Source organism: Blastocatellia bacterium (assembly GCA_016713405.1).
Taxonomy (GTDB): domain Bacteria; phylum Acidobacteriota; class Blastocatellia; order Chloracidobacteriales; family JADJPF01; genus JADJPF01.
The window spans coordinates 115,343-173,013 of record JADJPF010000020.1; the positions used below are offsets into that span (position 1 = coordinate 115,343).

Genomic DNA, 57,671 nt, shown 5'->3' on the forward strand with positions numbered 1-57,671 from the left:
TTTATGCTCGCTTATTTTCATTTAGCTAAATTAGCTTATAAGCAACCAAGCTTAACCCAAGCAAATAAATATCTAAATAAATTATTGCTATTGATGGGAAAATGTTCACCAAATGATCTAATACCTAATACATTAGATTTAACTGTAGGTAGGCTAACAGAAATAGTAAAAGAGATGATAAAAAATATTAATATATGAGTAGACAAATAGATTGGAATTTATTATATAAACAAATAGAAGAGCAAACCAAGCTAGTAATTAATGAAGAAGATAGTGAAGAAGAAATAAAAAATATCTTAAAATTACGTACAGAAAGATTAGCTAAACCAATAAAAGAAATAGAAATAGCTAACACATTATCTGTTGTAGAGTTTTTATTAGCTAAAGAAAAATATGCAATTGAATCTATTTATATTCAAGAAATCCAGCCTTTGCTTGATTTAACAACTTTACCTACAGCACCAAAATTTATCTTAGGCATAACTAACTTACGTGGGCAGATTCTCTCTGTTATGAATTTGAAGACGTTCTTTAACTTGTCAGATGCTGATATAAAAAATTCTCCTAAGTTAATAGTTGTGTCTGTTGGAGAAATGACTTTAGCCTTTTTAGCTGATGATGTAATAGGAGAAAGCCGGATCTCTTTGCTAGAGCTACAAACTTCACTTCCTACTTTAAACGAAAAACAAAGTAAATATTTAATTGGTATTACTAAAGATCAGTTAATAGTGTTAGATATTGTTAAACTATTGATGGATAAAAAAATTATTGTAAATGAAGAAGTAGAATAATTTTTCTAGGAGAGCAAGTTATTTATGAAATGGTCAGTTGGGACAAAAATTGCTGCTGGGTATGCACTAGCATTATTAATGTTATTAACGATAGGTATGATTTCTTATCGCAATACTGGTGAGCTAGTTAATACTAATCAACTAGAAAAGCATACTTATCAAGTCCTAGAGAAAACAGAATTATTGATATCTCTATTAAAGGATGCAGAAAGCGGGCAACGAGGCTATATAATTACTGGTAATGAAAGCTATTTAGAACCTTACAACCTTGCTTTAGACAATATTGATAAGGTTTTTTTAGACCTAGAAAAACTTGTTATTGATAATCCAGCACAACAAAATCGACTTAATTTACTGCGTCCGCTAATTGATAACAGGATGAGTATTATCAAAGAACTAGTTCTTATACGTAAAGATAAAGGTCTTGAAGCAACAGTTCCATTGGTTTTACAAGGAAAGGGTAAAGAAACAATGGATAGTATCCGCAAGCTAATTGCAGATATAAAATCAGAAGAAACAAGTTTACTAGTACAACGAACAAAAGAAGCAGAATTAGCAATAGCCTCAACTTTTTCCACAATTATTTATGGCATTCCACTAGCAGCATTATTACTTTTTTTTATTGGGATTTTAATCACACGAAATATAACAGGCCCGTTAAGTGAAATTTCTTTAGCATCAGAAAAAATTGCTGGTGGTGAGCTAAATATAAGTTTGCAGGCAAACACTATACGCAAGGATGAAGTAGGAGTATTAGCACAAACTTTTAATTATATGAGTAAGTCTTTATATGATACGGCTAAAGCGGCTGAAGAAATTGCAAATGGTAATTTAAGCATTGAGATAAAGCCACAATCAGAAAAAGATATAATGACTCAATCATTAGTTAAAATGTTAAAAAATCTACATTTAACTACAACTCAGATTCAACAGGGTACAGCAGTTATTTCTTCTTCTACAACTCAAATGCTAGCTTCTATTAGCCAAACGGCTTCGGCTGCACTAGAAACAGCAACAGCCATTAATGAAACGGTTACAACTATTGAGGAAGTAAAACAAACTTCACAATTTGTTAATCAGCAAACAAAAATGGTAGCAGAAAGCTCTCAAAAAGCTGTTCAAGTGTCTAAAATAGGGGAAAAATCGGTTGATGATACAGTAGCAATGATGAATCAGTTAAGAGAACAAACAGAAATGGTTGCAAGCAATGTTGTTAAGTTAAGCGAGCAGAGTCAAGCAATAGGAAATATTATTACTACAGTTAATGACCTGGCGGATCAATCTAATATTTTGGCTATCAATGCAGCAATAGAAGCGGCTCGTGCTGGAGAACAAGGACGAGGTTTTGCTGTAGTAGCACAGGAAGTAAAAAATCTAGCAGATCAATCTAAGACAGCAACTAAGGAAATACAGACTATTGTAGTTGATATTCAAAAAGCTACTAATCTAGTAGTAATGTCAATGGAAAAAGCTAGTAAAGCTGTAGAAACAAGTGTTAAACAATCAATGAATGCAGGAGAATCTATAAAATCTTTAGCGAAAACTATTGCTGAAAATGCAAAATCTATTACTCAAATAACTGTTTCTGCTCAAGAGCAATCTATAGGAATGGATCAACTTTCTTTGGCTATGCAAAATATAAAAGAAGCTAGTGAGCAAAATGTTATTGCTATGAAACAAGCTGAATTAACTGTAAAAGATTTGGATAAACTAGGAAATACATTAAAAGAGTTAATTAGAAAATATCAACCCTAATTTAAATAAAGGTTGAAAGAATGGCTAGTAAAGAAGAAGAATTCTTAAAAAGACTTCGTGCAATGTTTCAATTAGAGGCTCAAGAGCGAATAGATTCTATTGTTACTAATTTAGTAGCAATAGAAAAAAGCCCTAGTAAAGAAAATCAGCAGGAGATTTTAGAAACTATTTTTCGAGAAGCCCATAGCTTAAAAGGCGCGGCAAGGTCGGTTAATTTAAGAAATGTTGAAAGTATTTGCCAGGCTCTTGAAAGTACTTTTGCTAAATTAAAAAAGCAAGAAATTAGTTTTTCCCAAGAATTATTTGATAGTCTACAACTAAAACTAGATGAATTAAAAAAAGAGCTATTTCTAACAGATAAAACAGAAGAAAAAACTGAAATAGCAAACCCTATAGCAACTAATGAAATTAGTAGGGAAAATAAAACAATAGAAAAGCTTATTGAAAAAGAAAAAGTTAAAGAGGAAATAGTAGAAAATTTAATTAAAGAAAAATCTACTGAAATAGATAATAATGTCTTAAAGACTAATAAAATTAGCTTTGCAGATACTATTAGAGTTAATACAGAAAAATTAGATAAATTAATGTTAGAAACTGAGGAATTAATTTTTGTTAAACTAACAATAAACCAGCAAGTTAGCGAACTTAATGAGCTTAAAAATATATTAGTAAACTGGCAAGAAGAGCTAAAAAATTTAGACACTAAATCATTACATAATAAGCCAATAAATAATCAAGTTGATCTAATAAAATATAATTTTGATAAGGTTCAAATATTAGAAAATAAGCTATCTAATTTAATAGTTAAAGCAGAAGGAGACAAACGCACTACTTATCATTTAGTAGATAATTTGTTAGAGGATATGAAAAAAGTTTTAATGCTACCTTTTTCTACTCAAACAAATATTTTTCCTAAACTAGTTAGGGATATTAGTCGAGAGCAAAATAAAGAAATAGATTTTATAATTGAAGGCGACAACATAGAAGTAGATCGACGTATTTTAGAGCAGATTAAAGACCCACTAATTCATATTTTACGTAATAGTATTGATCATGGTATAGAAACACCGTCCATTCGCGTCCAACAAGGAAAAAATGCTAAAGCAGAGATTAAATTAGTAATTTCTCAAGAAGGGGACAAAATAAAAATTGCTGTTTCTGATAATGGAAGAGGAATAAATATTGAACAGGTAAAAGAAAAAGCCTTAAAACAAAAGTTAATTTCTTTAGAACAATCAAAAATTATGTCACCTCAAGAGACAATTTCATTAATATTTGAATCTGGATTTAGTACAAGCCCAATTATTACAGATATTTCCGGTCGTGGTTTGGGTATGGCAATTGTAAAAGAAAAAGTTGATAACCTAGGTGGGAGTCTAGTCATTAACAGTCAAGATCAAGTAGGAACAACACTTGAGCTTTTACTACCTGCAAGTTTAGCTACTGTAAGAGGGGTTTTAATTTCTATTTCAAACCAACTTTTTATTGTTCCTACTATTAATGTTGAGCAAGTTTTAAGGATAAAAAAGACATTAATAAAAACAATTGAAAATAAAGAGGTAATTTTTTTTAACCAGCAAACTTTAGCCTTAATAGCCTTAAGCGATATATTATCTTTATCACCAAATATTGACAAAAGCGAATATATTATAGTTTTAGTTTTAAGAAGTGGTGAAAATAAACTTGCCTTTATTGTTGATAATGTTATTAGTGAGCAAGAGGTTTTAGTAAAATCTTTGGGAAAACAACTTCTTAGGGTTCGTAATATTTCTGCCGCAACAATACTTGGTAGCGGCAAAGTTGTCCCAATATTAAATGTTACTGATTTAATAAAATCAGCAATTAAACAGTCAGGTAATTATCGAAGCATAGATACCCAGGAAAGTAATGTGAAGCAATCTACTATTTTGGTAGCAGAAGATTCTATAACGGCTAGAATGTTAATCAAAAATATTTTGGAAATGGCTGGTTATAAAGTAAAAACTGCTGTTGATGGCCTAGAAGCTTTTGTTTTACTAAAAAATGAAGAATTTGATTTAGTTGTATCAGATATAGAGATGCCAAAAATGAATGGTTTTGAGTTAACTACAAAAATTCGACAAGATAAGAAACTAGCAGATTTACCTATTATTTTAGTTACTAGCTTAGATTCACGCCAAGATAGAGAAAAGGGAATAGATGTTGGAGCAAGTGCTTATATTGTCAAAAGTGATTTTGAGCAAAGCAATTTATTAGCTGTAGTGGAAAAATTTATCTAAGGAATGCTCTTTAATGATAAAAGTCTTGATTGCAGAAGATTCTTTGGTAGATAAAGAATACTTAAGTTATATTCTAAGCCAAGAAACAGACATTGAAATTTTAGGTGTTGCAAAAGATGGTAAAGAAGCCGTTGAGTTATCACAAATATTAAAGCCTGATGTGATAGTAATGGACATCCATATGCCTAAAATGGATGGCTTCCAATCTACTCGCAAAATCATGGAAACAAACCCAGTTCCAATTATTATTATTAGTAGTAGTGATGTTACTAATGATACTATTCCTTTTCTAGCCTTAAAAGCAGGTGCAGTAACAGTATTAGCCAAACCTTATGCTATTGGTCATCCAGAACAAAGAGAATCTAGCCAAGAATTAGTGCAAAAGATTCGGCTAATGTCTCAAATAAAAGTAATTAAACGTGTTGGAGAAAAAGATAGTATTCTCCCAAAAAAAATTATTTCTAAACCTATTTCTAAACCATTAGCAAATATTGACTTGGTTGTAATTGGTGCATCTACAGGAGGCCCGCCAGTAATTCAAAAAATACTTTCTGGACTGCCAATTAATTTTGCTCCAGCAATTCTAATTGTCCAACATATTAGCGTTGGATTTACAAAAATGCTTGCTGAATGGTTAAAGGTTTCTAGTAAATTACCCTGTAAAATTGCTAGTAATAATGAAAGTGTTTTGCTAGGACAGGTTTACATAGCACCAGATAATTTTCATATGCAAATAACACCAGATAAAAAAATAAGTCTTACTAACGATCCAGCAGAAAACGGACTACGGCCAGCCGTGTCTTGTTTATTTCGTTCTGTAGCAAGTAATTTTTCTAATAATGTAATAGGTATTTTACTTACGGGAATGGGTAAGGATGGAGCAGCAGAATTAAAGTTGATAAAAGACAAAGGAGCAATAACAGTTGCACAGGATGAAACTTCTTCGGTTGTTTATGGTATGCCAGGAGAAGCTGTTAAATTAGGTGCTACTACTTATGTTTTATCTCCAGATGAAATTGTTTCATTACTAAAAATTTTAACAAAATAATAAATAGATCAAGGGTAGCTAGTTTATGGAAAATAATTTCTCTAATGAGACAGTAGAAATTCTTGTTGTTGAAGATAGTCGCACACAAGCAGAACAACTTAGATATATATTAGAAAGTTATAATTATAGGGTAAGAGTTGCTTATAATGGGCAATTAGCAATTGATGAAATGATGAAACATTGTCCAACGCTAGTTATTAGCGATATTGTTATGCCAGTGATGGATGGTTATAAGATGTGTCGTTATATTAAATCTAATGAATCATTAAAGCATGTTCCTATTATTTTAGTGACAAGCCTCTCTAGCATTGAGGATGTGATAAAAAGTTTAGAATCTGAGGCAAATCATTTTATTAGAAAACCTTATGAAGAAAGTTACTTACTTGCTCGAATTAGAGATATTCTTACAACTCAAAAATTACGTAGAGATGATGTTGTAAATGAAGGAATTAAGCTACATTTTTCTGGTCAGACATATATGTTTAAGTCTGATCAACAACAAATGTTAGATTTATTAATTTCAGCTTTTGAGAATGCTGTTTATCAAACACAGCAATTAACAGAAAAACAAATAGAATTAACAGAACTAAACCAGCAATTAGAAGAGAAGACCAAAGAATTAGAAAAGGCTAAACAATTGGCTGAAAGTGCTACTCAAGCAAAATCAGAATTTTTAGCAAATATGAGTCATGAAATTCGCACTCCAATGAATGCAATTATTGGATTTACAGGACTACTTTTAGATACAAGTCTAGATAGTGAGCAACTAGACTATGTGAAAACACTTCGCACTAGTGGGGATTCGCTGCTTTCAATTATCAATGATATTTTAGATTTTTCTAAAATTGAGTCTGGCAAACTTGAATTAGAACATGCCACGTTTGATTTAAGAGGTTGTGTTGAAAGTGCATTAGAATTATTGGCCTCTAAAGCAAATGAAAAGGCATTAGAATTAGTCTATTTTATAGATCCATTTGTACCAAATAATTTAATAGGAGATGTTACTAGGCTTCGTCAAATTTTGGTTAATTTGCTAAGCAATGCAATAAAATTTACTAGCCAGGGGGAAGTAGCCTTATTTGTTAAAGTGTTAGAACAACGCAAAATAGGGGAAAAACTTTCTTACAAATTAGAATTTTCTGTTAAAGATAAAGGGATTGGAATTCCAAAAGATAGAATTAACCAATTATTTAAGTCTTTTACTCAAGTAGATAGTTCTATTGCTCGTCATTATGGTGGTTCAGGCTTAGGACTAGCTATTAGTAAACAGTTATGTGAAATGATGGGGGGGGCAATTGGTGTAGAAAGTGAAATGGGCAAGGGTTCAACTTTTCGCTTTACTATTAGTGCTTTTAGCTCTGAAAGTCCTACTCCAGAGTATTTACAACCTAATTTAACTAAGTTTTTAGGTAAAAATTTATTATTAGCAACTAGTAATGCTACTAGACAGGAAATGATAGAAAAGCAATTAAAGTTTTGGGCAATAACCACTAAAACTACAAATAACTTGGCTCAAGCACTAGATTTTATTAAAGGATCAGAACTATTAGACTTATTTATTTTAGATACAAATTTAGTAGACATAGACAATAAAGAATTAATTGAAAGTATACAAAAAGTTGCCCTACGCTTACCTATCATATTATTGATCCCAGTAGGAGAAAGCAAGAAAGTAGCTTTATTTGATAAAGCAAAAGCTAAAACAGCTTTACATAAACCAATTAAAGTTGACCAACTTTTTGAAGCTCTTAATGATATGTTGCTTAACAAAACAACTACAACACCAATTATAAGTAGTACATTTGATAAAGCTTTAGGGCAAAAAACACCATTAAAAATACTGCTAGCAGAAGATAATTTAATAAATCAAAAAATGGCATTATTAATTTTAAGCAAAATGGGATATCGTGCAGATTTAGCAGCTAATGGTTTAGAAGTGATAGATGCGCTAATGCGGCAAAAATATGATGTAGTTTTAATGGATGTCCAAATGCCAGAAATGGACGGACTAGCAGCAACAAAATTTATCTTAAAACAATGGCCGCAAAGAATAGATAGACCTAGAATTATTGCTATGACTGCTAGTGCAAGACAAGAAGATAAAGATCTATGTTTAGCTGCTGGGATGGATGAGTATGTTAGTAAACCCATTGATATAAACGAGTTACAACAAGTTTTAGAAAAATGTCATAATAGCAAACCAGAAATAAAAATTTTAGATGAAAACTTGCCAGTACTTGACCTAAATATTTTAGAATCTTTGCAAATGCTTGCGGATGAAGACGATACTATTTTAGTTATAGAAGTAATAGACTCTTTTCTAAATCAAAGCTCACAGCAACTAATAATGCTAAAAAAAGCTATTTTGACTGCGGAGTTAAAAACAGTTGAAAGAATAGCTCATAGCTTAAAAGGTTCTTGCGGTTATATGGGAGCTAGCCGATTATTAAAGGCTTTTAGTAATTTAGAAAAACAAATATCTTCAAGTGAATTAACAAATAGTTCACAACTCTGTGAGCTATTAACCAAAGAGTTTGAGCTAGTTAAAGAGCAATTGATAATTTATAAATCTAAGTTTTTATAAGCTATCATCAATGGGTAAAACAAGAGGTGGCTCAATTAAAAAGTCAAGAGTTTGAATAGTTTCTAAAGCTTTGGCTAGCTGTTGTTGTGTTGTAGGTTCAAGCATTGTAATAAAAGATAAATAATCTCGCTGTTTATATACTTTTTCCTGATAAATTGAATCTAGGCTAATATTATTATCTGAAAGGATTGTGGCTAATTTAGCAATAATCCCTGGCTTATCGGCAACAGTAAATCTTAAAAAATATGCTAAAGCTTTGGAAGAAATGGCTATCTCTTCTTGATGTACAAGGTTTTGATAGCCAAAAGTTGGGCAAATGCCAGGGCTATTAACAGCTATTTCTCTAGCAATGCGGATAATGTCGGAAACAATGGCTACACCAGTTGGGCCGCTACCAGCACCACGACCATAATAAAAAGTTTGTCCCCCTGCTTCACCTGTTAACATTATGGCGTTAAAGCTACCATTTACTTTGGCTAGCAGACTATTTCTAGGTACTAATGTAGGAGCAACAGAAAGTATTAATTCTTGATTTACAAGTCTAGCACTACAAATTAATTTAATTGTACAGCGCGATTGTGCAGCATAAGCAAAATCTGCTGGAGTAAGTTTAGTAATTCCTTGTGTAGGGATTTTTTTAACATCTACATAACGTCCAAAACAAAGCATTGTCAAAATTGCTAGTTTGTCACGAGCATCTAAGCCTTCAATATCTAAAGTAGGGTCAGCTTCGGCATAACCTAGTTTTTGTGCTTCTGCAAGTGTAGTGGAAAACAAAGCTCCAGAATTTTCCATTTCTGTCAAAATAAAATTAGTTGTTCCATTTAAGATGCCACAAATAGAAACTACTTTTTCTGCTGCTATACCTTCTCTAATTGCGTTTAGAATTGGGATTCCACCAGCTACAGAAGCTTCTATGGCTAAAGATACTTTTTGACTTTGAGCTAGTTCTGCAAGTGCTGGGCCATCGCTAGCAAGCAAAAGCTTATTAGCTGTTACTACGGATTTACCTTGAGCCATTGCTTGACGAATATAGCTATTAGCAGGCTCGCGCCCTCCCATTACTTCTACAACAATATCAATATCTGGGTCATTTATTACTTGAGTCACATCTGTTGTAAAACTTACATTATCCTTTACCCATCTAGTGTCACGGTTTGCAATATTAGGACTAGCTATAGTTTTAATTTTTAGTTTTGGGCTAAGACGTTTAGAAATTTCTGTGTTATGTTCTTGCAAAATTTTAACTGCTCCTGATCCAACCGTACCAAATCCTAAAAAACCAATATTGATGACTTCTCTAGACATGCGCTCTCCTAAAATTTGTAAGCTATTTGTGCTGATAAATTATTCTGATAAAACATTAGAAACAGTTTTTAACAACTCCTCAGCCGTGTATGGTTTTGGTAAAAATGCTTTAATACAATTATTTATTGATGTAGTTGATTTACTGTAAATAACGCCACTAGAAATAATAGCTTTGATATTTGGATTAAGTTTTTCCATTATTCGTAACATTACAGCACCTTCCATTATAGGCATTACCATATCTGTAATTACTAGCTCAATAGAGTCTTTATTTTCTGCATAAGTTGCAACTGCTTCTACTCCATCACTTGCTACAAGTGTTTTATATCCAAAGCTTTCCAAAGATGCCTGTGTTATTTGTTGAATAGATAATTCATCATCCACAATTAATACTAATTTACCTTGACCATAGAAGTTTTTTGCATCTACGCTTTGTTGTGGTGACGGTTGAAGACTTGGTGAATTGCTTGCAGGTAAATAAAGCTTAAATATAGTGCCTTTTTTTAGCTCACTAGAAACTTTAATAAATCCTTTATGATGGCTGATAATAAGGCTGACCGTAGATAAACCTAAACCAGTACCTTTGCCAGGTTCTTTAGTAGTAAAAAAAGGATCATAAATTTGGCTAATATGCTCAGGTGCAATTCCAATACCTGTATCTTTAACAGAAATAAGTACATATTGTCCTGGCGGTATTTCTGTTGTTACAGCAAAAGCAGAATCTATAACAACGTTTTCTGCTTTAATTTCTAGGTTTCCTCCTTCAGTCATTGCATCTCTTGCGTTTATTGCTAAATTCATCAAAAGTTGATGAATCTGTGTTGCATCTGCAAAAATATTAAATAAATTATTTGCAATATTTATAGAAGTATTTATTGATTTTGGAAAAATTTGTAAAAGTATTTTTTCTATATCCAATAAAATATGTTTAACAGAAATATCTGCAAATTCTCCTTTAGCTCCTTTAGCAAAAGCTAAAATTTGTTTTACAAGATCTGCCCCACGTAAAGTAACACTTTCAATTATATTAATGATAGAGGCACTTTTTTCTGGAGAAATTTGTTTTTTTTAGTAAATCTGTAGACATTAAAATTGGAGCAAGAATATTATTTAAATCATGTGCTATTCCACTTGCTAACTTTCCTAAACTTTCTAAACGCTGCGCTTGTAGGAATTGAGTCTCTAATTTTTTCTTTTTTGTAATATCTGTATGTACTGCCAAAATGGATATAGGCACATTTTTACTGTCATACATTAGCGTTAAACGACACTCAATAATAATTTTATTATCTTTAGTTTGTAGTTCTAGCTCTTTTTCCCAGTAACCATCCGTCAGGAGAATTTCTAATAAATCATTATAATTAACCTGATCAGACTTAAATAACTCGCTATAATCTGCCTTTTCTACGATTTCTTGAGAGGGCCAACCATAAATTTTTTCTGCTGCTTTGTTCCAAAATAAAATAGTATTTTCAAAGTCATAAACAATAATTGCATCTTTAGTTATATCTAAAAGTGCTGCTTGTTGTTTTATTTTTTCTTCTGCTTCTTTACACTTGGTTAAATCAAGAATAAATGCCACGGTTTCTTGATGGTTTTCGTCTAAAGTGGCGACACTAACTAATACAGGAACAAGTCTACCCTCTTTGTGAATATATTCCTTTTCAAATGTAGCAAAACTTTTTCCTGTTGATAACTGTTTAGCTGTTTGCTTAAAAAGGTCTTGATATTTTTCAGGCGTAATTTTTCTAATATTTAGGCTATTTGATAGTAGATCTTCTTTTGTGTATCCAATTAAACTTAAGAAAGACTCATTAGCATCTTTGATATTGCCATGAATATCACCAAAAGCTACTCCAATGATGTTGGAGTCAATTAGGTTTTTAAAACGCTCTTGAACAACTTCTATTGCTTTAAGTTCTTTTGATTTCATATCTTCAATAATACTATAGAAGACGAAATTATGATAAAACTCTTATTGCTAAAAATGCTACTAGGTAGCTTTTAGTATTTTTAATTGTTATTATCAAAACGGCCTTTTTTAGAAGGTTGTTACAAAACTTTAAAGTTAAATATTCGAGTAAACTCTTATATATTAATGTGCTTTTAAGGAATCCATATTAACTTAAAAATAAAAATATTGTAAATAATTTTTCTATAAGTAATATATCTAGGCAGGTTTAATTATTAACTAGATAAACCAGGTAAATCTTCTGTATCATTACACTAGTAAATAAAAGTACAAAGTTGATAAGTTAAGGATATTTAGCGGGCTTGGCTATAAATATAATAAAGTCTTTACTATAATAAGCGTTTTTAACCTCTCTACCTTAATTAATACACGTCGCGGAAAGGAAATCTAACTGCATGAGCAAAGAGACCTTGACCATTACGGATAATCGTACTGGTAAAACTTATGAAATCGCTATTAAAGATGGCACTATTAAGGCAATGGATTTACGCCAAATTACAGTAGATGACGATGATTTTGGATTAATGAGTTATGATCCAGCTTTTACTAATACTGCTTCTTGTAAGAGCAAAATAACTTTTATTGATGGAGATAAAGGAATTTTGCGCTACCGAGGTTATCCAATCGAACAATTAGCAGAAAAAAGTACTTATTTAGAAACCGCTTATTTGATACTTAATGGCGAACTGCCCACCGAGCAGCAACTTGTTGATTGGACACATAAAATAACCAATCACACAATGATTCATGAAAATATTAAAAAATTTATAGATGGTTTCCGTTATGATGCTCACCCTATGGGAATGCTACTTAGTGTTGTAGGGGCATTATCAACTTTTTATCCAGCAGCAAAAAACATTTCTGATGCTAAAGTACGTCGCCAAGAAACTGAGCGTTTAATTGCTAAAATGCCAACCATTGCAGCATTTTGCTATCGTCATATTATGGGTTTTCCTTTTGCTTACCCAGATAATGACTTAAGTTATTCAGGTAATTTTCTTAATATGCTCTTTAAGATGACAGAGATTAAATATAAACCAAATCCTGTCTTAGAACGTGCTTTAGATGTTTTATTTATCCTACACGCCGATCATGAACAAAACTGTTCTACTAATGCAATGCGTAGTGTTGCTAGTTCTGAAGTAGATCCTTATGCTGCAATGGCTGGGGCTATTGCAGCACTTTATGGGCCTCTTCATGGTGGAGCTAATGAAGCTGTATTAAGAATGTTGACTGAAATTGGTAGTAAAAACAATATTCCTGACTTTATTAAACGTGTAAAAGGTGGAGAAGGCCGCTTAATGGGCTTTGGTCATCGTGTTTATAAAAATTATGACCCACGTGCCAAAATAATTAAAGAAACTGCTGACCAAGTCTTTGAAGTAACAGGACGTAACCCACTACTAGACATAGCTTTAGAACTAGAAAAAATCGCTTTAGAAGATGAATACTTTATTAAACGTAAGCTTTATCCTAATGTTGATTTCTATTCAGGTCTAATTTATCAAGCAATGGGTTTCCCTGTAGATATGTTCCCAGTCCTTTTTGCTATTCCACGTACAGTTGGCTGGCTATCCCAATGGGAAGAAATGATGGAAGACAAAGAGCAAAAGATTGCACGTCCTAGACAAATTTACTTAGGCTATGATAGCCGTGATTATATACCTATGGGCGAACGTTCTTAATTAATTTAATTAATTTGTGTACATAATAGTAAAGCCTAGAGTTAAGTTTCTAGGCTTTTTTATTGTTCGTTTTCGGACAATAATTTTCTGAAATTGAACAATAAGACCTCCTACCTAAAAAATTAAAGCAAAATAACTATCTAATTTAATAAGACTTATTCCTAATCTATAGGCTAATAACATCTTGGCATAATAGTTGTTAGGTCATTTTGTCTAACAAATAATTGATCTGTGGGGAATCTATGGAAAAGCTTTGGCAAGATCTCCGATATGGTTTTCGTATGCTAAGAAAAAGCCCAATGTTTACCATTGTTGCACTTCTTTCTTTAGCTATTGGAATTGGTAGTAACACTACAATTTTTACTTTAGTACATACGGTTTTACTAAGACCTATTCCAATGATAAGCGAGCCAGAAAATCTAGTAGCAATCTACACTACAGATACAAAAAACAATATGGATTATATGCCAACTGCTTATCTTAATTACTTGGATTTTAAGCAAAATAACAACACATTAACTGATATACTGGGAGCTACTTTTCTTAGAGTTTCTTTTGATAAAAATATAGAAGTAGAACAAATTAATGGGCTTATTGTTACTGGAAATTATTTTGATGTTTTAGCTGTAAAACCTGCTTTAGGACGCTTTTTTCTCCCTGTTGAAGATCAAAATTTTGGACTATATCCAGTAGTAGTAATTAGTTATGAATTTTGGCAAAAACAATTTGGTGGTGATAGCAGCATACTTGGTAAAGAAATTATCTTAAATCGAGAAAGCTTTACTGTGATTGGAGTTGCTCCCCAAGGTTTTCAAGGTGCAACAGTGCTTGGAACTGTAGATTGTTGGCTACCTTTAATGATGCACTAACAAATTACTCATGGAATTTCTCAAGAATGGTTTACGGATAGACGCGCATTACAATTTTTTCTTGTTGGCCGCTTAAAATCAGGTGTTAGCCTATCAGAAGCAGAAATTTCACTAAAAACTATTGCTAAACGTTTGGAAGTAGAATTTCCTAAGACAAATGAATATCGTAGTGTTAAAGTCATACCTTTTTCAGAGTCAACTATAGCCCCACAACTGCGGGGCAATGTTGTTTTAGCTAGTTATTTATTGATGGGAGCAGTAGGGGTAGTTTTACTAATTGCTTGTGCTAATGTTGCTAACCTGCTTTTAGTTCGTGCTAACGGTCGAAAAACTGAAATTGCTGTTCGCCTTTGTCTTGGTGCTAGTCGAGGCCGTTTATTCCAGCAATTAATTATAGAAAGTTTACTAATATCTTTAATGGGTGGACTTCTAGGACTAATACTAGCAGGTTGGAACAAAGATTTAATTTTAGCTATTAGTCCGCCGGGCCTTGCTCAGCTAGACTTAAGCTTAAATAAAACTGTACTAATTTTTACTTTTCTGGTCTCTCTTTTAACAGGTCTAATTTTTGGCTTAGTTCCTGCTCTTCAAATGTCTAACCCTAATCTAATGACAGAGTTAAAAAGTAGAATTGGCTTTAGCAATAACAACCGGGGGTTTTTCCAAATACGTAATGCTTTGGTGATTGTACAGATTGCTTTATCAGTAACAGCTTTAATTATTGCTGGTCTTTTCCTTCGTAGTTTATATAATGCCCAACAAATAAACTTAGGTATAGAGACTAATCAACTAATAACAATAGCTTTTGACTTAGATTACCAAAATTATAATAGACAAAAAGGTTTACAATTTATTAAAGAAGTAGAAGAACAAATAGAAGCATTGCCAGGAGTTGAACAAGCTGTTTTTGCTGCTAATTGGCCGCTTGCACTACGTAATCGTTTTAATACTCGTAATGTTTCTGTAGTTGGTGAAGAAATCCGAGCAGAAAACCAAAGGCTTTTAATTATGTCTGACCGTGTTGGTGTAGGCTATTTTGCTACTATGGGGATTTCTTTAGTACAAGGAAGGGACTTTTCTTCTATAGATAAAGAGGATTCCCCACATGTTGCAATAATTAATGAAGCTATGGCAGACAAACTTTGGCCCGGTCAAAATCCTATTGGTAGAAAAATCAGCGTTTACGCTGAAAAAAATATTAAAGAAATAGTAGGAGTTGTTAAAAATACTAAATATTACTTTACAGTTGGTCAAGATATACAACCAATTATTTATTTTCCACTTGAGCAAACTTATGCTGGGGATATAGCTTTATATATTCGTACTAAGGCAGATCCTGAAGCTTTAAACAAGAGTATTAAAGGAGTAATCCAAAAAATTGATCCAAAATTACCACTAGAAAACTTTCAATTAGTTTCCTCTAGCATAAGGCAATCTTTATGGGCACCTAGAACTAGTGCGATACTTTTATTAGTATTTGCTGCTGTGGCATTACTACTTGCTATGATGGGACTTTATGGAGTAATTGCTTATTGGGTTAGCCAAAGAACCCATGAAATAGGTGTTAGAATGGCTTTAGGTGCTAAACACCAGGATTTAATAGCCATGATCTTAAAACAAGCAGGAGCATTAATTTTAACAGGCTTAACTATTGGAGTTGGGGCCGGTATAATTTTGGCAAAAGTGTTTTCAAGCCTTCTTTATGATATAGAAGTTTTTGATCCTATAGCATTTATTGTTGCACCAGCGATTTTAACTTTGGTTGCTTTCCTTGCTAGCTATATACCTGCTCGCCGAGTAAGCAAAGTTGATCCAATTATTGCCCTAAGATGTGAATAAAATCTAAATAAGACTTAATTGTTGGTGCTAGGGTAGTTATATTAGCTAATAGGAATAGATAAAGAGAATGCTGACCCTACACCAACTTGACTTTTTACAGAAACATTACCTTTATGAGCTAATGCAATATTTTTTACTATAGCTAAACCTAAACCAATCCCTAATTGGCCGCTACGGTTTGAAGCCTGATAATAAGGGTCAAAAATATAGGATTGTTCTTCTTCAGAAATACCTGAGCCAGAATCAATTACAGTAAAAGTTAAATTATTGTCTGAGTCTAACAAACGAGCCTCAAACCAAATATTTCCATTTTCAGGAGTGTATTTTATAGCATTATTAAGTAAGTTAATTAATGCACGTTGCAAATAATGTACATCAACTATTATAGGTTTTAGATCTGCTTGACAGCCAAAATTAAGTCTAATTTGCTTTTCAAGTGCTGAGTTATAACATTCTTCTACAACTTTAGACATTAATTCTTGAGGAATAATTGCTGTCTTATTTAGCTGTAAGGGTAATTGCTCCATTCTAAATAAATCTAACAACTCAGTGACTAAATGAATAACTTGACCACAACTATCATGTGCTGCTGAAATCAAAGAAATCATATTTGGGGTTAGTTTGATTTCTGCTTTTTGTCGAGATTTTATTAGAAAAAGATCTAAAGTCCCTAAAACTGTAGTCATAGGCGAGCGAATGTCATGCACTAACATAGCAACAAATTGTTGGCGGGTTCGGTCTAAGGTTTTACCAGTATTTGCAAATTGTGTTTTTTCTAAATTGTTATTTTGGCTAACGTCTGTCTTTTGAATTGGATATAAATAATTCTTAAGAAATTCACTGGCAAAACTTAAAATTGGTAAAATATTTTTATTAGTAGGAAGTTGGTTATTTTCTGGACTACCAACAAATATCAGCCCAAGTAGCTTTTGATTTTTTCCAAGTAATGGAACAACTATTCCATTACCTTTTTGCCATTTGTCAGGCTGAGAACTAGTTACAGAAAAAAGCTGACATACTTGCCCAAGTAAGTTTTGATTAGCTTCTGTTAAATAGTAGCAACTACCAAAAGGATCTATCTTAAATATTTTATGAGATTGGCATAATTTCTTAAATGCTTGATAAGATAGTGTAAAATTGCTTAATAGATTTTTACTTTTACTAGTAACTCTAGAGTTACTAGCTATTAAGTTATTTTTTTCGGAAAATAAAACTCCAATAATTTCTTGATAATCACTATATTTAGCAATAGATTTAACAGTTTGTTGAAGCAAAAGTAAATTTTTTCTTTCTAATTGCTTAATTAATTCATTTTCAGAAACAACAGATGTTTTCTTATCTGTTTCTATAACTTTATTAGCTATATTTACTCTATTTACTTCTTTACCAACTTCTATTATTCCAAGAGCTTTAATTTCATTATTATTTTCTATCATGATATTTTCCTACTTATTAGCAGTTTCTTCTTCATCTGATTTTAATAATTCTATAGTAACTTTACCAAAAGACGGTTTTGCAGTAATTAATAAAGGTATTCTTTGTTTATCATCACTTACCCAAACACGTATTGAGTATTTATCAGAAAGCACTTTTTCTTGATCTTCAAGCCTAACAATTAGCTCACGAGCAGTTGTTTTTCCTGTGGGTGAATTGATTTCCTCAACACTTCCTAAAGCTACTTCTATAAAAGAAGTCTTTTTATCTGAAGCATTAAAAAGAGCTATTCTTTCACCTTCAGGATTTAAGCTTGCTGTACGAATTGCCCATAAAATAGAACTAAGATCATGTGTTTTTGGCAAGATTGCAATAGGCTTTTCATTTGCAACCTTAACAGTATGTTTTTCTTGATCATAAATTAAAACGCTTTGTTCCGGTTTTGTTCCTTGTTGGAGTTGTCGTTCTACTATGGTTGGTAAATTGGTTTTAGTGTCTACAAAAGCAGTGTAATGATTATTTAACTCAAAAAGATCTCTAGCTAATCCAACTGTTGCTAATTTTAACTCTAAACGGTAAAAAGGCTTGTTTTCTTTTGTTGCCTTTTCTGTTTGTAGCGACATTTTAGCAGCTAATAAATTATTCCATTTGATTGCGTAATTTAACTTTTCGCCTATTTGTAGTGCGCTTGCTTTAACAACTTCTTTGTTTTTATCAGCAAAAACATAATTTGTTGTAGGTAGTAAAATGATAGTAAAAAGAAGTAATAAAATAACTAATTTTTTCATGATGGATTCCTACTTAGGTAAAAGTTAGAGTGTAGCAATTATTTAAGTTCTATGCAATAACTCATCTTTTAGTAGATGCTAAAGATAATTAGGTTGCCATTAGTATTAGGTTGATAGACTTTCTAAACTAGCAACTATTTCTGCTGCTGCTTTTGCGGGGTTAGGATGTGCTAAAATGGGGCGACCAATTACTAGATAATCTGAGCCAGCTTTTAAGGCTTCTTCTGGGGTCATAACTCTTTTTTGATCTTGAGTGTCTGATTGTGCTGGTCGTAGTCCAGGTGTAAGAATTACAAAAGGAGATTGTGTAGCATTTCTAATTAAAGTTATCTCTTGTGCTGATGCTACTACACCATCTAAACCAGCTTTTTGAGTAAGTTTTGCTAGTCTAACTACTAAGTTAGAAAGATTTTCATTAATAGCTAGATCGTTAAGCGAAGCTTGGTCATGACTTGTAAGCACTGTAACAGCAAGAATTAGCGGTTTGGTTAAGTTTTCTTTTGTTGCTACCTTTTCGCATTCTTCTGCTACTTGGCGCATCATTTCTAGCCCGCCTAACGCATGGACATTACAAATAGACACACCTAGACGCATTGCAGCAACAACTGCATTAGAGACTGTATTAGGTATGTCATGATATTTTAGGTCTAAAAAGACTTTTGCCCCACGTCCTATAATTTCTTTAACAAGTTCTGGGCCTACAGATGTAAAAAGTTGGCTACCAATCTTAAAAAGTCCAACAAAAGGTTTTAATTCTTCTACAAGTGAAATAGCCTGCTTGCGACTATCTACATCAAGTGCAACAACTAAACGATCTTTAGCGGAGAGTTTCATAAATTATTATTTTCTTTAGGTTTATGTAAACAAACTCGGTTACGGCCAGTTTGTTTAGCTTCATAAAGAGCAAAATCAGCAGCTTCAATTAAATTATTAGCTAAGGAGCTATCATTAGGAAAATCTGCTACTCCTATGCTAATAGTGATATGCAGATGGGAATCTGGATCATGAATTGAAGCAGGAAAATTATATTTTTCCATAGCTTCTCTAACTCTTTCGGCGGCCTCTGCACCTTTATCTTTAGGGGTTTCTGGCAAAATAGCAATAAATTCTTCACCACCATATCTAGCTAAAACATCAGAGTCCCGAAGCGTTTGTTGAATTACTTTAGCTGTATGACGCAAAACTTCACTACCAATTAAATGTCCATAGGTGTCATTGACTTTCTTAAAAAAGTCTATATCCATCATTAAGATACAAAACTCATGTCTATGTCTTTGTGAGCGGACAATTTCTCTTTCTAACTCTAAGGAAAAACTCTTACGTGTAAGTAGCCCAGTTAAATCATCATGAACAATTAATTCATGGACGCGCTTTTGGTACTCAACTTCTAATTCATCTAGCATAGCAAACTTAAAAAGTTGCCGACCAATTTTTATTTTATCTCCATCTTGAAGCAAACGACTTTCTTGTTGTGGTACAGTAAAACCATTTAGTAATGTTCCATTAGTGCTTCCTAGATCAGAAAGCCAATATTGTTTATCACCATTATCTGTAGTAATAGAAAAAACTTGGGCATGTACACGCGAAGACACATCATCATCTAGTGGGAGATCTACTACATCGCTATCACGGCCAATTACTAACTTGGCGCGGTCAATCCTTACCACCGTACCAAGTTTATCTCCACATAAGAAGATTAGAGCGGCATGATGTTTTTTGGGGACGAATATTCCGCTGATTCTTAATTGTTGAGTTTTATTGCTGTTATCCACGGAGAATACTATACCCTTAAAAGTAGTTATATCGCAACATGTATAAAGTATCTGAAAAAATCTTTAAAATCTTTGTCAGATATTTTGCAAGATAAAATTAAATAACGCAAATAATAAAATGGGAAGCAATTTTATCAAGAACTTTGCTAATAATGCTAGCATTTTCTCTAAGAGATTTGCGGCTTTTCTGCATAGTAACTTGACGATAAATTATTGGGACAATAGAATTTTTATGTGAGAAAATCAAACCAAAATTAATAAGTAATGTTATTGCTAGTTGTTAGGAGTTTTAATGAGTAATTCTGCTAGTTTATCAAGCATAGAACCAAGTCTTGAACTTAGTGTAAAGTTAGTTGCTGAAGCACATTTACCTACAGAGGTAGGGGATTTTCGTATCTTAGGGATTCGTAGTAAGGTTGATAGCCAGGAATTTGTTGTTTTAGTCAAAGGTGAACTAAAAACTAACGAACCAACACTTGTAAGAATCCATTCTCAATGTTTGACAGGAGATGTTTTTCATTCTATTAAGTGTGATTGTGGACGACAATTACAAGCAGCAATGAAAAAAGTTGCTACAGCAGGCTTAGGTGTAATAATTTATCATCCGCAGGAAGGCAGAGGGATAGGTATTATTAATAAAATTCGTGCTTACGCGCTTCAAGATCAAGGTGCTGATACCGTAGAAGCTAATTTACGTCTGGGTTTTGATGTAGATGAAAGACAATATGACCAATGTAGTGACATTATTAAGTTGTTAGGCATTACCCATAAAACTTATGTCAAACAATCCAGATAAACTATCTGCTTTGCAACAAGCCGGAATTACTGCTGAACGTGTGCCACTGGAAATAGAACTAACTACAACATCACCTGCGTTAGATTACTTAAAAACCAAAAAGAAAAAATGGGGCATTTATTGTCAGAAGTCTAAATAATATAGATAGCAAAAATGCTATCTATGGAGAAACTTTATGTTGCCAATCTACAAGGCAAGTTTGACAGATAGTTACAACAGACAAATAAAAGACTTACGTATTTCTATTACTGATCGTTGTAATTTTCGCTGTGTCTATTGTATGCCTGAAACCGGCGTTCAATGGAAAGATAAGTCAGAGATCCTTTCCTATGAGGAATTAATTTATTTAGCAAAAATCTTTGTTTCTTTAGGTGTTACTAAACTACGTGTAACAGGCGGTGAACCACTTCTTAGACGTGGTGTAGTTAAATTTATTAAGGAATTATCTAAAATTGACGGTTTAGAAGACTTAGCCTTAACAACAAATGCTTATTTTCTTCCTGAATTTGCAGAAAAATTAGCTGCTGCTGGACTAAAAAGAATTAGTATTAGTATTGATTCCTTAAAACCAAAAGCTTTTGAGTTACTTACAAAAGTTGACGCACTTGCACGAGTTTTAGCTGGAATTGAAGCAGCGCAACAATGGCATTTAACACCAATTAAAGTTAATATGGTAGTAATGCGCCATATTAATGAAAATGAAATTGTTGATTTTGCTCGTTTTGCTAGAGAAAAAAACTTAATAGCTCGATATATTGAATATATGCCTTTAGATGGGCCAGGGGAGTGGAACAAAGATTTAGTAGTTTCTGGTCAAGAAATTTTTGACAAAATTAATGTTGTTTATCCATTAAAACCATTAATTGCTAATCATAAAAGTGAAACTGCTCAGCGTTTTGGCTTTGCTGATGGCGTAGGCGGAGAAATAGGAATTATTGCACCAGTTACACAACCTTTTTGTGGTGCTTGTAGCCGGATACGCCTTACAGCAGATGGACAAATCCGAACTTGCTTATTTTCACTAACTGAACATAACTTACGCGATTTGCTAAGAAATGGTGTAAGTGAACAACAAATAAAAAATTTTATAATTAGTGCTGTACTAAAAAAAGAAGTTGGACATAAAATTAATGATCCAGATTTTATTGCCCCAGAAAGAACAATGTCTTGTATTGGTGGCTAGCGTTTACAAGATAAAAAGGTAAAAATTTATTATGGCAAAGTGGTTTGGTAAAAAAGATCAAAAGTTAAATCTTAATCCTGGCGAATTTGAAGTTCTTACCACCCAAGCACAGCGGGCTTGGTGGGAAAATGGCAAGATAATTATGACCAATCATCGGCTTTTTGGTTTCCAGCAGTTCGTAGCAAACAAAGTTCCCCTACAGTAGAAGTTGATATGGAAAAAGTACTAGGTTGTGTAGAAAAACGCTCTTGGTACTATTTATTAACAAAACCCTCTTTACGCATTTTGCTAACCTCTGGTAAGTCTATGGATTTTCATAATATTAAAGACTTTGGAGGGGTAAAAAGCAATGTTGAACGTTTTATGGGACGTGAACGCTATGTTCCAGGATCATTATTTACTGAGTAAAATTGCGGGGTGAAGTTATGCCACACCTAGAAGTTTGTAATTGTGCTTCTTGTTTTTTTATTAGGCAAAACGAATATGAACAACGGGAATTTATTCATGTTCAAAAAGAAAAATTAAAAACTTTTCTTCTTACATATTCTTATTGCTATTGGCTTGTTATTACCCTTTCTTTTATTTTAGCAAAAGTATATTTTCATATTTCTACAACAATTATTTTATCTTTATTTGGATTTTATATAACTGGTATACTTTTATTTGTTATTTTATCAAATTATGCTTTTGCTATTTCTTATCTAGGCTATCTACTAAAACCAAAAGATGCTATAAGCCATATACTAGCAATATCATTAGTTTATTCTTTTTTTATAAGTTTACCTTTTCCAAAATTTGATCTTTATGGATTTTTCCTTTGCATATTTATATTATTTGGCCTTCATTTAGCTTGTTTTTGTATGGGTTATATTGTTCGCGTTGCAAAAAATAGACAACTTAATCCTATAAGTTAAATATTATTTATAAATTAAATATTTTTCTCTTAGTCTGATAAACTCATCAACACCGCCTGACCAAGAATTTTCTATCTCATCAATAGACATATTTGCTTCAATTTGCTTTCTAACTTTGTCTGTCCCAAAAATTACATCAATAGGCAATTTGTCATGCACATATTCATAAGGCGGTTGTTTCCACTCAAACTTATCTGTGTAAAGATGATAAATTGTGCTTAAAATTGCTACTGCTGTAATTACTGATTTGTAAGTTTGCCTATCAGTTATATGAAGTTGTAGCCCACCACATAATTGACCAACATGCTTATGGAAAGTAGGCTGGTAATAAGTTGGACGAAAATAAACACCAGGTAAGTGTAAATTATTTAGCTCTTCAGTTAGTTTATATGGGTCAATATAGGGTGCGCCAATTAGCTCAAATGGGCGAGTTGTCCCGCGACCCTCAGAAACCATTGTCCCTTCAAAAATTACCATTCCTGGATAAACCGTTGCTGTATCAAGTGTTGGCATATTTGGCGAAGGCAAAATCCAAGGAATATTGCTTTCTGACCACCACATCGAACGCTTCCAACCTTGCATTGGTACTACGTTTAACTTGCAGTTAATTCCAAAAGCGTCATTAAACATTAATGCTAGTTCGGCTACTGTCATTGCGTGACGCATTGCAATAGGAAATAAGCCAACAAAAGAAGCAAATTCTGATTCTAAAATATTTCCCTCTACTAGCTCTCCTCCAATTGGATTAGGGCGATCTAGCACCACCATTTCCTTACCATATTTAGCGCAAGCTTGCATTGCATGTGCCATAGTATAAATAAATGTATAAACTCTAGTTCCTACATCTTGAATATCAAAAACCAGCACATCAATATTTTTAAGCATTTCTTCTGTAGGGACACGAGTTTTTCCATATAAACTATAAACTGTTAGGTTAGTGCGGCTGTCCTTAAAGCCTTCCCACTCAATCATATTGTCTTGAGTCTCGCCGCGAATACCATGTTGAGGGCCAAAAAGCGTGGTTAGATTAAATTCTGAACATTTGTAAAAACTATCTGCGGCGTGTTCAAATTGTTGATTTATAGAAGCAGGATTAACTATTAATCCTACACGCTTACCACGTAGTAAATCTAAATGATCAGTAAAAATAGTTTCTAGCCCTAATTTCATAAAAAATCCTTTTGCTAATTGGAGTTGACTAGTTGAAGCAGGCTATCATATTAAATTAACTTTGTTGATTCAAACTTACTTAGTAGTGTGGAAAAAAACATGTCTTCAACAACCAATAGTTCTACAGGATCTTACGCTAATCAACTAGAAAAATTTGTTGCTCTTATGGACAAGCTTTGGCAAGAGCATTTAACATCGCCAACTATTGCAGGGCCAGAAAAATTTTATGCATGGGGGAATCTTGACTATGTAGTCATAATGTCAGAAAAAAAATTTGATGATCTTGTAGAGTTAAAGACTAAAATAGGTTGTTTGGAAATTAAAAAAGATACAGATGGAAAAATAAACTGCCAAATTGTAGAAGATAAAACATTTAGAAAAAAAACAACAAATCTTGAATTATCTAGCGATCCTCAAGAAATTTTAGAAAAAGCTATCATTGCGTTAAATCATTATTATTCAAAAAATATAGGCTAGCTAGCGTCGGGCAATCCAGCGCAATTGTTTTCTAGTCTTTTGGGCTATTTCAAACGCTTCATCCAAATCATCAGATAAAACTGTAAAATGCCCCATCTTACGCTTGGTTTTAGCCTTTTTCTTACCATAAAGATGTAAACAAACATTCGTGTCTGATAAAAGCCCTGTTGTGCCAGACAAATGATCACCTTTATGATCACCTAAAATATTGACCATAACCGCGGTTTTAGAAAGCATTCTAGGCGAGCCTAAAGGCAAGTTACAAATTGCCCGCAGTTGTTGTTCAAATTGGGAGCAAAGACAAGCGTCTATGCTGTAATGACCGCTGTTATGGGGACGTGGAGCTATTTCATTGACTAGGATTTCATCATTTTCTAGTAGAAACATTTCTACACAAAATACACCAACAATATTTAGATTTTGGGCAATTTGTCGGGCGATTTCTGTTGCTTGGTCTGCAACTTTAGCAGAAACAAAAGCTGGGACAAGGGTAGTGTCTAAAATATTTTCTACATGAATGTTTTCTGTTACAGGATAGGTGACTATTTGGTTATTTCTATCTCGAACGCAAATAATACCAAGCTCTTTGGTAAATTTAATCATTTTTTCCCAAATTAATGGGCGGTTTAGTAATTCTTGAAAAGCTAGTTGAGCTTGTTCAAGGTTGGTTACTTTAACTTGGCCTTTGCCATCATAACCACCATAAGCGGTTTTGATAATAGCAGGAAATCCAATTTTACTAGCAGCTTGTTCTAAATCTACAAGAGTGTTTACTGGGTAAAATGGAGCCGTATTAATCCCAATGCTTTGAACAAATTGTTTTTCTAAAATTCGATGTTGAGTAGTTTTTAGCACCTGACTACTAGGAAAAACCGGATAACCTGCTTCTTCTAAAGCTATTACAGAGCGAACATCAATATTTTCAAACTCATAAGTGACAACATCACAACGTTTGCCAAGTTTTAGGACAGACGCAATATCATCATAATTAGCAACAATATGTTTATCAGCAACCTGTGAGCAAGGCGCGTCTGGCGTTGGTTCAAGGACATGAACACGATAGCCCATTTGACGGGCTGCCAGGGCTAGCATTCTTCCAAGTTGACCACCGCCAAGAATACCTATGCGGCTACCTACTTCTAAAGCTTTAAGTTTTTTTCTAGTAGATAACATTACTTTCCTAGTTTTAAGGGTTAATTACAGCAAAAAATCCATCTTGACCGCCACCACCAAAAGAACTTTGTGCGCCGTTTAAAGTAGGAAAGTTAGTAGATTCGGTAACTCCAGTCAAATAAATTATTCCTGTATTTGTTATAACAACATTGGTTTCTCTGTCCATTCCATTGCCGCCAAAATAACTAGAGGAGATCGCACGACCTTGAGCATCAAAACTAGTAATATAAATGTCTGTTGCTCCAGATAAACTAGTTTGTAGAGCATTACGGGTTGGAAAATCAGCAGAAGCCGTTGTACCAACTAGGTAAACTTGACCGCTAGGATCTACAAAAGAAAACCCTAAACTTTGGTTGTTTTCATCTTGGCTACCACCTAAATAAGTAGAATAAACTACATCTCCATTGGCTCCAAACTTAGTAACAAATACATCAAAAAATGCTCCAAATCCGCCTCCAGACATTGCTTGAAACGCATTGCGAGTTGGAAAATCTATTGATTTAGTTCGACCTATTACGTAAGTATTACCTAATGAATCAACTGTAAAATTACCAACTTCTTGCATTAATTGCCCACCTAAATAAGTAGAAAAGATTAAACTGCCATCAGTAGCAAATTTAGCTACTACTAAAGTTTTATCTCCACGTTGGACAGATTGAAAAGCGTTTCTCAGTGGAAAATTAGGTGAATTACTTTCGCCTAACAAATAAATATTTCCATTTGTATCAGTTGTAATACGCAGTATAGTTTCTACTCTTTGACCACCAAGATAAGTTGTAAAAATAGGCTGTCCAAGCATATTTATTTTTGCTAGAAAAATATCTCCTGCTTGGCCGTAGGTTGATTGGAAGCTATTTCCTACCATAGGAAAATTACTAGAAAAAGTTGTTCCAGAAAGTAGTAAATTATTGGCATTATCTAAAGTTACTTTTAAGTCTAAATTAGAAGTTAATTCCCTATCATTACCACCAAAATAAGTTGAAAAGATAATGGCTCCCTGATCACTTAGCTTAGTGATAAATACATCATCATTGCCACCAAGTGTTGATTGAAAAGCACTTTGAATTGGGAAGTTAGGTGAGCCAGTTTTTCCTACTAAAGTAATATTGCCAGTTGTGTCTACAACAAAGTTACGGATGTCATCAAACCCGCTACCACCAAGGAAAGTGGAGTAAATAACTTCTCCACGAGGATTAAACTTTGTGATAAAGCCATCTGTCCCACCAGCAAATTTCTTTTGTCTTGCATTTCGTTTTGGAAAAGTTTTGCTTTCAGTTGTTCCTGCTACGTAGATATTACCTAATGGATCTAAGCTTAAACCAGCTATTTCTTCATTACCAATACCACCAAGGTAAGTTGAAAAAATAGCACTGCCATTAGAATTTAGCTTAGTAAGAAAAAGGTCTGAAACATTAGTGGCAACACCATCACGATTACCATATAAAGTTTGGAAAGCATTTAAGAGCTTAAATTCTCTAAAATTTGTAGTTCCTAACATAATAAAATTACCATTGTCATCTACTACAAATCTAAAAGGATCTAGTACTTCTCCGCCACCACCAAGATAAGTTGAATAAACAAGTCCACCATTAGCATCTAGTTTAATAACAAAAAATGTCTCTAACCGGGTTTTAGTATAAACCTCTTGGAGAGCATTTTTTAGCGGTAAATCACGGGAGTTGGTTGCACCTATTACATAGATATTTCCACTGTTATCAACCACCATTCTTAATGGTCGCTCCTCATTTTTACCACCTACGTAAGTTGAGTATAGTATTTGTCCGTTAGGATTAAGTTTTACTATTGTTAGCTCTCCTGAACCTTTGAAACGGTTTTGAACAGGGTTGACTAGGGGAAAATTGCTAGAACGACTACTACCAACAAGATAAAAATTGCCGGCTGAGTCTGTAAAATTTAGGTTAATAGCGTCTTGTCCATCGCCACCAATATAAGTTGCATAACTAATAACAGGATCAATTACTAGGGTATGATTTGGGTCATATTTAGCTAAATTAAAACTAACCGTGTTATCAGTAATTAAATAGCTACAATCAACAAATTGTTTATTATTGTTAATTACTTGATAAACAATAGGTTTATGCTGGCGGATAGTTTCATTAGCTACTGTTAAAATCAAGTCTCCATTATCAGCTAAAGCTAATTTTTCTATTCCGTTATAGCTAAGTTTAATTTGTTGAGGGTTGGTTTTTGAAGAAACTAGAAAATCATATTCTAGCTGTCCATTGTTTCCATAATAATTTAAGTCAATACCAGGATAGACTGATTTTGCTTGGATTTGTTTGTAGTGTTTAACTTGGGTCTGCCAATTTTTTTCATCATTTCCAATAAAATAATTACTTTTTCCTACAAGCGGATTTTCTGCTACTAGCTCACTTTGAGCATTAGAGTTGATGAAATTAATTTGGATTTGTTTGTTAGGATTTCCTTGACTATTTAGCAAAAGATTAATTTTATTAGCAGTTATTTCTGCCTGATAAGCCTTGGTTTTAGCAATAAATTGATTATTGTTAATGGCTTCAAAATAAACAGTTTTGTCTATATCTGCATTATTTTTGCTAGCAGCAACAGTGCTAGCTTCAGAACTAAACTTTAAAGGAATTTGACTAGGTAAAATAGGAAGGTTAAGAGAAAAAATAACCATTAAAGAGATAGATAATTTTAAGTAAGTCCATAATTTTTTTAGGCAATACATAAGTTTAGCTCCTTAAATTTTTTAGAGGCTTTTTCCTTTTGATGTGGATAATAGCTAAATTGTTGGTATTTTTATAAGCTTGTTTACGGAAAAGGTAAGCTATAGATTGCTAACTAATTGTATAAAAACAAGATAGCTGACTTAACAATAACAAAATTAATGTTAAATCAGCTATAGGTTAAAAACTAAAAGTAAACTTTAGAAGTTAATCATATGTCCAACTAAGCCATGAGCCGCTTCCTTGACAGCTTCGCTTAATGTTGGATGTGCATGAATATTTCGGGCGACTTCTTCAGCGGTTAATTCCCATTTTTGGGCTAAGGTTAGTTCGGGTAGCAGTTCTGTAACATCTGGCCCAATCATATGTCCACCTAGTAATTCACCATATTTTTTATCGCTAATTAATTTTACAAAGCCTGTAGCGTCACCTAAGCCGTGTGCTTTACCATTGGCTTGGAAAGGGAATTTGGCTACTTGGACATCATAGCCTTTTTCACGGGCTTGTTTTTCGGTATAACCAAAGCTGGCAACTTGAGGTTGGCAATAAGTTGCACGTGGCACCATATCAAAATTTATTTCTATGGTTTCAGCACCAGCAATATTTTCTGCTGCAATAACTCCCATTGATTCTGCTACGTGAGCAAGCATAAATTTTGCAGTAACATCACCAATAGCATAAATATGGGGGACGCTGGTTTGCATTTTGCCATTAATATTAATTGCGCCACGTTCGGTAAGTTTTACACCAGTGTTTTCTAGTCCATAGCCTTCAGTGCGAGGCTTAAAGCCTATAGCTTGAAGTATTTTATCTGCTTCTAAAACTTGTTGTGTACCATCAGGCCCGGTGACAGTAACACGAACATTTTTTCCTGTATCTTCAATATTATCAACGCGGGTTTTAGTCATTATTTTAATGCCGCTACGTTGATATTGTTTATGTAATTCTGCTGAAACTTCTTCATCTTCTAAAGGAACAACACGGTCTAAAAACTCTACAATTGTGACATCAACATCATAATTGTGCATTACATAAGCAAACTCTACTCCAATTGCACCAGCACCAGCAATAATAATGCTGCTAGGTAGATTATCTTGCATAATCTGTTCTTCGTAAGTGACAACTCTTTCACTTAGTTTTGAGCCAGGAATTAACCGAGTAGTTGTACCAGCCGCAATAATACAATGCTTAAATCTAATAATTTCTTCTCCACCTTTATTTAATTTGACTTGTAGGTTGTGTGGATCAAGAAAATTTGCCCAGCCTTCATATTCATCAATTTTATTTTTACGCATTAAAAAGTGGACACCTTTAACGCGGCCATCAGCAACTTTACGGCTACGGCGAAAAGCTTCGCCATAATCAAAAGACACTTTACCATCTACTTTAATACCAAAGGTTTTGGCCTCTTTTTTGAAAATATGGGCTAGTTCTGCATTTCTTAGTAATGCTTTGGAAGGAATACAACCAACATTTAAGCAAACACCACCCCAATATTGTTTTTCAACTATTGCGGTTTTTAGCCCTAGTTGGCTGGCTCGAATTGCTGCTACATAACCACCTGGGCCAGCACCTAAAACAACAACATCATATTCTTTCACGGTTAAAACCTCCTAAAAAGTTGAGAAAAATTAATTATAATAAAACCTATTTATAAAATCGCTATAATGGATTATAACCTAGTTTTTGTAAATGCTAATTGGTTGTGGATTAAGTACATTGTAAACTTATTTGCGAAATGAAATATCTTAAAATTTTGGGGGTGTTTGTGGAAAGATTTACTAACTTACAATCTATTGAGGATTTAACAGAGCTTTTTTGTAATGAGTGTGGCTTACTTGAAAGAAGAAAAAGCGGACGTTGCCCTACAGGACAAGCTACATGTGGTGCGCAAATTAATCAAATTTATCAATTACGTTCGGCTTACTCTGGCTTACCTATAGGAACTAAAGTAAGGATTAGAGACATTTTTTGGTCTATAAAACATGATTATGCTACGGTGACTATTGCAACAATGCAAAATAATCGTTTTGGAATGACTTGGACATTATTAGAGAAAGTCTAAAAGCTAATTTTAAGTACTATTCTAAAGGTAAAGTTGGGTTTACATCTGGAATTAAGATTTCTCCTACATCAATATTATCTAAGCAAAGACGGTAATTTTCCCATGCTTCTGTATCAAGTAAATAAAAATCATTAGCACGTAAAAACCAAAGCACTTTTTCTGGAGTAAAACCAAAAACTAGTGCTTTATAGCCGCCTATTTCCATAGCTAGACAAAGTTCGTCAAGTTGAGGATCTTTTAATATTACAGAAAATGTAGTATGTACAAACTTGCCGGTAACATGGCTTAGTCGGGTTTCAATATGTAGTATATCTGTGCGAGCATGAGAAATTAACCTAGCCTTAGGAAAATATTCTTGGACAGCGGCTAAAATCTGGGCATCAACAAAAGGGCCTGCAAGACGATTGATCGTGCGACCAATAATTGACGTTTTAAGCATTGTCCAAATGGCTGAGTTTTGATTTTTTCCTTGTTCTGACATCTTTTCCTCTTTTTTTGTACAGAATAACGAAAAAATTATTTTAGGCAAGACAAAAGAATCAAGTATTTGTAAAATTTTAAGAAGAAAAATAAAAAAATAAAGGCACCCATAGAAATTAAAATAAAAAATAGTTATGAGTAAAACAATTACAGAAATTACTTTAGGGCTAGAACAATTTTTGTTGATAATTTCAACTACTGCTATTAGTTATGATGAAATTTCCCCACATTATTTTCACAAGAACTTTTTCAACAACTAGAAGCAAAAAAACTTGTTTGGGAAAATAATTACACTTATGTTCCTAATATAATTCATATTTTTGTTCCAACGGTAAAACCTAAGAAAATACAGGATTTAGAAACAATTTTTTCTACCAAGGCATTTTACCAACATATTTATTCTTATATTCAAGCAAAAGGTTATAAGTTATTTGATTTTTTACGCACAGAAATAGATCTACTTCCTGGCGTAGCATCAAAAACAAAGTCAGGACGCTTAAAAAGTCGCTGTATGGTAAGAATAGAATGGCCTAATAGCAAGCAATCGCCCAGTGGGTTTGATGTTCTAGTTGAGGCTAATGCTTCGCGTATTATCAAAGTTGGACATCCAAAAACAGAAGTTTCACCTCTAGCATTGCTACAAACGGTTAATGCCCGTGCTTTTAGAGAGCATTACCTAATCGTTAAACCACTTACTTATTTAGGACGTTCACAGAATGTTTTTTCTGTTGAAGGTCTAGTACAAGAAAAAAATCATTTTGCTTTTTCTCGAACAGGAGATTCAATTAATAAATCTATTTCTCGTCGTCATGCTTGTATTGAATTTCGGGACGGGCAGTTTTTCTTAAAAGATTGTAATAGCCGCCGTGGAACAGCTATACAAAGATTTAAGCAAGGTTGGCAAGAATTAACTGTTCCGTCTAATGATATAGGAGTTCCTCTAGAAGATCATGACATCATTCGTTTAGGTAATGCTTTAGTTACATTTGAACATATTAAAATAGAACAACTACCAGATTTATTAAAGAGATTATTTTCCGAAGGCCATATAGATACAGGAATGTTACAGGATACAAAAGAAAGACAAGATAATTCTCAGCGTACATTTACTAAATTACTTAAATATTTTGATACATAAGTATTTCAGCTAGCGTATGCAGACAATCAGGACAAAACTTAGCTTGCTTTTTTTCTACTGCTTCTAAGTTAGCAGAAAAAGACATTACACAACGTTTGTTTAAGCAATGTCTAAGTCCGATAACGTGGCCTAATTCATGAGTTACTTCTTTGCAAAGAATGGAAATTAGGGAATCAAAATTTTGTGAGTTCAAGTCTGTTAATCTTGCTAAGGAAATAATAGCTATTCGGCCTGCTACTTCTGCTTCTCCAAAAACAAAAGTGCTGCCACTTGAAAATAAATCTTTAGAAAAAATTGCTATAGTACGGTAGTTATTAGGGGATAGGGGTTTAAGATAAGCTAAAATAGCAGTAGAGTCATATTGCTGGCGTTTTTTATTGTAAGCAAATTCTAAATTTAATTGTTTTATTTCTACTTTACATAAGGCATTAAATAAAGGCTCAAGATGATTAATTAATGAGTTAATTAATTCGTTTTTTATAGGTTGTAATAAAAGTAGAAGAATGTTTAATTTATTTGAGTTGTAATTTTGTGATAAGCTCATAAGTAATCAAGTAATAACCAGTAAGTAATAAAATTTTTTGGATAGAGACTGCGTAGCATTTTAGCCTTTTTATATTGGGTCGTGATAGAATCTTGCAACTTTCGTAGTTAGTCAAGGAGTTAGTCAATTTTATGGCCGATAAGACAAAAAAACATCCAGAAAATATTTTTGGTCGCTTTTATGTTGATGTTGAATGTATTGACTGTGATGTTTGTAGAGATACTGCCCCTAGTAATTTTACTCGCCAAGATGATGATGGATATTCTTATGTTTATAAACAACCTGAATCACCAGAAGAGGAAGAACAATGCCAAGAGGCAATGGATTCTTGCCCAGTAACAGCAATTGGAGATAATGGAGATTAGCCAATAGAATCAAAATTAAGTAACAAAAATAGAAGTTATTGAGTTATTTAATAAAGTGAGATGAAATTACTAGCATTTGCCCAACAAATAAGCTTATTTCTTCCCAAAGTTAAGACTTCTGTATGGATTTATGGGGAAAACTTTGATGATTTTGAAACTTTCCGAAAAGCTATTAGTGCCTTTCAAAACTATTTTCCTAAACAACATTGGGTTTTTACTTGCCCAGATTTAAGTAGTATTGCTTCCTTAAAAAGTCGTTATATTGATGATTTTATTTTTCTCACACCTTTAAGTATTGTTTTTTCAAGATTTTTCCAATCAACTAACCCAAGTGCATTAATAATTCTAAGATCTTATAAAGGGTTAAGTGAAAAAATAGTATTCTTTTTATTAAAAAATAATATTCCAATAATTTGGTTAAATATTGATAGAAAAACACTCTTAGAAATAACAAAATTATTTTCTAATAATGTTCTATCAAGTAAAGCCTGTTTATTTGTTAGTAAAGATAGTGAAATTGTAGAACAACTTAATAATAGAGGATTTAGCAAACAAACTATTTTAATAAATGATAATTTCTGGGATGAGATTTCTAAAAAAAATCAATTTGATTTATTAGAACAGCATTTATTTAATATAAATCAATTAGATAAAACAAGTGTGTTAATTCCAACATTTCGTGACAAAATAGGACAAAGTTACTTTTGGAAAAAAATAGCAAAGTATTTTTCTAAACATAGAATAGATACTTTAGAAGAGTTAAAACAAAAATTAGGTTATCCAGAAACAATTTTATGCTTAGGTAATGGCCCATCATCAGAGGATCCATTACTTTTTAATCTAAAATATGATGTTTTGTTTCGAGTAAATTTTATTTGGCAAGAGCGTAAGCTTTTTGATAATCCTGATGTTGTTTTTGTAGGTAGCCCAAAGACTTTTCAAAAAGTTAAAGGTTGCATCTATAGTATATCTACTATTAGAAAAGAAGAAGGAATGTTGCTACGTCGCCTTTGGACAGAGGGGCTAAGCCCAATGAGCTTTTTTACTATCGAAAGATTATTAGGTTTTTGTAATGATATAGAACATAATGATAAATTAAGCACAGGTATATTGATGTTGATGGTAGCTGTAGCTTTACAGCCTAAACGCTTAGTTATAGCTGGGATGGATTTATACCAGCATTCAGAAGGACGCTATCCCGGAGATTTACATTCAAATAACAAATATGCTCCTAACCATAATGTAGATTCTGAGTTAGAAGCTATTAGCCAAATCTTAAGTCAATATGACAAAGAATTAATGATTATTGGAGATATTTTATGGAAATCTTTAGTAGAATTAGGGATTAATTGTAGATAAACTTTTTTGTAACTTATGGAAACTATACAAGTTTATGTTGGTGCAACTGAAAAAGAGTTAATACCATTTAAGATATTAGAGTATTCTATTGTCAAAAATACAAAATCTATAGTTAATGTATTTCCTTTGTATCAAAGTAATATTAAAATACCTATTGCTAAAGATCCTAAAAATCAACCGTTTACAGCATTTTCTTTTCAGCGGTTTTTAATTCCTGAGATACAAAAATTTTCTGGTAAAGCTATTTATTTAGATTCAGATATGATTGTATTTCAAGATATCAAAAAGCTTTGGGAAATAGTTTTTGAGGGAGCAGAGCTTTTAAGTTTAAAGCAATTTAAGGCAACTTTAGCACAGCATAGTGTTTTGTTAATAGATTGTGAAAAACTTAAGTGGGATATAAAAGAAATAATCAAACAACTTGATCAAAATATATTTAGTTATAGAGAGTTAATGCAAGATTTAATTATTGCTAAAAATAAAGCCTACACTATTCCAGAAGAGTGGAATTCATTAGAAAACTTTGAAAAAGAAAAAACAGCTTTGCTTCATTTTACTAAAATTCATACTCAGCCCTGGCTTTCAACAAAAAATCCACTAAGCTATCTTTGGTTTCAACTTTTATTTGAGGCTATAGACAAAAATATTGTTTCTTTAGACCTTATTAAAGAACATATTAAAGCAGGATTTATTAGACCTTCTTTAGTTTGGCAGATTGAAAATAGGGTAGAAGATAGTCAAAAAATACCTTCAAAAATTATTCAAAAACTAGATAATAAATTCGTTAACCCGCTTATAAAAAAGCTTCCAATTTTAACAAGAGCAAAACTATTTTTGATAAATAATTGGGAAAACATAACTTTAAGGTAAATTTATGTCACTACTATCAAAACTTACACCTGACCAAGTTATTGAAAAACCTTTTCCACATATAGTAGTGGAAAATATCTTGGAACCTGCATTTTGTGAACAACTTATAAAAGAATTTCCTAAACTTAATAAATTTACTAAAGGTAAAAAATACAATGATAACCACAAAATTTATTTACCAGCTTATAGAGCTATCAATGATTCTACTTTGTCCGACTCTTGGAGAAAATTCACTATAGAACATTGTGAGGATGCGATTTGGAAAGATGCTCTTAGATTATTTAGACCTTATATACTTAAAGAATATCCAGATTTTGAACAAAGGTTTGCTTTGCTAGATGAACTAGAAACAGCACTTAGAGACAAAAGTACAAATTCAAATATTGCAAAAAATCAAGTCTTGTTAGACTCAAAAATATTAATACATACTCCTATTTTTAATCAAACTTGTGTACAACGACAGCCACACCTTAAGATATTAAAAACACTTTTTCTTTCGTATTTATCCTTAAAACCAGATGAGGATAAATCCGAAGGTGCAGAACATATTTTTTATTCATTAAAGCCAGGAAAAGAGTTGATTTTAGGCGATCATCAAGTTGTAGATATTGAACTGTTAAACATAGAAAAAGTTATTCCTTACAAAAAAAATACATTTGTTATATTTATGAATACACCAAATGCAATTCAAGGTGTTGCTGCACGTTCACCAAGTCCTATACCTTATATGGCGCATCATTTTACTATGCACGTAAAAGAAGCTTTATTTACCTGTAAACTTAAGCCAGGCGTGATGGCTTCAGAAATAGAAAACTTAATGCCTTGGTATAAAAAATATCCTAGAACAATAAAAAGAATGATTAATAATATGATCAGATAAATAATTTTTAATAGTAAATTATGAAAAAAGAAATTATTTGGAAAACACTTATAAATATTAGTAAAACACCATTACTAATAAAGGTTTTCCAGACAAAACCAATATTAAAAGCAACATTTTATCTTAAAATAAAACGAGCATTAAATAAGCCTCTTCCACCAGTACTTGTTTATCAAATGGGCAAGGTTGCGTCTTCCACCATTTACCAAGCATTAGTTAAAGATGAAGGTTTTATCACTTTTCATATTCATAGATTAAATCCAGTAAATATTATTAAACATCGACAAGATAGAATAGAAAAAGGTTGGCAAACTCCTGAAAAAATACACGAAATATTGTCACCTTTTGTTTATAATAATATAATAGAAAGTAAAATACCTGTAAAAATTATAACTCTTGTACGTGACCCTATTAGCAGAAATATTTCTGATTATTTTCAAGTGCTAGATCAAATTTGGGGTATAAAAGATGCCTACTCAAAATTATCATTAGAAGAGCTTACCCAAGGCTTTTTTGAAAAACATCTAGATTATGTTCCTTTGACCTGGTTTGATCTAGAATTTAAAGAAGTTCTAGGCGTGGATGTCTATCAATATAACTTTCCACAAGATAAAGGTTACTTACAAATTAAGTCAGGTTGTTATGATATTTTAATAATGAAACATAATCTAAATGATCAAATTAAGCAAGAAATCTTAAGAACATTTTTAGATAAAAGCTTTTCTTTGGTATCTAAAAATGTTGCTGATGAAAAAGGCTATGCTGATATTTACCGTAAGTTTTTGGCTACAGTTAAACTACCAGCAAGTTATATAAACAAAATGTTAGACTCAAAATATACTCAACATTTTTATAGCAGCAAAGAAATCAAAAAGTTAAAAGAAAAATGGCTAAAAAACTCTTAACAAAATAAATCTATGGACTCCATTATTAAGAATGTAACTAAATCACAAATCGTAGAAGAACCTTTTCCACACTTGGTTTTACAAAATGCTTTAGCAGAAGAGTTGTATAAAAAATTAGCTTTAAGCTATCCATCCTTAGAAATAATTACTAAAATAAAAACTCCTGAAAGTAATAAACGCTTTAATTTATCAACATCACATGCCCTTAATTCACTTACAATTAGCTCTTTGTGGGGAGATTTTTTAAAGACTCATACTTCACAGGATTTTTTTGACAAGTTTTTAGACTTATTTAAAGAACATATCTTAAAAATCTATCCACATTTTGAAAATAAAGTAGGAAAATTAGATAAACTAACTACAGGCATAAGAGGAATAAATACATTTTCCCAAGCAAAAGTCTTGCTAGATGCTCAATTTGCTATCAATACACCTGTTTTTGGAAAGCCAACTTCTATAAGAGGCACTCATTTAGATAGACCAAATAAGCTTTTTACAGGTCTTTATTATTTCCGACATCCCGAAGATAGTTCTAAAGGTGGAGATCTTGAGGTTTGTAGATTAAAAAAACAAGATTTAATCCTGCATGAAAAAGAAATGGATAGCCAATATTTTGAAGTAATAAAAACTATTAAATATCAGCCAAATACTTTAGTATTATTTCTTAATACAGTTAATTCTTTTCATGGTGTTACAGTACGTGAGGTGACAACTTTTCCCAGGCTTTTTATAAATTTGCTTGGCGAAGTTCAAGATCCTTTGTTTAGTTTAGGTAAAGAGCAAATTAGTTTACAAAAAAAAATACAAAGGTTTTTTGTAAAGAAAGTTAAAAGATTAGTTTATGGATAAAAATAGCCTAATAAATTATGAAAAGTTAGCAGAATTTGATAAAAAAATGTTTTATGAAAAAGAAACGTTTCCCTTTGCTTCCTTTTATGAACTGCTAACACCTACAAGCTTTCAGCAGTTAGTAAGTGATTTTCCTAGTATAGAAAAATTTAAGAAAAATGAAAATCTTACAAGAAAATACAATCAACGGCCCCATAATAGATATTACTTAAGCTATAAGAAATCTATAGAAAAGGGTGATAATTTAGGCTTTATAAAACATGAAGAGTTATCAAAAAGTTGGCAACAGTTTATTAATGAGTTAGAAAGCATAAAATATCAACAATTTATAAAACGGCTTTTGGGAGTTTCTCCTTTTGACTTGAAGTATGTTTTGCATATTGGAATAAATGGTTCTGAAGTTTCACCACACTGTGATGTAGAAGATAAACTTGGAACACACCTTTTTTATTTTAATACTAGACAGGATTGGCAAGAAGAATGGGGAGGTGCAACTGTAATTTTAGGTCAAAAACAAATTTCTGCCCTAAATCCAGATTTTAGCGACTTTAAGACAAAAACTCCTGTTCCATTTTTAGATAACTATAGTTTTCTTTTTAAGAACGTCCCACAATCCTGGCATGGCGTAGAGCGTCTTAACTGTCCTGAAGGAAAACACCGTAGAATTTTTTCTGTTATTTTTGAGACACCTACTAGCGTCTCAAAAACTATTAAAAATAAACTTGAATGGTTATTAAAGAGTTTTTAAGCAAAAGCTTTAAAATGATAATGGGTTATACTTAAGTCTATAAGCCTATGTATAACCCAACTTTGTAAGAATGCTTACTTTGGTAAAGTTCTAGAAATTAAGTCTATGGCTTTTTGTTCGCCTTCACTAACTTTGCTTCCTACACCTAAAAAACTACCTGAAGCGTTAGCTATTTGATTACAATAGATTAATATATTTTCTCTTCGGGCAGACTTTTCTGTTTCTGGAAGTTTTTCAAAAACTTTAGCTAATAATTCTAAGTTTGTTTGGAAAAAACTGTCTGAAGGACTTTCTATTAGCCACTTATCTATTTGTTTTTGTACAGCACTGTCTGACTTTATTCCCTTAAATTCTAATGCCTTTAATAGCTCTTCTTTCTCTCTACTACTAATGCTACCATCACCCCAAGCGACTTTAACTAATGGCAATAGTTCGACTAATTTTACTGTTTCTGCTGTATATTCCTGCTTTTGCAGAGCTACTAATAGCTCATCATCACTAATACCAATAATTCGTCCCATTTCTTCACGTTGTTTTTTTAATTCTTCTTCTCTACGAAGCCTATCACGTGTTTCTTCTTCTTGTTTACGAATATATTGTTCTTCACTAAGATTTCTGTAATCTTCTGTTATATCTTTGTTTGACATTGCAACTCCTTAAAATTTTTTTAGAAAATAGTAATAAACTTTAATTTACTGCTTAGGTAAAACAAAATCATCTGAAAGCACTTTTATCATATCTTCATGGATTAATTTGTTAGTAGCAAGCACCTCTAAAGTACGTGTTTTAGGCGGGTATAACTCAAAATCGCTTCCATCAAATCTAGTTATTTTTCCACCTGCTTCAGCAATTATTAGTATTCCCGCAGCAGCATCCCAGGGGCCTAGGTGCATTTCCCAGAAACCATCAAAACGACCAGCAGCAGTATAGCAAAGATCCAATGCAGCAGAACCATCCCGACGCACTGCACGAGCAGTTAAAGCAAACCGCGAAAAATAATTTAAGTTATTATTAGAATTAGTTTTAATATCATAGGGAAAGCCTGTTACTAAAAGAGCATCTTTTAATAGGGCGGTTTCAGATACATGAATTGCTCGATTATTAAGTGTTGCTCCTAGTCCTTTTTCAGCAACAAAAAGTTCATCTCGAGTTGGATCATAAACTACACCTAAAACTAATTTTCCTGCATATTCTAGCGCGATTGATACACAAAAAATTGGATAACCATGTGCATAATTAGTTGTTCCATCTAGTGGGTCAACTATCCAACGATAATCCGAATTAGAAGCCGTAAATCCACCTTCTTCCGCTAGAATTTGATGTTTAGGATAATGAGAACCTACTTGTTCCTTAATATATTTTTCCGAAAGTAAGTCTACTTCTGTAACTAAGTCTATTTGCCCTTTATGACTAATTGTAATTTTACGTCCAAAGTAGTCTCTTAAGATTTTACCTGCTTCAATAGCAGTTGAGATAGCAAAATTTCGCATCCAATTTTTACCTTATTAGTTAGTTTATATCAGAAACAATTGTTACTTTCCCTTCAGTCAAACTATAAATACCACCAGCAATTTTTAACTTATTATCATTTACTAAGTTAGTTAATATCTCACTACGTTTAGGCAAATTCTCTACAATTAATTTAACATTTTCCTCAGCAGTTTTATTTACTAAATCAGACCCTAGAGTTTTTGCTTTTGCTAGAGCAGGTTTAATTTCATTAACAATAAATTGTTTATTTCCAGTAGCAGGCTCTTCTTTAGTTGCAGTTAAAACAGCATCACAATTTTCATGACCTACAACCATAATTAAAGATGTGCCTAGTTTTTCTGCTGCATATTCCATACTTCCAACAACAACAGATTTGTCTAGGACATTTCCATCTGTACGAATAACAAAAAGATCTCCTACAGATTGATCAAAAAATAACTCTGGAATAACTCTAGAGTCAGAACAAGTTAAAATAATTGTATGAGGATTTTGCCCTTTTGCTAGTTCAGCCAATTTAGCTTTAGTTAAATCTCGTGGAGCAAAATTACCATTAATATAGCGATCATTACCTTGCAAGAGTTTATCTAGTGCTGATTTAGCGTCTGTATCAGGAAGATTGTTTGTTTCAGTAGTGGGATTGGGGTTAGTTTGATTATTATTTGGCTGATTTGTAGGAGCGTTATTAGTATTACCTTTTTTGCAACCTGCTAAAAATAAAACACTAATAGACACTATAAGAATTAATAAATATATTCGATGTTTTGTTGATGTAAAATTAATAATATTTAATTTTGGCACAGCTATATTTCCCCCAAATAATTGATAATGGAAAGATTATAATTGTCATTGTGACCATTCTATGGCTAGTTGCAAGCTTTTGTAAAGGTTAGCAGATAGACTTAAACTCTGTCCCAATGTTCACGAATGTAATCAAGGTCTGTTTGTTCACTTAAATAGTATTCTAAATAACCACAACTTATACAAATATATCGAAGAACCATCGAAGCATCTTTACTTATCACTCCATCTTTTAGTGTAACTCTGTCACTAGATTTTGGACTAGCATCTTTACAGTAAATTTCTTTTCCTGAACATTTTACACATATACCATTTTTCATTTAACTACCTTCTTAATAAAAAATACTAGGTTGGTTATAGCAGCAAATTTGTTTTTTAAGGTGTAAGAGCATCCTACAACAATTTGTCTATCAACTAAAAGCAGAAAGTTGCTAAAGTAGGTTTTGTGAGCTTGACAACAATAAAAAAAGCGGCTAATTTGTCGTTTTGTCTTTAATCGAAAATAAACTAAATTGTGGTGCTAAAACATGTTTGATGCCCTTTCTGATAAAATCAAGAAGGTCTTAAAAAATCTACGCGGCCAAGATCAACTCACAGTTGAACATATTGATATAGCAATGCGTGAAATCCGCATAGCTCTATTAGAAGCAGACGTAAATTTTAAGGTAGTAAAACAATTTGTTGAAACAGTGAAGGAAAAAGCCATTGGACAAAAGGTTTTAGAGTCTCTTTCACCTGAACAACAAGTAGTTAAAATTGTCTATGACGAATTAGTAGAAATTCTAGGTGGTAGTAGTTCCCGCTTAGTCTTTACCCAAAGAAGTCCCAATGTAGTAATGATTGTTGGCTTACAAGGTTCTGGTAAGACTACCTCTACTGGTAAGTTAGCTAAATTCTTAGCTAAAAACCAAGGTCGTCATCCGTTGTTAGTTTCTGTAGACGTTTATCGTCCTGCTGCACGCGATCAACTATCTGTAATTGCTCGTGATATTGGGCAGCCAGTTTTTGAAGCTCCTGAATTAAATGATCCTTTAGAAATATGCCGTGCAGCTTATAAACATGCCCAACAAATGGGGTATGATACCTTAATGGTAGATACTGCTGGAAGACTCCATATTGATGATCAACTAATGGAAGAGCTTAGTTCAATAAAACGCGAACTAGTGCCAGTAGAAATCTTGTTTGTTGCTGATGCAATGACAGGTCAAGATGCTGTAAAAAGTGCTACTGAGTTTCATAACCGTATAGGCACTACTGGCGTAATTCTTACCAAGATGGATGGTGATGCCAGAGGCGGTGCGGCTCTTTCAATTAAAGTAGTTACAGGTCAACCAGTTAAGTTTGTTGGTATTGGGGAAAAATATGATGCTTTAGATGCTTTCTTCCCTGATCGTGTAGCACAAAGAATCCTTGGAATGGGTGATGTGCTAACTTTAATTGAAAAAGTCCAACAAGAAGTTGACGAAGAAGAAGCAATGGCACTCCAGCAAAAAATGATGGAAGATCGTTTTACGCTGGAAGATTACCGAATGCAGCTAAAACAAATGGAAAAATTAGGCTCGGTAGATAAACTACTCAAGATGCTTCCTGAAGGCATGATGCGTAGTTTAATGGGGTTTGTTCCTAAAATTAGCACTGAGCAAGCAGAACAAATGCAGCGTAAGCTAAAAATGACCGAAGCTATTATTAATTCCATGACAATAAAAGAACGCGGAAATCATCATATAATTGATGTTTCTCGTCGTCGTCGAATTGCTAAAGGTAGCGGAACATCAATTAAGCAAGTTAATGATTTAATTGATGAATATATCCAAATGCGTAAGATTATGCGTTCAATGACTCGCGGAGGCTTACTAGGTGGATTTGGTGGTAAATTATTAGGTGGCGGCGGAATACTAGGCGGCGGTCGTACTGGTGGAAGCGCGCGTAAGAAAAAGAAAAAACGTTAATTAATTTATTTTATATAATTAATTTTTAACCTTTAGGAGGTTGATCTTGTTAGCAATTAGATTATCCAGAAAGGGAGCAAAAAAACATCCCTTCTATCGCATCATCGTAACAGAAAAAGAAAGCAAGCGAGATGGTCGCTTTTTAGAAATAGTTGGTTATTATAATCCTTGTAGAGAACCTAACCAACTACACTTAAAACAAGATAGAGTTAGTTATTGGCTAAAAAATGGTGCGCAGCCTACTGATACAGTAAGCCAATTACTAAAAAAATATCAGCCTGCGCCAGAAAAAGCTTAAAATAAGGAAATTTATTGAGCTTTATTAAATTAGGTAGTAGCCAAGAACTAGTGGCAAGTGTTAGCATACATTCATCAATAGCAAATTTTAATAAATTTTAAGCTTTTGCTAACGAGGATTTTTTCGGCTAGTGTTTTGTACTTTTCTTAGTAACTTAATCAAGACCAGGGATTGAAAGTAAACTATTCTTTAGTGAAGGAGGCGGCGTAATCCCTAACTTACTTAAGTTAGGCTGTTTGTGCCAATAATTGACATGAAAGAACTCATTGAGATAATAGGAAAAGCTTTAGTTGATTATCCAGAGCAAGTAGAAGTCAAAGAGGTTGAAGGTGAAGCTACCACTGTCCTAGAACTCAGAGTAGCACAAGCCGACCTAGGTAAAGTCATAGGTAAACAAGGACGTACTGCCCGGGCAATCCGTACAATTCTAGGAGCTTCTGGAATGAAACTAAGAAAGCGTTTTGTTTTGGAGATCTTAGAGTAGTGCGATCATCGCGTGCTAATATAAAAACTCAGGAAAAGGCAAAGCCCGCAAAAACTTTGCCTTCTGATGTTTCTTTACCCCAACCATCTATAAACCCTTCTGAGCTAATTACTATTGCTCGAATTATTCGCCCTCAAGGAATTAAGGGCGAAGTTATTGCTACTATTGAAACAGATTTTCCAGAACGCTTTGAAGATTTATCAAGTGTCTTTCTAGTATTTCCTGATAATCAAATTAAAGAACTGGAATTAATAGACTTCTGGTTCCATAAAGACCGTATTGTTTTTGCCTTTGAATCTATAAATTCACGTAATGAAGCAGAGCTTTTAAGGAATGTAACTGTAAAAGTTCCTGTCTCTGAAATAGTAGACCTACCTGAAGATCATTATTATGAATTCGACCTTATTGGTTGCCAAGTAATAACAAATAATGGGCAAGTTTTGGGTCAAGTAAAAAGCCTTTTACAAACAGGTGCAGCCCCTCTTTTAGTAGTAAATGGGGCAAAAGAATATCTTATTCCTCTAGCTGAAGATATTTGCACTGAAATAAATACAGAAGAAAAGAAAATTATAGTAAATCCTCCTGAAGGGTTGTTAGATTTATAAATAGACAAACCCTAAAGGACTTGTCTATTGTCAATTGCCGCTATGCGGCAATAAAAGGTTAAAAACTTGTTTTTTAAGCCCCTGGCTTTTGCTAATAGACCAGTCTTTTACGGCTGGTCTTAAAGTTTTATCTTATTAATTTCTTATGCAGATCGACATTATTACTATCTTTCCTGAAATCTTTCAAAGCCCCTTTGAACATGGAATAATTCGCCGCGCCCAACTGCAAAATTTAATAAAGATTAATATTCATAATTTAAGAGATTTTACTTATGATCGGCATCATGTTGTAGATGATCGTCCTTTTGGCGGTGGTGAAGGTATGGTCTTAAAGCCTGAACCTATGTTTAGAGCTATTGAATACTTAACCCATAATGTTAATAACCATTCTGTTACTTTACTTACTCCTCAAGGAAAAACTTTTAACCAAGAATTAGCTGAAAGATTAAGTAAATTAGATAGGTTAATTTTAATTTGTGGACGCTATGAAGGTGTAGACGAGCGAGTTAATGAGTCTTTAGTTACAGATGAAATTTCTATTGGGGATTATGTGCTTTCAGGAGGCGAATTTGCAGCATTAATTGTTGTTGATGCCCTTGTTCGACTGATTCCTAATGCTTTAGGCTGTGCAGACTCAACAGCAAATGAATCTTTTAGTAGTGGGTTGCTAGACTCGCCTGTTTATACTCGTCCGGCAATATATAGAAATAAGACAGTTCCAGCAATTTTACAAAATGGTAATCATAAAGAAATTGCTCGTTGGCGACGACGTAAAGCATTAGAAAAAACTTGGCTAGTTCGTCCAGATTTGCTAGAAAAAGCAAATTTAAGCAAAGAAGACTTAAAGATTTTACAGGAAATAAAAAGTAAATTTCCTAAATAAATTAGTAGGTTTAGCATGAAGTTTGCCAACCCCAATTTACTTTGGCTTTTACTAGCAAATTTGCTAATCCTTTATCTTTGGTATCGCCAGCTTAAAAAGCCAAAGACAATAAAATTCTCCAGTCTAACAAACTTAAAAGTAGCTAATCTTAAACCAAGTCTGCGTCAACGTTTAAGACACCTTCCTGTTATTTTACGAGTAATTGCTTTTTCCTGTCTAATAATTGCATTAGCTAGACCTCAGTCTTTATCAAGAGTTGAGCAAATTAAAACAGAGCTTGCAGATATTATTGTTACTGTAGATACTTCGCTTAGTATGGGAGCTTTAGATTTTCAAACTGCTAATAGGCTTTCTGTTGCTAAAGAAATAATTTCTGAATTTATAGATAGACGCGAGTCTGACCGCCTAGGTCTTATTAGTTTTGCTGCTTATAGCCAACTGCGCTGTCCTTTAACTTTAGATTATGAGCTATTAAAAACTTTACTTAAAAACGTTGATTTAGTTGATAGAACTGATATTGAAGGAAATGGTACAGCAATAGGTATTGCTATTGCTAGTAGTGTCAATCATTTACGTCATTCTGACGCTAAAAGTCGTGTAGTTATTTTGCTAACAGATGGTGACAATAATGTTACTACTATTGAGCCACGAACTGCCGCAGAAATAGCCCAAGTATTAGGAATAAAAATTTATACTATTGGTATTGGTACAAGTGGAATGGTAAAAATGCCAAGCTTAAATATTGGTGATCCACCTGGTACATATACCTTACAACCTTCTACTTTTAATGAGAATGTTTTACGAGAGATTGCTAACTCTACAGGTGGCAAATATTATCGCGCTACCAATCGTCAAGCATTAGAGGATATTTTTCAAGAAATAGATAAGCTAGAGCGGACTGCTGTAGATGTAAAACGCTATGAGCATTATAGCGAAGATTTTTTTTATTGGTTGATTATGTCTATTTGTGTTTTAATCTTGGAAATAAGTTTACAACATAGCTATCTACGTGTCTTACCTTAATTTAATTAATTATGATCACTACTAGTTACTTAGATCTTAGTACTAATAAAGTAATTAATAATATTTCTATAGATAACATCAATAAATTAAAAACTAAGAAAGAAAATATTATTTGGACAGATGTAACTGATCCAACAAATGAAGATTTTTTATCTTTAGCTAAAGAATTTGGTTTTCATCCACTTTCAATTGAAGATTGTATTAAAGGACATCAGCGGCCTAAAATTGAGGAATACACTGGTTATTATTTTATGGTGGTGTATGAAGCTGATTTTGTAGATGACAATACGCATTTAGAATTAAAAGAAATAGGAATCTTTTTGGGAGCAAATTTTCTTGTTACTGTCCGTCGTCAACCAATTAATGCAATAACTCTAGTCAACCGTCTTTGGCCGGAATGGGCAAGCCGTAGTGTAGTAGGCACAGGAACTTTAGCTTATTTGCTTATTGATGCTGTAGTTGATAACTATATGATTATTTTAGACAGTATTAGCGATTTAATTGACGATTTAGAGGACAAATTATTTACAGATTTTCAGCCTAATTTAATAGAAGAAATTTTTCGAGTTAAAAAAAATCTTCTTTACCTACGCCGCTTTATTTCGCCTCTTAGAGATGTCTTAAATGTGATGTTAAGACGTGAACAACCTATTTTTTCTACAGAAACTTATGTTTATTTTCAAGATGTTTTTGACCATGCTATTAGAGTTGCAGATAACATTGACTCGTTACGAGATATCTTAAGCTCTATTATGGACGTTTATTTATCACTTTCAGGTAATCGAATGAACATAATAATGAAACGGTTAACCTCAATCTCTACAATTTTAATGTCTGTAACTTTAATAGCAGGTATTTATGGAATGAATTTTGATTTTATGCCTGAGCTAAAATGGCGTTATGGTTATACTTATGCTTTATCATCAATGGTAATAATTGGAATAGCTCTATATTTTTACTTAAGGAAGATTAAATGGCTTTAAGACGAGCAAAGAAGAAAATTAAGTCTCAAAAAGAGCTAGAAAACATTGTTAACAATACAAATAACGATAGCGAAGGGGTAATTAAAGTTGATACAGGTATGTTAAAATTACCTATTCAGCTAATGGAAGAAGAATCTGATGAAAGCCGACCCTTTTGGCAAATAGAGCCAGCCATTTTAGTTATTTTTATTTTAGCAATAGTATTTATAAGTTTTATTACAGTGCTAATTTCTCAAATGCCTGTGCCAAGTAAATAAATTGGTAGTGATAAAAAATAAGGTTGAACACCCGTTCAATGTCACTAGAATTTAAGGTTTAGGAATGGCTTATAACTAAAATAAATTATTCTTCAGTATTACTTTTTGCACACTATGTAATTATTTATGTAGAATTTACTAATCATTTAGCTACTAATGGAATACAGAATTACAAAAGAGTTGCAAAAAATTCTCCTTCTTTAAAAGTAGTAGAATAATTTAATATTGTTGTAATTTGCAAAATTACCTGGATTATAACTAACCCTAAAAGACGCAATTTTAAAAACTATGGATGAAAAAATAAAAAAAATACTATTTCGGGATAAAAAAGTAGAAGAAAATTTTGAAGCTTCTAAAAATTCTACAAATGAACAACAATTGATTATTCATAAAACTACTACTGCTCAAAGATGTGAGATTTGCCACCAATCAGATATGTTTAACATAGAAACAGGAGAATGTAGGCGTTGTGGCAACATTCCTGTAGCTAAAATTCAAACACAGCCAACAAATGAAATTCAACCAACAGGTTTAAGCACTAGGTTAGTTTTAATTACTACAACCATAATGTTTGTTGTAGGAAGCTTGATTTATAGTTTGTTAGTTGCAGGGCGGTTAGATCAAACAGCAGCTTTATTTATTGGATTGCCTGCTGTGTTAGCAATTTTAACTACTTTTATTCGTAAACAAAAAACTTTTACAGGCGCAATATTAAAAGGAATGACTTTTACATTACTATTAACCTGTATATTTTCTACGGTTGTGTTAGGTGATGGAGTAATTTGTATTGTTATGGCAATACCAGTTTTTTATGCTGTTGGCTCAGTAATAGGGGCAATATTAGATATTGTAACTAAAAATTCTAAGAACCGTTCAAAAGGCCCGCTACCAGCTTTAATTTTACTCCCTTTTTTAATAATGAGTTTAGAAGGAATTAATAGTAATCTCTCTTTTTCACGTGATGAAATTGTGGTTGTAGAAAAAATCATCCCAACAGATCAATTAACCGTAGCTAAATCCTTAAGCATGACACCTAAATTTAATAAGGAACTTCCTTTTTACTTAAAATTGCAATTTCCTCGTCCAGTAAGAACTAGCGGTAGCGGTTTAGCTTTTGGGGATCAAAGAATAATCCATTTTGCAGGAGGAGAAGGAAAACCAGGAGACTTAATATTAAGTGTAAAAGAATCACAAATTTATAATTCTATTGATACAGTAAGTTTTGTAAAATTTGGGGTAGTTTCAGATAAAAGTGCAATTGCTCATTGGCTTGCATGGCAAGAATCTACAATAGAATGGCAATCTATTGATTCAACTAATACAAAAGTACGTTGGACAATTAAATATCAACGTTTGCTAGATCCAGCCTGGTACTTTGGCCCTTGGGAGCGTTATGCTGTTGGGCTTTCAGCCGAATATCTAATTGATAACTTAACTAATCTTTAAGCTTATGTTTGATTTTAATGATATTTTGCTAATGAAATTATCTTAAAACGTAATTTATGTTTGCTACTACCTAGTTCTATTGCTTTGATCTTGCTAGCTCTAAAACGACCAAGTAAAAAAATACGTGTTGGAGCATTTTTAGCTAGTCTTTGGGTTTTAGCAAGTTTAGTCCCCTTTCAAGTATTAGTTAACTATTTTGATTGGTGGGATTTTGATGTCCAAAAAGGAACTTTATTTAGCATTCCTGTAGATTTGCTATTTGCCTGGATTTTGCTTTGGGGTGTTATACCTGTTTTTACCTCTCTAAATTTGCGCTTACCTATTTGGTTTATATTAATGCTAGTATTTGACTTATTGTTAATGCCTCTATGTTTTCCTTTGCTTAAACTTAATCAAAATTGGGTAATAGGCGAATTTTTAGCTTTATTTCTTTGTTTTGTGCCTGCTCAACTTCTTGCGCGTTGGACAATAGAAGAAAGACATTTGCCATCACGAGCTTTTTTACAAGTTATTTGCTTTAGTATTTTATTTCTTTTTGTTATACCACTAACTATTTTTGAGCAAATAGGCGGCGGATGGAAAGTACTTTTCTTGCGTCCAAAGTGGTTAAATAGCCGAACTTGCCAACTTTGAGCTATACCTATAGTTTTAGGTTTAAGTGCTGTACAAGAATTTCTAGAATCTGGTAAAGGAACCCCTTTCCCTTATGATGCTCCTAAAAAATTAGTGACAACTTCCCTTTATGCTTATGTTGCTAACCCTATGCAGCTATCCGTAACCTTAATATTTTTTGGTTATGGACTTATATTAAATCATTTTTGGTTATTTTTTGGTGGAGTGGTAGCTTTTTCTTATGGTGTAGGATTAGCACGTTGGGATGAAAATCAAGAGTTGGAAATTAGGTTTGGTCAAGAGTGGCTAAATTACCGTAAAGTAGTAAGACAATGGCTACCAAGTTGGCGACCCTGGCATGCTAGCTTAAATAACAAAAATATTTTTCCTGCAAGGCTTTATTATGATGAAGGTTGTAATCAATGTAGTGAGTTAGCACATTGGTTTGAGAAACGTAATCCAGTAGGTCTAATGTTGATCCCTGCACAAGACCACCCAAGCAAAGACTTAAAACGCCTAACCTATGATCCAATGAATGGTAATAGTGATAAATCAGGCGTTTGTGCTTTTGCCAAAGCTCTAGAGCATATAAACCTGGCTTGGGCATTAATAGGCTCTTTTATGCGCCTACCTTTCATTAGTCAATTTTTACAATTAGTTTCTGATCTAACAGATGGCGAACCTCGCCAAGTGTGTCGTAGGACTAAAACTTTATCCAATACAACAAATATAGACAATTAATAACTTATTTAGTTAATATTAATCCTACTTAAAACCAAAATGTGTTATCCATAAATTTCAATTTATTAAAAATATTGGGAGTAATCTATGAGGCGAAATAAAACCTGGGGTATGAATTTTTTTTTAGTTTTACTACTTTTCTCTTTTATTACAAATAATCCTCAACCTGTTTGGGCCCAAACCGGAGCCACAACAGCTAGTGCTACTGGTACTGTTACAGATGAACAAGGTGCGGTAATTCCTCAAGCTACAGTGGTAGCAAGAAATCTACAAACAAACCTAACAAGAGAAGTTCAAACTGATGAAGAAGGCTCGTTTTTACTTAATCAATTACCTCCAGGTAATTATGAAATTTCAGCCTTTGTATCTGGTTTTAATAAACGTATTGCCAGATTTGATTTAGTTTTAGGTACTGTTGGCTATTGCAATTTTATTTTGCAAGTTGATGCTGGTCAAACTGAGGTAATAGAAATTGTTGCTAGTAGTGGAGTTGATGAGTCTAAAACCGCAAGTAGCTCAAATAATGATCGAGGTCGTATAGATACTCTTCCAATTAACCGCCGAAATTTCTTAGACTTTTCTTTGACTTCACCACGTGTAACTCCAGACCGCACACCTCAACAAGGTGTTGCTGCTAGTTCTGGACTTTCTTTTAATGGTCTGCCTGCTCGTACTAACTCTATTACAATAGATGGTCTAGATAATAATGATGCTGGCCCAGGTGCAGTGCGTTCAACATTTAGCCAAGAAGCTGTGCAGGAATTTCAAGTTGTGTCTGATAGCTTTAGTGCTGAATTTGGTAAGGCACTTGGCGGAATCATTAACATTGTTACCCGTGGTGGAAGTAATGACCTACATAGCACTTTATTCTTTCTTAATCGAGGTGAATCAATTGCTGCTCGTAATGCTTTTGCTGACTTTAAGCCTAAATTTAAGCAATTTCAGTTTGGTGCTACACTAGGTGGTGCAATTAAAAAAAATAAAGCTTTTTACTTTACTTCCTTTGAACGCTTATCTGTAAAACAAAATGCTATTGTTGGTATCTCTGATGACACATTAAGATCAATTAACAGCCAAGGCTTTCCAATACGAAATGGTGCAATTCCCTTTGGCATAGGGACTTCCACCTTTTTATTAAGGACAGATATTCAAATTTCTCCAAATAATACTCTTTATGCTCGCTATAATTATGGACGTACATTTAATGGGGCTGGAGAGCCTTTTGGCGATTTAATTACAGGTTCACGGGTGGCTGATACTACAGGAGGGCGACAATCCTTAGATGATAATTCTATAGCCTTTAATAATACTTATATCAATCCTGGTTTGAGTTTAGTCAATGAAACAAGAGTTCTTTATAGCCGACGTAATCAAACTATTGACCCAATAGATAACCGAGGCCCTCAAGTAAATTTAGTTGCTCCAGAAGGATTAGTAGTATTTGGTACAGGTACATTACTCCCACAACCAAGACTTCAGAACCTTTTCCAAGTGCTTAATAATGTTAGTCTTAGCCGAGGCCGCAATCAAATTAAGTTTGGCATTGATTATTCCAGAGATAGCATAGGGGAAGATGGCTTAGTACCAGTATTTAATAATGGTTTTGCCTTTTTCCCTCAATTAGATTTAAGACCAAACGGAGGCCCATTTTTTACTGGACTACAAGCTTTTGACCCATCAAGACGTACACCTGAGCAAAGAGCCTTCTTAAATTTTCTTGCTGGGGCATTACCAGCAACTATTCCTGGTTTTCCTTTTTTACCTTTAGCTGATATTGGTATCCCAGCAGCCTTTGCACAAGGCTTTGTTAATAATGATGCTGTTGGAGGCGTTACACGTAATACTTTTGCAGCATTCTTTCAAGATGATATTAAAATCAATGACCAGCTAATACTAAAACTAGGTGTACGCTATGATCGTAGCCGTATTGATGTACTAGATTCTAATAATGGAAATTTCTCTCCTAGAATATCTTTTTCCTATCGTCCTAAAAAGTTTTCTAAAGCTAATATTCATGGAGCTTATGGATTATTTTTTGCGGCTCCTATTTATGGATCTGCCTTTGTTTCTAATGAGTCTGTAAGCGGAGCATTAAAAATTCTTTTATTACAATTTCCTCTTTCCTTACCTTTTTATGCTTTACCAGATAAAAGATTACCTATTTCTTCAACCTTACCGCCTGGAGTAAACCTAATTCCACAATTAAGCCTAGAGTTTGTTAATCAAAGCAATCCACGTGCTAGTTATACCCAACAAGCTAATTTTGGCATAGATTATTTTATGGGGAATAATATGGTTCTTTCAACAAGTTATACTTTTGTTCGTGGATTAAAAATTCTTTCCCAACGAAATATTAATCCTATTGTAAGACCAATACCGGGTGATCCTACTAATAGCGCGATAATGGGAAGAATTGATACTACTCGTGGGGATATTTTTGAGTTTACTAATGCCTATGATAGTTACTACAATGCTTTTACTGTATCATTTAATCGTAGGTTGAGCCAAAGAATAGGATTTTTAAGTAGCTATACTTTTGCAAAGTCAATAGATAATTTTATTGATATTCGTAATGAGCTACAACAATCTAATGATCCTACTAATCCGCGTGGTGAGAGAGGTTTATCACTCCAAGACATTCGTAGTCGATTTGTTTTTTCAGGTACTTGGGACTTAAGCTATACCAAAAACCCATTATTAAGAGATTTTCAAGTTTCAGGTATAGTTAATCTTGAATCTGGCCGTCCTTATAATTTATTAGCAGGTGTAGACCTTAATCTAAATGGTGATAATCCTCCAGGAGATCGGCCCTTAGATGGTAGCCTTAGTGTTGCCCGTAATAGTGGTTTAACACCTGGTTTTGCCAATGTGGATATGAGATTGACACGTAAGTTTACAATTAGCGAAAAATATTTTTTACAATTTTATGTAGAAGCATTTAATTTATTTAACAGAGTTAATATCAGCGATGTTAATCCAATTTTTGCTCCTGATACTACTGGAAATTTTAATTTACCTGCTAAAGATGGCAGCCGCTTTATTGCAACTCCAGATAGGTTTAGGGCCGCTTTTTCGCCACGTCAATTTCAAGTTGGATTAAGAGTTTCTTTCTAATAAATGTAATTATTACCTAAAATAGCCAAAAAACATTTAGTTACAAACTGAGATGTTTTTTGGCTATTTAATTTTAACTATGATTTGTAAAAAATGCGGAATGCCAGAAGTTGTGTATTTAACAACACAATATCAATATATAGAATCAGGGCTAGAAAATATTTATCTAGAAAATGTCCCTATAATAAGTTGTGAAAGGTGTTTAACTAAACGCCCACAAATAATAGAAACAGATTTATTGGATATAACCATTGCAGAATCACTAATCTTAAAACCCTTTCCTTTGATTGGTTCTGAGTTAAGGTTTCTAAGAAAAAATTTAGGATGTTCCCTAAATCAATGGGCAAGGCTTTTACATTTTGATGAAAAAAGCTTGCTAGATTTAGAAATGGATGAAGAAACCATCTCACCACAATTTGACTTACTAAATAGGCTGATTTATACCAAGTTATTAGAAGAAAAAGCAGGACAAATTATTATTAATAATTTGATGGATAAATTTTTAGCTATAGATTTTCAGCATTCAGATAACCTAATAGTATTGATTAACTTAGATATTCCTCCAAAATACTATTATTTACAGCCTAATCTTGTTTAGTTAATAAAATAGCTTAAATAAAACTTTGCTATAGTTCTTTTTCCTTAGATTGACGTAAATTTCGCTAACCATTAAGATTAACAAAATTATTTACCGCCAAATAACATTCTTTAGGAGTTCAACAAGTGAAATCAAGCAGGTATCTTTCTTTTACATTTCTGCTTTTAAGCAGCACATTTATGTTAGGTTGTGGAGAAAATTCAAACACTACAACTACTTCATCTAGCCCAACACCAACTAGTACTAGCGATAGTAAAAGCACTGTTAAAGCTATAGCAATTGACCCAGCCGCTAGCAATATCAACACTAATGACATGATGGAGCATATCAAAAAATTAGCTTCAGATGAGTTTGAAGGTCGTGGGCCAAATAGCAAAGGCGAAGAATTAACTATTAAATACTTAACAGAAGTATCCCAAAAACTAGGCTTAAAGCCAGGTAATCCAGACGGAACATTTGTTCAAAAAGTCCCGCTAGTTAGTTATGAAATTGACCCAAAAGTAGAAATGAAATTCTCTGCCGCAGATAAAACCACTAACTTAAAATTCCGAGATGAGTTTGTAGCCTGGACACGTCAACTAGTAGATAAAGTTGATATGAACGGAGATTTAGTCTTTGTTGGTTATGGTGCTGAGGCCCCAGAGTATCAATGGGATGACTTTAAGGGCGAAGACTTAAAAGGTAAAATACTAGTAATGTTAATTAATGATCCACCTTTACCAGATGATAAAATGTTTGGTGGTAAAGCAATGACTTATTATGGACGTTGGACATATAAGTTTGAACAAGCAGCAAAAAAAGGTGCTGCCGGCTGTATTATTATTCATGAAACTGGCCCGGCAGGTTATCCTTGGGAAGTTGTAAAAAATAGTTGGGGTAGCGGTGGTTTTACCTTTAGCGACAGCAACAACAACTTATCGCTTTGCCCTGTAGAGTCATGGATGACTTTTGATAAAGCTAAAGAAGTCTTTCAATTAGCTGGAAAAGATTTAGAAGAATTAAAAAAAGAAGCTCTAAAAAAAGAATTTAAGCCCGTTAATTTAGGTGTAAAAGCTTCTCTAAGCTTAAAAAATAAGTACAAAAAAATTGAATCCAACAACTTTATTGCCAAATTAGAAGGCTCTGACCCAGAGCTTAAGAATGAATATGTAGTTTTTACTGCACATTGGGATCATTTTGGTATTGGAATACCTGTCAATAATGACAAGATTTATAACGGTGCTAAAGATAATGCAACCGGCACAGCAGGACTTTTAGAGCTAGCTAAAACCTATACAAAACTCTCCACACCTCCAAAACGCTCATTATTATTTTTAGCTGTTACAGCCGAGGAGCGCGGTTTATTGGGTTCAGCCTACTATGCCCAAAATCCTCTTTATCCATTAGCAAAAACAACCGCTGTTATCAATATGGATAGTATGAATGTTTGGGGCAAAACCAAAGATATAATCGTAGTTGGACTAGGTAATTCAACCTTAGATGATTATGTTCAAGGCGTTGCAGCAACACAAAATCGAACCGTCAAACCTGACCAAGAGCCAGAAAAAGGTTATTTTTATCGCTCAGACCATTTTAGTTTTGCTAAACAAGGTGTTCCTGCTCTTAATGCTGGCGAAGGTGAAGAATATATTGGTAAACCTGCTGGTGAAGGTAAAAAACTTTCTGATGAATATACAGCTAAGGACTATCATAAACCTTCGGATGACATCAAACCTAATTGGGATTTAAGCGGTGCGGTAGAAGATTTGCAAATGCTTTTCCAAATAGGCTATGAAGTAGCCAATGCTAAACAGATACCTGCTTGGCGAGATGGAACCGAATTTAAAGCTAAACGTGAAGAATCATTAAAGAGTGGTAAATAAGCTTTTAGAAAGGAATTTTATGGCGAGAAGAATTGATAATCTTTCAAATTTAATTAGTGCTGCACGAGGTGACAAAACAGTAGATTTAGTTTTACGTAATGTAAAAATGATCAATGTTTTTACTGCTGAAATCTACCAAACTAATGTAGCTATTGATAATGGTGTAATTGTTGGAATGGGTTCTGCATATCGTTGGCAAAAAGAAGAGGATTTGAAAGGTCTTTATCTCTCGCCAGGCTTTATTGATTCACACGTGCACATTGAAAGCTCAATGTTAACCGTCCCGCGTTTTGCGCGTGCAGTCGTAGCACGCGGGACAACTTCGGTAATTTGTGACCCACACGAGATTGCTAATGTTTTAGGAATTGATGGGTTAAAATTTATGATTGATTCTAGCCAAGGTGTCCCGCTAAATGTATTTTTTATGCTTCCTTCCTGCGTACCTGCTACAGGACTAGAAACTTCTGGCGCGACACTTTCGGCCCAAGACCTAGCACCTTTTATTAATCATCCTCAAGTTTTAGGGCTAGCGGAAATGATGAACTTTCCAGGCGTAGTTAATGCAGATAAAGATGTAATGGAAAAACTAGCTCTTGGAGGACATAAACGCCTGGATGGACACGCTCCAGGGCTTTCAGGTCTGGCACTTTGCGCTTATGTTGCTAGTGGGATTGCCTCCGATCATGAATGCACTAGTATTGCTGAAGCAAAAGAAAAAATGCGTGTTGGTATGTATATAATGCTAAGAGAAGGTACAGCAGCAAAAAACCTTTCTGATCTTTTACCCTTGGTTACACTGGAAAACGAGCGACGTTGTTTATTAGTCACAGATGACCGACACCCAAACGATATTTTAGAAGAAGGTCATATTGATTTTCTCCTGCGAACCGCAATAGCAAAAGGGATGCCTCCGTTAAGTGCTATTCGTATGGCTACACTTAATGCTGCTGAATATTTTCGTATTGAGCGAACCGGAGCAATTGCTCCAGGCTATTTTGCTGATTTAGTAGCTTTTGATTCGCTAGAAAATATCCAACCTCGTCGAGTTTATAAAGATGGTCAGCTAATAGCTATTGATGGACAGCTAACCTTGCCACCACTTGAGAGCCAATCAATTCAAGCAAAGAGGTCTGTTAATCTTGGTACTTTAAGCCCAGCAGATTTTCTTATTCAAGCCCGTAGCCGACACGCTCATATTATAGGCTTAGGTAAACATCAGCTTTATACAGAAGATTTTATTGGCGAACCAGCAATTGAAAATGACCAAGTTGTTTCTGATACCAAACAAGATTTACTAAAAATTACTGTAGTTGAACGTCATAAGGGTACAGGAAGAAGAGGTATGGGATTAGTTCAGGGATTTGGGCTTCAACGAGGGGCTTTAGCTGCTTCTGTTGCGCATGATTCGCATAATATTATTGCTATTGGGGCAGATGATGAAAGCATTTATAGGGCTGTTAGCAAAGTTGCAGAAATGCAGGGCGGAATTGCTGCTGTTGATGGCGAGAAGGTAGAAGCGGCCTTGGAACTTTCTATTGCAGGGCTAATGTCTAATGAGCCGATAGAAAAAGTGAGTGCAGGTATGAATGAGCTTAAACGCGCTAGCGGTCGGTTGGGCTGTAGACTAGAAGATCCTTTTATGACTATGTCGTTTTTAGCATTGCCTGTAATTCCTAAATTAAAAATCACCGATAAAGGCTTAGTAGATGTTACTAAATTTCAATTAGTAGATTTATTTGTGGCTGATTAGTTAATAATTTGGGGAAAATACTAGATAACAAAATACCAAAAGAAGTT

55 protein-coding genes and 1 pseudogene (2 of these 56 running past the window's edge) are annotated in these 57,671 nt (G+C 33.3%); 39 read left to right on the plus strand and 17 right to left on the minus strand.

The genetic code is table 11. The features are described from left to right. The 6 genes in view from IPK14_18795 to IPK14_18820 are tightly spaced (at most 25 nt apart) and all read left to right on the plus strand, a layout consistent with a single transcriptional unit that may run on beyond the window. On the plus strand, positions 1-198 hold the final stretch of the coding sequence (locus tag IPK14_18795) for a hypothetical protein (protein MBK7995345.1). 1,170 nt of this gene lie to the left of the window's left edge; only the last 198 of its 1,368 coding nucleotides appear in the window; its start codon lies off the left edge, out of view; it ends in the stop codon at positions 196-198. Further along, a complete protein-coding gene (locus IPK14_18800; GenBank protein ID MBK7995346.1) occupies positions 195-791 on the plus strand; it encodes a purine-binding chemotaxis protein CheW in 597 nt (198 codons plus the stop codon). Before IPK14_18795 ends, IPK14_18800 begins: the two co-directional genes overlap by 4 nt. A gap of 24 nt (positions 792-815) precedes the next feature. Then, entirely contained in the window at positions 816-2,546 is a 1,731-nt protein-coding gene (locus IPK14_18805; GenBank protein ID MBK7995347.1) for a CHASE3 domain-containing protein, read from the plus strand. A 20-nt stretch (positions 2,547-2,566) separates the two neighbouring features. Then, on the plus strand, positions 2,567-4,804 hold the full coding sequence (locus tag IPK14_18810) for a response regulator (GenBank protein ID MBK7995348.1): 2,238 nt from the start codon (positions 2,567-2,569) through the stop codon (positions 4,802-4,804). Positions 4,805-4,817: 13 nt separating this feature from the next. Continuing rightward, entirely contained in the window at positions 4,818-5,852 is a 1,035-nt protein-coding gene (gene cheB, locus IPK14_18815) for a chemotaxis-specific protein-glutamate methyltransferase CheB (protein ID MBK7995349.1), read from the plus strand. 25 nt (positions 5,853-5,877) lie between these two features. Further along, the gene (locus IPK14_18820) at positions 5,878-8,436 is read left to right on the plus strand and encodes a response regulator (protein ID MBK7995350.1); all 2,559 of its coding nucleotides are present in this window, start codon (positions 5,878-5,880) and stop codon (positions 8,434-8,436) included. On the opposite strand, the gene IPK14_18825 is transcribed toward IPK14_18820, so the two are convergent. From IPK14_18825 to IPK14_18835, 3 genes are all read right to left on the minus strand, one after another. Continuing rightward, positions 8,431-9,744 (minus strand): homoserine dehydrogenase, encoded by a 1,314-nt coding sequence (locus IPK14_18825; protein ID MBK7995351.1) that lies wholly within the window; start codon positions 9,742-9,744, stop codon positions 8,431-8,433. The genes IPK14_18820 and IPK14_18825 overlap by 6 nt on opposite strands. A gap of 39 nt (positions 9,745-9,783) precedes the next feature. Then, complete coding sequence (locus IPK14_18830) at positions 9,784-10,662, minus strand: response regulator (protein ID MBK7995352.1); 879 nt, start codon at positions 10,660-10,662, stop codon at positions 9,784-9,786. 109 nt (positions 10,663-10,771) lie between these two features. Further along, on the minus strand, positions 10,772-11,677 hold the full coding sequence (locus IPK14_18835; GenBank protein ID MBK7995353.1) for a PAS domain S-box protein: 906 nt from the start codon (positions 11,675-11,677) through the stop codon (positions 10,772-10,774). Positions 11,678-12,111: 434 nt separating this feature from the next. On the opposite strand from IPK14_18835, the gene IPK14_18840 reads away from it, so the two are divergent. The 3 genes from IPK14_18840 (at position 12,112) to IPK14_18850 (ending at position 16,109) form a co-directional block, all read left to right on the plus strand. Continuing rightward, on the plus strand, positions 12,112-13,401 hold the full coding sequence (locus IPK14_18840; protein ID MBK7995354.1) for a citrate synthase: 1,290 nt from the start codon (positions 12,112-12,114) through the stop codon (positions 13,399-13,401). 242 nt (positions 13,402-13,643) lie between these two features. Then, positions 13,644-14,270, plus strand: coding sequence for an ABC transporter permease (locus IPK14_18845; GenBank protein MBK7995355.1), 627 nt, complete (start codon positions 13,644-13,646; stop codon positions 14,268-14,270). Positions 14,271-14,273: 3 nt separating this feature from the next. Further along, positions 14,274-16,109 carry an FtsX-like permease family protein gene (locus IPK14_18850; GenBank protein ID MBK7995356.1) on the plus strand — a complete coding sequence of 612 codons (1,836 nt, stop codon included), beginning with the start codon at positions 14,274-14,276 and terminating at the stop codon, positions 16,107-16,109. Positions 16,110-16,150: 41 nt separating this feature from the next. Here IPK14_18850 and IPK14_18855 read toward each other — a convergent pair whose 3' ends face one another. From IPK14_18855 to IPK14_18870, 4 genes are all read right to left on the minus strand, one after another. Next, a complete protein-coding gene (locus IPK14_18855; GenBank protein MBK7995357.1) occupies positions 16,151-17,545 on the minus strand; it encodes a HAMP domain-containing histidine kinase in 1,395 nt (464 codons plus the stop codon). A 9-nt stretch (positions 17,546-17,554) separates the two neighbouring features. Further along, positions 17,555-18,331: a DUF3108 domain-containing protein gene (locus IPK14_18860; protein ID MBK7995358.1), complete on the minus strand. Its 777-nt coding sequence runs from the start codon at positions 18,329-18,331 to the stop codon at positions 17,555-17,557. A gap of 105 nt (positions 18,332-18,436) precedes the next feature. Then, positions 18,437-19,165 (minus strand): orotidine-5'-phosphate decarboxylase, encoded by a 729-nt coding sequence (gene pyrF, locus IPK14_18865; protein ID MBK7995359.1) that lies wholly within the window; start codon positions 19,163-19,165, stop codon positions 18,437-18,439. Next, a complete protein-coding gene (locus tag IPK14_18870) occupies positions 19,162-20,103 on the minus strand; it encodes a GGDEF domain-containing protein (GenBank protein MBK7995360.1) in 942 nt (313 codons plus the stop codon). Before IPK14_18870 ends, pyrF begins: the two co-directional genes overlap by 4 nt. A 292-nt stretch (positions 20,104-20,395) precedes the next feature. On the opposite strand from IPK14_18870, the pseudogene ribA reads away from it, so the two are divergent. The 4 genes and pseudogenes from ribA (at position 20,396) to IPK14_18890 (ending at position 22,996) form a co-directional block, all read left to right on the plus strand. After that, a pseudogene (ribA, locus tag IPK14_18875) lies at positions 20,396-21,034 on the plus strand (GTP cyclohydrolase II). Between the two features lie 40 nt (positions 21,035-21,074). After that, a complete protein-coding gene (gene moaA / locus IPK14_18880; protein MBK7995361.1) occupies positions 21,075-22,082 on the plus strand; it encodes a GTP 3',8-cyclase MoaA in 1,008 nt (335 codons plus the stop codon). Between the two features lie 120 nt (positions 22,083-22,202). Beyond that, positions 22,203-22,490 carry a hypothetical protein gene (locus IPK14_18885; protein MBK7995362.1) on the plus strand — a complete coding sequence of 96 codons (288 nt, stop codon included), beginning with the start codon at positions 22,203-22,205 and terminating at the stop codon, positions 22,488-22,490. Positions 22,491-22,507: 17 nt separating this feature from the next. Next, positions 22,508-22,996, plus strand: a complete 489-nt coding sequence (locus IPK14_18890) for a hypothetical protein (GenBank protein ID MBK7995363.1) — start codon at positions 22,508-22,510, stop codon at positions 22,994-22,996. 3 nt (positions 22,997-22,999) lie between these two features. Here IPK14_18890 and IPK14_18895 read toward each other — a convergent pair whose 3' ends face one another. Next, complete coding sequence (locus IPK14_18895; GenBank protein MBK7995364.1) at positions 23,000-24,166, minus strand: DUF1343 domain-containing protein; 1,167 nt, start codon at positions 24,164-24,166, stop codon at positions 23,000-23,002. 99 nt (positions 24,167-24,265) lie between these two features. On the opposite strand from IPK14_18895, the gene IPK14_18900 reads away from it, so the two are divergent. Then, entirely contained in the window at positions 24,266-24,643 is a 378-nt protein-coding gene (locus IPK14_18900) for a hypothetical protein (GenBank protein MBK7995365.1), read from the plus strand. On the opposite strand, the gene purK is transcribed toward IPK14_18900, so the two are convergent. From purK to lpdA, 3 genes are all read right to left on the minus strand, one after another. After that, positions 24,644-25,816, minus strand: coding sequence for a 5-(carboxyamino)imidazole ribonucleotide synthase (gene purK / locus IPK14_18905; GenBank protein ID MBK7995366.1), 1,173 nt, complete (start codon positions 25,814-25,816; stop codon positions 24,644-24,646). Positions 25,817-25,829: 13 nt separating this feature from the next. Then, complete coding sequence (locus IPK14_18910) at positions 25,830-28,529, minus strand: SBBP repeat-containing protein (protein ID MBK7995367.1); 2,700 nt, start codon at positions 28,527-28,529, stop codon at positions 25,830-25,832. A gap of 198 nt (positions 28,530-28,727) precedes the next feature. Then, positions 28,728-30,128 carry a dihydrolipoyl dehydrogenase gene (gene lpdA, locus IPK14_18915; GenBank protein ID MBK7995368.1) on the minus strand — a complete coding sequence of 467 codons (1,401 nt, stop codon included), beginning with the start codon at positions 30,126-30,128 and terminating at the stop codon, positions 28,728-28,730. Between the two features lie 167 nt (positions 30,129-30,295). Here lpdA and IPK14_18920 point away from each other — a divergent pair, with 167 nt between their 5' ends. Then, on the plus strand, positions 30,296-30,592 hold the full coding sequence (locus IPK14_18920) for a hypothetical protein (protein MBK7995369.1): 297 nt from the start codon (positions 30,296-30,298) through the stop codon (positions 30,590-30,592). Positions 30,593-30,608: 16 nt separating this feature from the next. Here IPK14_18920 and IPK14_18925 read toward each other — a convergent pair whose 3' ends face one another. Then, complete coding sequence (locus IPK14_18925) at positions 30,609-31,073, minus strand: hypothetical protein (GenBank protein MBK7995370.1); 465 nt, start codon at positions 31,071-31,073, stop codon at positions 30,609-30,611. Positions 31,074-31,583: 510 nt separating this feature from the next. Here IPK14_18925 and IPK14_18930 point away from each other — a divergent pair. Then, complete coding sequence (locus IPK14_18930; protein MBK7995371.1) at positions 31,584-32,210, plus strand: FHA domain-containing protein; 627 nt, start codon at positions 31,584-31,586, stop codon at positions 32,208-32,210. On the opposite strand, the gene IPK14_18935 is transcribed toward IPK14_18930, so the two are convergent. Next, positions 32,191-32,754 carry an archaemetzincin family Zn-dependent metalloprotease gene (locus IPK14_18935; GenBank protein MBK7995372.1) on the minus strand — a complete coding sequence of 188 codons (564 nt, stop codon included), beginning with the start codon at positions 32,752-32,754 and terminating at the stop codon, positions 32,191-32,193. The genes IPK14_18930 and IPK14_18935 overlap by 20 nt on opposite strands. 131 nt (positions 32,755-32,885) lie before the next feature. On the opposite strand from IPK14_18935, the gene IPK14_18940 reads away from it, so the two are divergent. The 7 genes from IPK14_18940 to IPK14_18970 are packed head-to-tail and all read left to right on the plus strand — an operon-like array spanning position 32,886 to position 38,730. Next, positions 32,886-33,119: a ferredoxin gene (locus IPK14_18940; GenBank protein MBK7995373.1), complete on the plus strand. Its 234-nt coding sequence runs from the start codon at positions 32,886-32,888 to the stop codon at positions 33,117-33,119. 60 nt (positions 33,120-33,179) lie between these two features. Next, entirely contained in the window at positions 33,180-34,478 is a 1,299-nt protein-coding gene (locus IPK14_18945; protein ID MBK7995374.1) for a hypothetical protein, read from the plus strand. A gap of 15 nt (positions 34,479-34,493) precedes the next feature. Then, on the plus strand, positions 34,494-35,348 hold the full coding sequence (locus tag IPK14_18950) for a glycosyl transferase (GenBank protein ID MBK7995375.1): 855 nt from the start codon (positions 34,494-34,496) through the stop codon (positions 35,346-35,348). 4 nt (positions 35,349-35,352) lie between these two features. After that, a complete protein-coding gene (locus IPK14_18955) occupies positions 35,353-36,228 on the plus strand; it encodes a hypothetical protein (GenBank protein ID MBK7995376.1) in 876 nt (291 codons plus the stop codon). A 20-nt stretch (positions 36,229-36,248) separates the two neighbouring features. Further along, positions 36,249-37,133, plus strand: coding sequence for a hypothetical protein (locus IPK14_18960; GenBank protein MBK7995377.1), 885 nt, complete (start codon positions 36,249-36,251; stop codon positions 37,131-37,133). A 12-nt stretch (positions 37,134-37,145) separates the two neighbouring features. After that, positions 37,146-37,982 carry a 2OG-Fe(II) oxygenase gene (locus tag IPK14_18965; protein ID MBK7995378.1) on the plus strand — a complete coding sequence of 279 codons (837 nt, stop codon included), beginning with the start codon at positions 37,146-37,148 and terminating at the stop codon, positions 37,980-37,982. After that, the gene (locus IPK14_18970; GenBank protein MBK7995379.1) at positions 37,975-38,730 is read left to right on the plus strand and encodes a 2OG-Fe(II) oxygenase; all 756 of its coding nucleotides are present in this window, start codon (positions 37,975-37,977) and stop codon (positions 38,728-38,730) included. Before IPK14_18965 ends, IPK14_18970 begins: the two co-directional genes overlap by 8 nt. Positions 38,731-38,804: 74 nt before the next feature. Here the strand turns inward: IPK14_18970 and IPK14_18975 are convergent, their stop codons facing one another. From IPK14_18975 to IPK14_18990, 4 genes are all read right to left on the minus strand, one after another. Next, complete coding sequence (locus IPK14_18975; protein ID MBK7995380.1) at positions 38,805-39,377, minus strand: TerB family tellurite resistance protein; 573 nt, start codon at positions 39,375-39,377, stop codon at positions 38,805-38,807. A 45-nt stretch (positions 39,378-39,422) separates the two neighbouring features. Next, the gene (locus IPK14_18980; GenBank protein ID MBK7995381.1) at positions 39,423-40,220 is read right to left on the minus strand and encodes an inositol monophosphatase; all 798 of its coding nucleotides are present in this window, start codon (positions 40,218-40,220) and stop codon (positions 39,423-39,425) included. A gap of 19 nt (positions 40,221-40,239) precedes the next feature. Next, a complete protein-coding gene (locus IPK14_18985; protein ID MBK7995382.1) occupies positions 40,240-41,019 on the minus strand; it encodes a carbonic anhydrase in 780 nt (259 codons plus the stop codon). A gap of 101 nt (positions 41,020-41,120) precedes the next feature. Continuing rightward, entirely contained in the window at positions 41,121-41,339 is a 219-nt protein-coding gene (locus IPK14_18990) for a hypothetical protein (GenBank protein ID MBK7995383.1), read from the minus strand. A gap of 207 nt (positions 41,340-41,546) precedes the next feature. Here IPK14_18990 and ffh point away from each other — a divergent pair, with 207 nt between their 5' ends. From ffh to IPK14_19070, 16 genes are all read left to right on the plus strand, one after another. Then, on the plus strand, positions 41,547-42,968 hold the full coding sequence (gene ffh, locus IPK14_18995; GenBank protein ID MBK7995384.1) for a signal recognition particle protein: 1,422 nt from the start codon (positions 41,547-41,549) through the stop codon (positions 42,966-42,968). A gap of 43 nt (positions 42,969-43,011) precedes the next feature. Beyond that, a complete protein-coding gene (gene rpsP, locus IPK14_19000; GenBank protein ID MBK7995385.1) occupies positions 43,012-43,266 on the plus strand; it encodes a 30S ribosomal protein S16 in 255 nt (84 codons plus the stop codon). A gap of 253 nt (positions 43,267-43,519) precedes the next feature. Then, positions 43,520-43,750, plus strand: a complete 231-nt coding sequence (locus IPK14_19005) for a KH domain-containing protein (GenBank protein ID MBK7995386.1) — start codon at positions 43,520-43,522, stop codon at positions 43,748-43,750. Further along, positions 43,750-44,355 (plus strand): 16S rRNA processing protein RimM, encoded by a 606-nt coding sequence (gene rimM, locus IPK14_19010; protein ID MBK7995387.1) that lies wholly within the window; start codon positions 43,750-43,752, stop codon positions 44,353-44,355. The genes IPK14_19005 and rimM overlap by 1 nt, the downstream gene beginning before the upstream one ends. 145 nt (positions 44,356-44,500) lie before the next feature. Beyond that, positions 44,501-45,238, plus strand: coding sequence for a tRNA (guanosine(37)-N1)-methyltransferase TrmD (trmD, locus tag IPK14_19015; protein ID MBK7995388.1), 738 nt, complete (start codon positions 44,501-44,503; stop codon positions 45,236-45,238). Positions 45,239-45,253: 15 nt separating this feature from the next. After that, complete coding sequence (locus IPK14_19020; protein ID MBK7995389.1) at positions 45,254-46,261, plus strand: VWA domain-containing protein; 1,008 nt, start codon at positions 45,254-45,256, stop codon at positions 46,259-46,261. Between the two features lie 11 nt (positions 46,262-46,272). Further along, the gene (gene corA, locus IPK14_19025) at positions 46,273-47,244 is read left to right on the plus strand and encodes a magnesium/cobalt transporter CorA (GenBank protein ID MBK7995390.1); all 972 of its coding nucleotides are present in this window, start codon (positions 46,273-46,275) and stop codon (positions 47,242-47,244) included. Further along, positions 47,235-47,501: a hypothetical protein gene (locus IPK14_19030; GenBank protein ID MBK7995391.1), complete on the plus strand. Its 267-nt coding sequence runs from the start codon at positions 47,235-47,237 to the stop codon at positions 47,499-47,501. Before corA ends, IPK14_19030 begins: the two co-directional genes overlap by 10 nt. Before the next feature lie 288 nt (positions 47,502-47,789). Then, a complete protein-coding gene (locus IPK14_19035) occupies positions 47,790-48,947 on the plus strand; it encodes a hypothetical protein (GenBank protein ID MBK7995392.1) in 1,158 nt (385 codons plus the stop codon). Between the two features lie 60 nt (positions 48,948-49,007). Next, positions 49,008-49,580 carry a hypothetical protein gene (locus tag IPK14_19040; protein ID MBK7995393.1) on the plus strand — a complete coding sequence of 191 codons (573 nt, stop codon included), beginning with the start codon at positions 49,008-49,010 and terminating at the stop codon, positions 49,578-49,580. Between the two features lie 93 nt (positions 49,581-49,673). After that, on the plus strand, positions 49,674-50,300 hold the full coding sequence (locus IPK14_19045; GenBank protein ID MBK7995394.1) for a DUF393 domain-containing protein: 627 nt from the start codon (positions 49,674-49,676) through the stop codon (positions 50,298-50,300). Between the two features lie 87 nt (positions 50,301-50,387). Continuing rightward, positions 50,388-53,414, plus strand: a complete 3,027-nt coding sequence (locus tag IPK14_19050; GenBank protein ID MBK7995395.1) for a TonB-dependent receptor — start codon at positions 50,388-50,390, stop codon at positions 53,412-53,414. Positions 53,415-53,514: 100 nt separating this feature from the next. Continuing rightward, positions 53,515-54,012, plus strand: coding sequence for a hypothetical protein (locus IPK14_19055; GenBank protein MBK7995396.1), 498 nt, complete (start codon positions 53,515-53,517; stop codon positions 54,010-54,012). Between the two features lie 125 nt (positions 54,013-54,137). Beyond that, positions 54,138-55,874 (plus strand): M28 family peptidase, encoded by a 1,737-nt coding sequence (locus IPK14_19060; protein ID MBK7995397.1) that lies wholly within the window; start codon positions 54,138-54,140, stop codon positions 55,872-55,874. Positions 55,875-55,893: 19 nt separating this feature from the next. Next, entirely contained in the window at positions 55,894-57,624 is a 1,731-nt protein-coding gene (gene ade, locus IPK14_19065) for an adenine deaminase (protein ID MBK7995398.1), read from the plus strand. An 8-nt stretch (positions 57,625-57,632) separates the two neighbouring features. After that, on the plus strand, positions 57,633-57,671 hold the beginning of the coding sequence (locus tag IPK14_19070; GenBank protein MBK7995399.1) for an NAD-dependent deacetylase. Its footprint extends 723 nt past the window's final position; the window shows 39 of its 762 coding nt (coding positions 1-39); its start codon is at positions 57,633-57,635; its stop codon lies beyond the right edge, outside the window.

Bases quoted from the DNA above. Each gene is read 5' to 3' on its own strand.
- IPK14_18800 (MBK7995346.1), top strand. From the start codon at position 195: ATGAGTAGACAAATAGATTGGAATTTATTATATAAACAAATAGAAGAG.
- IPK14_18805 (MBK7995347.1), top strand. From the start codon at position 816: ATGAAATGGTCAGTTGGGACAAAAATTGCTGCTGGGTATGCACTAGCA.
- IPK14_18810 (MBK7995348.1), top strand. From the start codon at position 2,567: ATGGCTAGTAAAGAAGAAGAATTCTTAAAAAGACTTCGTGCAATGTTT.
- cheB (MBK7995349.1), top strand. From the start codon at position 4,818: ATGATAAAAGTCTTGATTGCAGAAGATTCTTTGGTAGATAAAGAATAC.
- IPK14_18820 (MBK7995350.1), top strand. From the start codon at position 5,878: ATGGAAAATAATTTCTCTAATGAGACAGTAGAAATTCTTGTTGTTGAA.
- IPK14_18825 (MBK7995351.1), bottom strand. From the start codon at position 9,744: ATGTCTAGAGAAGTCATCAATATTGGTTTTTTAGGATTTGGTACGGTT.
- IPK14_18835 (MBK7995353.1), bottom strand. From the start codon at position 11,677: ATGAAATCAAAAGAACTTAAAGCAATAGAAGTTGTTCAAGAGCGTTTT.
- IPK14_18840 (MBK7995354.1), top strand. From the start codon at position 12,112: ATGAGCAAAGAGACCTTGACCATTACGGATAATCGTACTGGTAAAACT.
- IPK14_18845 (MBK7995355.1), top strand. From the start codon at position 13,644: ATGGAAAAGCTTTGGCAAGATCTCCGATATGGTTTTCGTATGCTAAGA.
- IPK14_18855 (MBK7995357.1), bottom strand. From the start codon at position 17,545: ATGATAGAAAATAATAATGAAATTAAAGCTCTTGGAATAATAGAAGTT.
- IPK14_18860 (MBK7995358.1), bottom strand. From the start codon at position 18,331: ATGAAAAAATTAGTTATTTTATTACTTCTTTTTACTATCATTTTACTA.
- pyrF (MBK7995359.1), bottom strand. From the start codon at position 19,165: ATGAAACTCTCCGCTAAAGATCGTTTAGTTGTTGCACTTGATGTAGAT.
- moaA (MBK7995361.1), top strand. From the start codon at position 21,075: ATGTTGCCAATCTACAAGGCAAGTTTGACAGATAGTTACAACAGACAA.
- IPK14_18890 (MBK7995363.1), top strand. From the start codon at position 22,508: ATGCCACACCTAGAAGTTTGTAATTGTGCTTCTTGTTTTTTTATTAGG.
- IPK14_18895 (MBK7995364.1), bottom strand. From the start codon at position 24,166: ATGAAATTAGGGCTAGAAACTATTTTTACTGATCATTTAGATTTACTA.
- IPK14_18900 (MBK7995365.1), top strand. From the start codon at position 24,266: ATGTCTTCAACAACCAATAGTTCTACAGGATCTTACGCTAATCAACTA.
- purK (MBK7995366.1), bottom strand. From the start codon at position 25,816: ATGTTATCTACTAGAAAAAAACTTAAAGCTTTAGAAGTAGGTAGCCGC.
- IPK14_18910 (MBK7995367.1), bottom strand. From the start codon at position 28,529: ATGTATTGCCTAAAAAAATTATGGACTTACTTAAAATTATCTATCTCT.
- IPK14_18925 (MBK7995370.1), bottom strand. From the start codon at position 31,073: ATGTCAGAACAAGGAAAAAATCAAAACTCAGCCATTTGGACAATGCTT.
- IPK14_18930 (MBK7995371.1), top strand. From the start codon at position 31,584: ATGGTAAGAATAGAATGGCCTAATAGCAAGCAATCGCCCAGTGGGTTT.
- IPK14_18935 (MBK7995372.1), bottom strand. From the start codon at position 32,754: ATGAGCTTATCACAAAATTACAACTCAAATAAATTAAACATTCTTCTA.
- IPK14_18940 (MBK7995373.1), top strand. From the start codon at position 32,886: ATGGCCGATAAGACAAAAAAACATCCAGAAAATATTTTTGGTCGCTTT.
- IPK14_18945 (MBK7995374.1), top strand. From the start codon at position 33,180: ATGAAATTACTAGCATTTGCCCAACAAATAAGCTTATTTCTTCCCAAA.
- IPK14_18950 (MBK7995375.1), top strand. From the start codon at position 34,494: ATGGAAACTATACAAGTTTATGTTGGTGCAACTGAAAAAGAGTTAATA.
- IPK14_18955 (MBK7995376.1), top strand. From the start codon at position 35,353: ATGTCACTACTATCAAAACTTACACCTGACCAAGTTATTGAAAAACCT.
- IPK14_18960 (MBK7995377.1), top strand. From the start codon at position 36,249: ATGAAAAAAGAAATTATTTGGAAAACACTTATAAATATTAGTAAAACA.
- IPK14_18965 (MBK7995378.1), top strand. From the start codon at position 37,146: ATGGACTCCATTATTAAGAATGTAACTAAATCACAAATCGTAGAAGAA.
- IPK14_18970 (MBK7995379.1), top strand. From the start codon at position 37,975: ATGGATAAAAATAGCCTAATAAATTATGAAAAGTTAGCAGAATTTGAT.
- IPK14_18975 (MBK7995380.1), bottom strand. From the start codon at position 39,377: ATGTCAAACAAAGATATAACAGAAGATTACAGAAATCTTAGTGAAGAA.
- IPK14_18980 (MBK7995381.1), bottom strand. From the start codon at position 40,220: ATGCGAAATTTTGCTATCTCAACTGCTATTGAAGCAGGTAAAATCTTA.
- IPK14_18990 (MBK7995383.1), bottom strand. From the start codon at position 41,339: ATGAAAAATGGTATATGTGTAAAATGTTCAGGAAAAGAAATTTACTGT.
- ffh (MBK7995384.1), top strand. From the start codon at position 41,547: ATGTTTGATGCCCTTTCTGATAAAATCAAGAAGGTCTTAAAAAATCTA.
- IPK14_19005 (MBK7995386.1), top strand. From the start codon at position 43,520: ATGAAAGAACTCATTGAGATAATAGGAAAAGCTTTAGTTGATTATCCA.
- trmD (MBK7995388.1), top strand. From the start codon at position 44,501: ATGCAGATCGACATTATTACTATCTTTCCTGAAATCTTTCAAAGCCCC.
- IPK14_19020 (MBK7995389.1), top strand. From the start codon at position 45,254: ATGAAGTTTGCCAACCCCAATTTACTTTGGCTTTTACTAGCAAATTTG.
- corA (MBK7995390.1), top strand. From the start codon at position 46,273: ATGATCACTACTAGTTACTTAGATCTTAGTACTAATAAAGTAATTAAT.
- IPK14_19030 (MBK7995391.1), top strand. From the start codon at position 47,235: ATGGCTTTAAGACGAGCAAAGAAGAAAATTAAGTCTCAAAAAGAGCTA.
- IPK14_19035 (MBK7995392.1), top strand. From the start codon at position 47,790: ATGGATGAAAAAATAAAAAAAATACTATTTCGGGATAAAAAAGTAGAA.
- IPK14_19050 (MBK7995395.1), top strand. From the start codon at position 50,388: ATGAGGCGAAATAAAACCTGGGGTATGAATTTTTTTTTAGTTTTACTA.
- IPK14_19055 (MBK7995396.1), top strand. From the start codon at position 53,515: ATGCCAGAAGTTGTGTATTTAACAACACAATATCAATATATAGAATCA.
- ade (MBK7995398.1), top strand. From the start codon at position 55,894: ATGGCGAGAAGAATTGATAATCTTTCAAATTTAATTAGTGCTGCACGA.